Origin of the sequence: Stenotrophomonas sp. (assembly GCF_050737075.1) — a bacterium.
In the GTDB taxonomy this organism is placed as follows: domain Bacteria; phylum Pseudomonadota; class Gammaproteobacteria; order Xanthomonadales; family Xanthomonadaceae; genus Stenotrophomonas.
Window position 1 is genome coordinate 1 of the sequence record NZ_JBOHXV010000040.1, and the last position, 41410, is coordinate 41410.

The window sequence follows — 41410 nt, forward strand, 5'->3', positions numbered from 1 at the left end:
CACGTCACCGCAACACACGCGTCTGCCGCGTGCTTTTGGCCGAGACCCTGCGCCCTCGCGAGGACGGGATCATTCTGGCTTACCCCTTTCGCACAGCCTGAGACATGCCCCTACCGATATTCCCCTGGCCTGGCGGGAAGCGCCGCCTGATCAAGCACCTGTATCCCCATTTCCCCGCGCACAACACCTATGTCGAGGCCTTCGCTGGCGGCGCGGCCGCACTCCTTATGAGACCGGTCCCGGCCCAGCTCGAAGTCCTCAATGACATCAACAGCGACCTGGTGACCCTATACCGGTGCGTCAGGCACCACCTGGAGGAGTTCGTCCGGATGTTCCGGTGGTCCCTGGTTAGCCGCCAGATGTTCGAGTGGGCAGCCATGGAGCGGCCGGAAACCCTAACCGATATCCAACGGGCGGCTCGCTTCTACTATCTTCAGAAGCTGTCGTTTGGCGGCAAGGTGGAGGGGCAGAGCTTCGGCCTGGTGGCCGGTGGCCACGGTCCACGGCTGAACCTGTTACGCATTGAGGAGGAGCTGAGCGCCGTCCACCTTCGCCTGGCCAACGTGGTGATTGAGCGCCTGCCCTGGCAGGAGTGTGTACGCCGCTACGACCGCCCTGAGACCTTGTTCTATCTGGACCCGCCGTATTGGGAGACAGAGGGCTATGGGGTGGACTTTCCCTTCGACCAGTACTTGGCCATGGCCGACCTCATGCGCACCAGCGCTGGCAAGGTGATTGTGTCCATCAATGACCACCCGGAGATCCGCCAGGCCTTCGCTGGCTTCGACCTGGTACCCCTGCAGCTGAACTACACAATTGGCGGGGGCGGTGGGCGAGATAAGCAGTTTGGGGAGCTGATCATCAAGAGCTGGGACGACCGCCAGGCGAGCCTGCTCTAAGGCCGTCCAAGCCCCCTTCAAATGCCTTTCGCGGGTCGTTTGAAGGGGGTTGCGGGAGGCCCGGAAGCGCTGCGCTGCTTCCGCCCCAGCCCTCTGGAGCAGGGATCCAAACCAAGTGTCCGCGTTTCGCAAACCGCGAGTCCGCCTACACCGTACAGGGCCAACCGGAGGCTGGCAGACAGGGGTGAGACGGCAGCAAACGCCGAGGAAACCGGCATGGAAGCACTCCAGGCAACAAGGATGATGAGAGATAATCGCCAATACAAACGCGACCTATTCGCATCAGGATGGAGGCAGGAATGTCAGATTTACGTCAGGTCGTCCGCGCCCTGTTTGTCGAAGACAACCAGGCATTGCTGGCCAGCATCTTCGCGTTCCTGGATGGCCGTGGCTTCGTGCTGGACGCCGCGCCCGATGGTCCTTCCGGCCTGAAGCTGGCATCGACCGGCGACTACGACGTCATCGTGCTGGACTGGATGCTGCCGCGCATGGACGGCATCGAAGTACTGCAGCGTCTGCGCGCGCTCGGTGAGGATGTGCCGGTGCTGATGCTCACGGCGCGCGACCAGCTGGACAGCAAACTCACCGGCTTCAGCGCCGGCGCGGACGATTACCTGGCCAAACCCTTCTCGATGGAGGAACTGCAGGCGCGCATCGTCGCGCTGTCCTTCCGGCAGCTGGGGCGAAAGCAGGTGCTGCGTGTTGGCGGCCTGACCTTCAATCTGCTCACGCAGGAGATCACCCGCGACGGGCGGGAGTTGAAGCTGTACAGCGGCAGCCGCGCGATTCTCGAAGTGCTGATGCGGCAGAGCCCGCACGTGGTGCCGAGGGAGCGGCTGGAATATGCGATCTGGGGCGATGACGTGCCCGACAAGGACATGCTGCGCACCCACGTATACGAGCTGCGCCGCAGGCTGGACCTGCCGGAGGAACCCAGGATGCTGCAGACGATCAGCAAGCTGGGCTATCGCCTGGTCGATGCCGGGAACGACGCGCATGACTAGGCGCAGCCTGCGGCGATCACTCGCGCTGGGTGTTGCCCTGTTCACCGCCGTGGTCGCGGCCGTGGTGGCCGCCCACGGCTATTGGGTCAATGAGCGTGCGGAAGAAGCGGTGTGGGCCTCCATGCTGCATACCGAGATGGATTTCTTCATGGAGCGCCGTGCCGCCGATCCCACCTACGCGTGGCCGGACTCGGAGATCCTCAGCCTGCATCGGCAGGACCAGGCCGCGCCGCCCTTCCGGAATCTGGGCCCCGGCCTGCACGATGAAGTCGCCTCCGCCGGGCGCAGCTACGTCGTGCTGGTGAAAGGCACGGGGCCCGACGCACACGTGCTTGCCCTGGATATCACCGACCAGGAGCAGGATGAACTCGCTCTCGGGGCCTCATTGGCGGCCTCCGTGCTGGTGGTGGTCGCCCTGCTCGTGCTGCTGGTCTACTGGGGTGCCGGCCGCCTGTTGCGCCCGCTCACCTCACTCTCGGTCGCCATCCGCGCGTTGCCGCCCGATGGATCGGGCAGCGCCTTTCCCATCGCCCCGAATGATCCGGAAGAAGTGAGCGTGGTCGCCGCTGCGTTCAACGGCTACATGAAGCGCAGCAGGGACTTCGTGGAACGCGAGCGCACCTTCATCAACCTTGCCAGCCACGAACTGCGTTCGCCCATCGCCGTGGTACGGGGCTCGATGGAGGTGGCGCTCAGCCATCCCGATGTCACGCCCGCCCTGCGCCCGCACCTGCTGCGGGCGGAGCAGTCGGCGAAGGGAATGGAGGACCTGGCCGAGTTGCTGCTCACGCTGGCGCGGGAACCCGAGCGCGCGCTGCGCGACCTGCAGCCCGTCGACGTCGCGCACGAGCTTCCCGCGATCGTGGCCGACTACGCCTTCATCGCCAAGGACAAGGAACTGGCGCTGCTGCTGGAAATCGATGCGGGGCTGATGGTCTCGGCACCGCCGCAGATCCTGCGTACCGTCATCGGCAACCTGCTGCGCAACGCCATCGAGAACAGCGACCGTGGCAGCGTCCGCATCCATGCCGGCGGGCCCACCACCGTCGTCGTCGAGGACAGCGGGCATGGCATGACCGACGCGGAAATGGCCGCGCTGCATGCCCGGATCATCCGCAGCGGCTACACCGGCACCGCGGGGATCGGGCTGGGCCTGATCTCGCGCATCTGCACGCATTTCGGCTGGTCGTTCGAGATCACCTCATCGCCGCAGGCGGGCACCCGCGCCAGCGTGGACTTCGCGCCTGCCGCGGGCCGCGTCGCCGGGCAGCAGCATCAGCACGGCGGGTAGCACCAGCAGCACCAGGACGTACTGCAACGCCAGCCCGGCGATGATCGATATGGCCAGCGGCTGTTGAATACCTGCGCCCCTGCCCAGTGCCATCGCCAGCGGCAACAGGGTCAGGATGGCCGCCAGGGTGGTCATGGTGATCGGACGCAGCCGGTTGCCGGCCGCCTCCAGCACCGCCTGGCGGGCAGGCATGCGCGTGGCCAGCAGCTGGTACTCGCTGACGAGGAAGATCGCCATCTCCGTGGAAATGCCAACCACCATGGTCATGCCCATCAGCGCCGTGATGTTCAGTTCCACGCCGGTGATCCAGAGCGCGGTGAATACCGCCGTGGTCGACAGTGCGGAGACCACCACGACGACCAGTGCGGTCCACACCGATTCGTAGAGCAGCATCAACAGGATGAGCTCGGCAATGAAGGCGGCCACGAACACTTCAATCAAGCCCAGGAAGGCCTGTTGCTGCTGTTCGTACAGCCCACCCATGGCGTATCGCACCCCGGGCGACAGCGCGCCCGGTGCATCCAGCGCCGCCTTGACCGATGCCGCGGCGGCGCCGAGCCCCTGCCCTTCCAGGCGCGCCGTGACGGCGATCATCGGCTGCAGGTCATCGCGCCCGATCTCGGGCTCGCCACTGACCGCATGGATGCTGGCCACCCGCGACAGCGGAAACACATGCCCGCCGGGCGCGCGGATGGGAAGCGCCGCCAGCCCCTCATGAGTGAGCGTCGCCGCCCCGACCGAGCGCACCCGCACATCCAGCAGCGTTCCGCGCGCAGGCAGCCGGGCGGCGACCACGCCCGTGATGGCCGTGTCCAGCGCACGCGTCACGTCCGCCGGACTCACCGATTCCATCGCCACACGCACCGGGTCCAGCTGGACATCCAGACCGTCGCCGGCGGGATTGATGCCGTCCTTGACCTCGACCAGGCCGGGCAGCGCGGCGACGATGTCGGCGACCTTCTTCGCCTCGGCCGGCAGCACCGCAGGATCCTGGGCGTACAGCTTGACTTCGATGGGCTGAGGAACCGCGGTGAGATCACCGATCAGATCCTCCATCAGCTGCGCCGACTCCACTTCCAGCCCGGGGATCTCCGCGGCAGCGCGGGCGCGGACCGCCGCCATCACCGCCTCGGTACTGCGCTGATGATCCGTCCTCAAGCGGACGAAGTAGTCGCCATGGTGGGGCTCACCCAGGTCGCCGCCCAATCCCGTGCCGGTACGACGCGAGAACGTCTCGACCTCCGGCTGTGATCGCAGCAGCGCATCCAGCTGATGCAGCTGGCGCTCCGTTTCAGTCAGCGCCGTGCCGGGGGGCGTGCGGAAGTCCAGAACGAACCCACCCTCATCCACCTTGGGCATGAAGCCGCTGGGTACCTGCGTCCAGGCCACGGCGCCCAGCACCAGCAGCGGTATCACGCCCAACAGCACGCGGCGCGGCCGCTGCAGGCCGGCCGTCAGCACCCGCGCGTGCGTGCGCGACAGCCAGGTGGATCTGCCATGGCCCGGGTCCTGCCAACGGCCGAAGTCGATGAAGCGTCGCGCCAGCAGCGGCACGACGAAGGCGGCGAACAGGTAGGAGATCACCAGCGCCGAGGCCATGGTGATCGACAACGCCCGCGAGAATTCACCGGTGACGCCCCCCAGGAAACTCAAGGGGACGAACACCACGATGGTTGCCAGGCTGGACCCGGTCAGCGGGCGCAGGAACTCGCGCGTGGCGGGAAGTACGTCCTTGGCGCCACCGCCAGCACCGGCACGGCGCGCAATGTGCTCGACCACCACGATGACATCGTCGATGACCAACCCGACCGCCGCGGCAATGCCGCCCAGGGTCATGATGTTGAAGGTCATGCCAAGCAGGCCGAGCACCAGCGCCGTCACCGCGATGACCGACGGCACCACGATCAGCGCCACGATCACGATCCGCAGGTTCCTGAGGAAGGCAAACAGGACCAGGCCGGCCAGCAGCAGGCCGATGGCCATCGCATCGCGGACACTGGCCTGCGAATCCGACACCAGCTGGCTCTGGTCGTACCAGCTGATCAGCTTTACGTCACCGGGGAGCGGTGCCGCGCCGAGCGTGTCGCGGACCTGTGCCGCGATCGCCACCGCATTGCCATCGGGCTGCTGGTAGACGTTCAACAGCACCGCCGGATGCCCGTCTTCGGCCACGTTGATCCAGTTCGGTGCGTGGCCGTAGCCCACGTGGGCCACCGCGCCGAGCCGTACGACGCCGTCGCTGCCGGCGCGCACCACCGTCTGCCGCAGCTGCTCCATGGTCTGCAGATCGGTACGTGCGATCACCAGCGAAAGCCGGCTCCTGTCCTGCACGCGGCCGACCGCCTTGATGTCGGCCACGGATGCCACGGCGGTGGCCAGATCATCCAGCGACAGGCCCATGCCGGCCAGGCGATGAACATCCGCCTCGACCTGGATCTCCTGCACCTCCCCACCCTGCACGGCGACCCGGGAAATGCCGGCGATGGACGCCAGCCGCGGGGCAAAATCCAGCGCGGCCAGATCGCGCAGGCGCGACTGCGATACCTGGCTGGAACTCAGTGCGTAGGAAATGATCGGAAACACCGTGGGATCCATCCGCCGCACTTCGTAGCCGGTACCGGCGGGCAACGAAGGCAGGGTCTGGGCCAGCGCGGCGTCCACCAGCAGGGTCGATGCGACCATGTCGCGGCCCCAACCGAAGTCCACCGAAATCTGTGCGGATCCCCGCGAAGAGTTCGAACGCACGGCATGCACGCCTGGAATCGCACGCAGCGCGTCTTCCGCCGGCTTGGTGACTGCAAGCACGGTCTGGGCCGCCGGGCGGTCGCCCGAAGACAGATCGACCACGACGCGCGGAAACGGAACCTGCGGAAACAGACTCACCGGGATGCCTGCGGCGATCACGGCACCGGCCAGCACCAGCGCGGCGGCAATGGCCATGATGGCCTTGGCATGGCGGTCAACCAGCGAGGTGAAGCTCATCGCGCGTCCTCCGTACGCACCGTCGCCCCATCCGAGAGCTGATACGCACCTGCGGTCACCACCGGCCGCTTGCCGTCCAGGGCGCCGGTCACGAGCACACGTCCCTCCGGCAGAACCGCGGCACGGCTCACGCGCACGCGTAGGGCGTGGTTGCCCTTGGTCTGGAACAGGTGCGGGCCGTGCGCATCCTCCTGGACGGCTTCAGCAGGCACCTGCCAGCCGGCGACGCGCCCTGCCAGTATCGTGGCCTGGTAGGCCTGGCCTTTCAGCAGCGGGCCGGACGCACTCACGTCGACGTCGACCAGCCGGGTAACGTCGTTGATCGCCTGCCCCGCATGCGTCACGGTGCCGCGCAGGTGGCTGCTCCCATCCAGCGCGGCCAGTTCGACGGGCTGCCCGACCTCGATCCCGCTGCGCTCGGCCGGCTCGACACCGGCCTGCACGATCAACGCATCCTGCCGTGCCAGCGTGACCAGTGCGCTACCCGCAGCAACCCGCAGGCCGGGCGACGCCGGCACGCTCGCCACGATGCCGTCGAAGGGTGCCACGATCTGCTGGCGCGCACCGCCGCCTGCATCGGCCGATGCCGTGCGCACGGCCGCCGCCGCATCCTGAACCGCCTTGTCCGCCTGCGCCTTCTGATCCTGCGATGCCAGCTGGTCGGCCAGCAGTCGAGTGACGCGTCCCTGCTCCCTGCTCGCGGCCGTCAGTGCGGCCGCAGCCTGATCGAGCGCGCCCTTTGCCGCGGCAGAGAGCTCAAACACCAGCAGCGGCTGCCCACGCGTGACGCGTTCGCCGGGTACCACCGTCACCGCCACCACCTGGCCATCCACGGCCCGGCTCACGGTGTAGGCCCCCTCGGCGGACGGCATCGCCGTTCCGTACGCGATCACCTGACGGTCGACCTCGTGCCACTGGGCAGGCACCTGCGCCACCAGCACGGCAGGCGGTGTTGGGTCCGCCGGTGCCTGCGTGCAGGCAGCCAGCGCCAGGGACGCAACCAGCAGGGTGATGTGACGCTTCATGGCTGCTCTCCTGCAGACTGCGCGGATGCATCTTCATTACCGGACATGGCCGGCATGCCCAGACCGTCCAGGGTCTGGATGGCCAGGTTCTGGGCCGCGATGTTCGAGGTGATGCCGATGAGGTCCTGCTCCCGGGCGTTCTGGGCCATCACCGCGTCGAGATAGGTCCGCCCTTCGATGTCCTGGCGGGCGAGCGCCTGCTGCAGGCGCGGCAGCAGCGGCCTGGCCTGCTCCACCTGCGCCGACACGCGGTGCTGCTGGCGAACCAGCGATTGCTGTTGCTCCAGCAGTGCGGACACTTCGTTGGTGGCCGCGATCAGACGCGCATCGAACTCGGCCTTCAGCTTGCTGCGGGTGGCCTGTTCGAGGCTTATGCCCGCTTGGTTGTGATTGAACAGAGGCAGTTCCATGGAAATATCCAGCCCCGCTGTCTTCACATTCCCCGTATCGCGGCCGGCGCTGGCGCCGAGGGTCATCGCCGGAAACTGGGCAAGCACTGATTCGCGGACCCGCTGCTCCTGCGCCTGGTATCCGGCGCGCAAGGCGAGCAGATCGGGTCGAAAGTCGACCAGATGCTGCTGCCTCGACCGCACCGCCGCCGGGTCCGCGGGCTGGATGTTCTCCGGATAGTCGACGTTGAGGCGCACGCCACTGTCCAGGCCCAGCAGCCCCGCCAGTTCCTGCTGGCGCGTCAACTGCACCACCTCCAATGCGGACAGCTGCGCGCCCGCGTCGGCGGCAAGCTGGCTCTCGATGACGTACGCCGACTGGGTGATGTCGCCGGCCGCCAGCGCGCGCCGGCTGCGTGTGGTGCGCTCGTCCCACAGGGCGGATGTCTGGCGGGCATAGGGAAGCTGCCGTTGCGCGGTGACCAGCTCCAGCGCGGTCAACTCGGCCTTGGTCGCCGTCTGCCATTCCTGCCACAGGATGCCGGCATCCACCTGCTCGACCTGGGCCTTCGCCGAAGCCATCTTCGCCGGCCGCAGAATCAGCGCCTTGATGTCCTGCCCCAGGCCGAGGGCGATCGCGGGCAGCGCACCCGGCCCGCTCACGACCCCGGCATAGCTCGCCGACAGCACGGGATTGGGCAGCGCCGCCGCGGCCTCGAGCTGGGCCGCCGCGATGCCATGCTCGGCGCGTGCCGCCCGCAGCTCGGGATTGTTCTCGATGGCCAACCGACCAATCCGGGTGATGCTCAACATCGCCGGCAGCGGTTGCCCGTGGCGGGTGGCAGGCAAGGCAGCAGGCGGTACCGCGGCCAGATTCAGCGCATCTGGCTGGTAGGTGGCGCAGCCGCCCAGCAGCAGCGCGACGGCAAGTACCCGTGCAGGATGACGCGGCATGGCGGTTCTCAGCGGTGCGGATGGGGGCCAGTCTGGGCCGCCCCACCTCACCCGCCGATGGCCCCGACATTGGGGATCGGTAACTTGACCAGGGCGCGTCGGCCGTTCTACAAGGCCTGTGTTGCCCCGCTGCCGAGGTGCGTGAACGTGAAGATCCTGGTCGTCGAGGACGATGCGGAAACCGCCCGCTACATCAGCGCCGGGCTGAGCGAGCTGGGCCACAACGTTTCCGTCGCCGCGGATGGTCGAGAGGGGTTGTTCCAGGGCTCGGACCACGACTGGGACCTGCTGCTGGTGGACCGCATGCTGCCGGGCCTGGATGGCCTGGTGCTGGTGAGTACACTGCGCGCCGCCGGCGTCGAGGCGCCCGTGCTGTTCCTCACCACCCTCGGCGGCATCGATGACCGGGTCAACGGCCTCAATGCCGGTGCCGACGACTACCTGGTCAAGCCCTTCGCCTTCTCCGAACTGGCCGCGCGCGTGGCGGCGCTTGGCCGACGCCCCCGCAAGACACAGGCCGACACGGTGCTGCGCGTGGCGGACCTGCGGATGGATCTGGTCGCCAGGACCGTGCAACGCGGGGGTGCCGATGTCGAACTGCAGCCGCGCGAATTCCGGCTGCTTGAGGTATTGATGCGCCATGCCGGCGAAGTGGTCACGCGCACCATGCTGCTGGAAAAGGTGTGGGACCTGCACTTCGATCCGCAGACCAATGTCGTCGAAAGCCACATGAGCCGCCTGCGCGCCAAGCTGGATGTCCCTGCGGGCGCGACGCTCATCCACACCATCCGCGGCGCCGGCTACAGCATCCGCGAGCCCAGGCCGTGAATGCGCGTCGGCTGTTGCGCACCTCCAGCTTCCGTCTCACGTTGCGCTATGCGTTGATCACCGGTATCAGCTTCCTGCTCATGTTCGGGATCATGATCTGGTCCGCCACCCATTACATGAAAGAGCAGATCGATGCCTCCGTCGCGGCGGAACTGCGTGAAATCGACATCGCCACCGAAGGCACCAGCACCGGTTCGCTGGTGCCGGTCATCACCGCCTCCACCCGCTCGGACAATGGCTTCCACTATCTGCTGCTGACCTCAGACGGCGAGAAAGTGGCCGGCGACCTGCCCGTGCTGACGCATGCCAGCGGGATCGTCGAAGCGTTGTCCGTGCCGGCCTCGGGGCAACGACCGGCCATGACCCTGCGCGGCATTGGCCGCCGCACGGACGACGGTGGGCAGCTGTTTGTAGGAACCTCTTCCCACCAGATCGAAGAGTTGCAGGAGTTCGTCACCCGCTCCTTCCTGCTCGGGCTGGTGGCGTCGATGGTGCTGGTGCTGGTCGGCGGCGCCGTCATGAGTGCGGCGTCACTGCGCCGCGTGGAGGAGATGAGCCAGAGCAGCCGGGACATCGTCAATGGCGATCTCGGCCGGCGCATCGCACTCAATGGAAGTGGCGACGAATTCGATCATCTCGCGGCGAGCCTCAACGCCATGCTGGACCGCATCACCGCGTTGATGCGCGGCCTGGAGCAGGTATCGGTCGACGTCGCGCATGACCTGCGCACCCCGTTATCCCGACTGCGCCAGAAGCTGGAACTGGTGCATGGACGGCAGGCGAGCGCGGAACAGCTCGAGCACACCGTGGACGCGGCGCTGGTGGACATCGACGCCATCCTGGCCACGTTCTCCGCGTTGCTGCGCATCGCTCAGATCGAAGGGGGCAAGCGCCGCGCAAACTTCGCCGCCATCGACCTGGCCGAGGTGATCGACACGGTGGCGGAGATCTACCAGCCTGCGATCGAGGATCGGGGGCAAACGTTGACCCTGCTCGCGGCGGCGCCGGTACGAATCGCTGGCGACCGCGAGCTGCTGACACAGATGGTGGCCAATCTGGTGGAGAACGCCACCCGCCATTCACCGCCTGGGGCGACGATTATTCTTGAAGCGATGCATCGCGGTGAACGGGCCTGCCTGGTCGTGGCAGACACGGGCCCGGGCATCCCGCACGACGCGCATGCGGCGGTGTTGACCCGCTTCTACCGGTTGGATGTCAGCCGCAGCACGCCCGGCAATGGACTCGGCCTCAGCCTGGTGAAGGCCGTCGCCGAACTGCACGGCGCAACGATGGAACTGGGCGACAACCACCCTGGCCTGCGCGTTACGCTGGACTTTCCGCCGACCCCATCGCAGCGCTGATTCTCGAGGAGCACCTCCATGCAGAACATTCCGCAGTGGCTGTTTCTGGCAGGCTTGTCGGCCACCTTCGCCGCACTCACCGCGCTGTTTGCCAAGATCGGCGTGAAGAACGTCGATCCTGACCTGGCCATGGCGGTCCGGACGCTGATCGTGGCCGCGGTCATCCTTCCACTGGTGGTGTTCACGGGAAAATGGAGCAACCCACTGCAGCTGCCCGGCCGCACCCAGCTGTTCCTTGTCCTCTCCGCCCTGGCCACGGGCGCGTCGTGGCTGTTCTACTTCCGCGCGCTGCAGGCGGGCGAGCTGGCCAAGGTCGCGGTGGTGGACAAGCTCAGTGTCGTGCTGGTGATCGTGCTGGCATTTCTGCTGCTGGGCGAGCGTCCATCGGCGCGTGAATGGGGCGGCATCGGACTGGTGGTGGCCGGCGTGATCCTGCTGGCGACGCGGCGTTGACGGTGAATTCTGCGTGTTTCCTATTGATTTCTTAACGAACTCAGACATAACTCCGACCGAAATCCGACGAACGTCAGGCCAGGATTGCCCCACAGTCACTGACATTGGCCTCCGGCATGGCTTCATCGAACGCAACACAGGCAGCAGCCGACGTCGACACGTCGCGCCGCTCGGCACATCGTGGGGTTGGCGCCTGGAGTGTTGCGAAAAGCTGGCGCCCCGAGATCAGTCAGGAGACCCTCATCCTGGCCTGCAGCCTGTTCTTCGCCGCGGTCAGCAACGGTCCCTTCTGGAAGGCCGCCTATTCGCTGCATCCCGGCAACCTGCTGTTCGCCGTTGCGTTGTTCGGCCTGCTCATCGCCGTCAATGGCCTGCTGCTGTCGCTGCTGATCTGGCGCTGGAGCGCGAAGCCGGTCATCACCGCGCTGCTCGTCGTCACTGCAATGGCCGTGCACTACATGACCACCTACGGGGTGTTCATGGATGCGGACATGGTGCGCAACGTGCTGCAGACGGACGTGAAAGAGTCGCGGGAACTGATGACACCCAGCCTCATTCTGCCCTTGCTGCTGTTCGCCGTTCTGCCGGCGCTGGTGGTCTGGCGCGTGCGCATCAAGCCGCGTTCCGCGCTGCGGACGCTGTGGGTGCGCCCCGCCTTCATGCTGGCACTGGCGATCGCCGGCGCGGGCAGCGTCATGCTGGCCAGTGCCGACATCGCGTCGATGGTGCGCAATCATCGTGAGATCAAGTATCTCGCCACGCCGCTCAACTACATCATCGGCCTTCAGCAGAACCTGAAGTCGAGCTCGCCCATCAAGCGGGCGCCCAAGACCCCGATCGCGATGGACGCGGTACGCACCCCACCCATCGCAGGCGCGAGGCCGCGCCTGGTGGTGCTGGTGGTCGGCGAAACCGTGCGTGCGCAGAACTGGGGCTTGAATGGCTACGCCCGCCAGACCACGCCCGAGCTCGCGCGCATTGGCGTGGTCAACTTCCCGGACATGCACTCCTGCGGCACCAGCACCGAAGTGTCCGTGCCCTGCATGTTCTCCCAGCTCGGCCGTCGCAACTACGACGAGAAGCAGATCCGCTCCGAGCAGTCCTTCCTGAACGTGTTGAACAACGTAGGCATCAACACCCTTTGGCGCGACAACCAGTCGGGTTGCAAGGGCGTCTGCGAAGGCACGCCGTTCGAGTCGCTCTCCGATGCCGCCGACCCCAGCCTGTGCGTGAAGGGTCGCTGCATGGACGAGATCCTGATCAAGGGCCTCGCCGAACAGGTGCGCGCAACGCCGGGGGACAAGTTCGTCGTGCTGCACCAGCTGGGCAACCATGGCCCCAGCTACTTCCAGCGCTACCCGGACGCGTTCCGCAGGTTCACCCCACCCTGCGAAAACCCCGAGCTCGGCAACTGCCCGCGCGAGCAGATCGTGAATGCCTACGACAACGCCATTCTGTACACGGACCACTTCCTGGCCCAGACCATCCACGCGCTCCAGGGCATGGAGGACTACGACACCGCCATGATCTACGTGTCCGACCACGGCGAGTCGCTGGGTGAAAAGGGCCTGTACCTGCATGGCGTTCCGTATGCGATCGCGCCGGCGGAGCAGACCTCGGTGCCCATGGTCATGTGGTTCTCCAGCCGCTTCTCCGGCGCACGCGGACTGGATACCAGCTGCCTGGAGCAGCGCGCTATGCAGCGCGCGGACCACGACGTGCTGTTCTCCTCCATTCTTGGCCTCCTGCAGGTGAAGACCAAGGCCTACGACGAGACGCAGGATGTCTTCGCGTCCTGCCTGAGGTCGGGCACGAACGCCTGACGGAATCACGGCATCCGTCATGTCCGCGCCTGTTCAGGCCCGGACAAAGCGACTAGAGTTCGACCCGTACTCGTTGATGGATGTTGACTGCACATGGCAGGAAAAGTGCGGAACCTCATGACCCGCGAGGGTGCCAGGCGTGGCGCCGACCGCCCCAGGACCAGCCTGCGCAGTCGGGTCACGCGCTGGTTGGTGGTGTATGCCGCGCTGCTGTCGCTGGCGGTCTTCGTGCACGGCCAGATCGTGAATTCGCGCGCGGAGGACCTGACCTGGCAGTCGCTGCTGCAGTCCGAGCTGGAGCACTTCATCCAGCGCGGTGACGAGGACCCCAACTACCACTGGACGGATACGGACACCGTTCAACTCTATGGCGATGACGACCATTCGCCGATACCGGCCCACTACGCGGCATTCGGCCCGGGCATCCACGATGGTGTGCGCGTCGGTGACCAGGACAAGGTCATCCTGGTCCGCGAGGTCCGTGGCCGCAAGCTGGTGCTTGCGCTGGACATCACCGAGCTGCAGCAGCATGAAGACAATGTCGGCCTGTGGATGCTGGGCTCGAACGTGCTTGCGATCGTGCTGCTGGGCCTGCTGGTGGGATGGGGCCTGGGACGCGTCCTGCGACCGCTCACCGCACTGTCCAACCGCATCCGCAAACTGACGCCCGAGCAACCGGGCCAGCAGATCGAGATCGACCCGCAGGCGAGCTCCGAACAGGCGGTCATTACCGAATCGCTCAACGACTACATCCGTCGCAACGAAGAGTTTGTCGAGCGCGAAAAGCAGTTCATCAACAGCGTCAGCCACGAGCTGAGGACGCCCGTGGCGGTCATCGCCGGCGCGGCGGATCTGGCCTCGACGCCGGGCGCGTCGGAGAAGATGGTCCAGCACCAGCTCAGTCGCATCCGCGAGATCGCCGCGTCTGTTGAAGAGCTGATCTCGATCCTGCTGGTGCTGGCCAAGAGTGCGGACAGACTGGAGAAGACCAGCGAGCTGATTTCGCTCACCGAACTGGTCCAGGCCTCGGCCCACGACCATGGCTATCTGTGCGATGACAGGGTCCTGGTGATTGAACTGACCGGTTCCGCACAACCGGTGATCCTGGCCCCTGCCGCCGTGGTCAACGTCGTGGTCGGCAATCTCATCCGCAACGCCATCGAGAACAGCGACAAGGGCACCATCCGGATCGAGGTGAGCGAGGATGCGCAGGTCGTCATCGATGACCCCGGCCATGGCATGACCCCGGAAGAGATCAGTGCGCTGTACGCCAGGATGGTCAAGGGCGAGGCGCGCGACGGACAGGGCATCGGCCTGGAACTCATCGCGCGCCTGTGCGGGCACCTCGACTGGCGGCTCAGCTTCGAGTCCAAGCCTGACGGCAAGGGAACCCGCGCCACCGTGGATATGTCGTCCAGTCTCAAGGGCGTCTGACCGGCCGTTCTCTGACCTATCTCCGACCTGGGGGATTCCACAATGAGCGCGCCGCCTTCGGAGCGGCTCCCTCCTCATCTGTGTGATCCCATGCCCGACCAGTTTGGACATCTTCCGCGCGGCCCCGCGCGCACCTTGAAGGCCTTCGTCTGGTCCATGCAGGGACTGAAGGCGGCCTGGCTTCACGAGTCTTCCTTCCGTCTGGAAGCGGTCATGGCTGTGGTGATGGTGCCGGCGGCGCTGTGGCTCGGGCAGACCGGCATTGAACGGGTGCTGCTGATCCTTCCAGTGCTGATGGTGCTGGCGCTGGAACTGCTCAATTCGGCCGTGGAAGCGGTGATCGAACGCTATGGCGCCGAACACCACGAGCTTGCGGGGCGCGCCAAGGACATGGGCTCGGCCGCGGTCTTCGTGGGCCTGCTCGCCACGGTGGGCACCTGGCTGCTGATCCTGGTCTTCTAGGGAGCCCGCGCGTGATGAACTCCCTTGCCGCGACCGCGCACGCTCCCGATGTGGCAGCACTCCGTCGTCCGTGGCGCGCGCTGCTCTGTGTGCTCATTGCGCTCAGTCTCTTCGCCGGCCTTGGCCTGCGTGCGCCTGCGCCGCCCGACGAGCCGCGTTTCGTCCTTGCCGCCAAGGCGATGGTCGATACCGGCCAGTGGCTGATTCCCCATCGTGGCAGCGAGATCTACGCCGAGAAGCCACCTGTGTTCATGTGGCTGCAGGCGGCAGCGCACACAGTGGTCGGCAGCTGGGATGTCGCGTTCCTGCTGCCCTCCCTGCTGGCGGCCCTGCTGACGCTGTGGATGACCTACCGCATCGGCAGGATGCTGTGGACACCGCGGATCGGCTTCTACGCGGCCCTGGCCGTGTTCGCCACCCTGCAGTTCGGCTTGATGGCAAAGCGCGCGCAGATCGACATGGTGCTGGTGGCCATGACCACGGCGGCGATGTGGGGGCTGCTCAAGCACCTGCTCGCCGGGCCGAGCCGCGCGGCGCTGTTCTGGGGCGCCGCCGCCGCCGGCGTGGGCACGGTCACCAAGGGCGTGGGATTCCTGCCGCTGCTCGTGCTTGTCCCGTGGGCCGTACTGCGCCTGCGCAACCGCGTTGCTCCACTTCCCGGCGGCTCCTGGCAGTGGTTGCTGGTGCCTGCAGGCTTTGCCACAGGTCTGGCAGTCTGGCTGTTGCCCTTGGGCATTGCCGTGCTGCAGCCGCACGGTGCCGAGCTGGATGCCTATGTGCGCGAAATCCTGTTCCGCCAGACCGCCACCCGCTATGTGGGCGCGTGGCATCACATCCAGCCCGCCTGGTACTACCTGCAGGTGATCCTGACGCTGTGGTTGCCGGGCTGCCTGCTGCTGCCGAAGCTGCTGCCGGCATGGACGCGACGGTTGTCGCGCGGCGATGCCCGCTATGCGCTGCTGCTCGGCTGGGTAGTGCTGACGCTGGTGTTCTTCAGCGCCAGCCCGGGCAAGCGCGAGGTCTACATCTTCCCCGCGCTGCCATTGCTCTGCATTGCGGCCGCCCCGCTGTTGCCGGGCCTGCTCCGGCAGCGTTTCGCCAGGACGGTGCTCATCGGCTTCAACCTCGTGCTGGGCATTGCCTCGCTGGTCCTCGCGACGGCCATCCTCACCCACGCCAACTGGATCGAGCCCAAGCTGATTGGACGCGACCTGGACGCGGCGGCCATCCAGGCCATCGGCGGGTGGGCGGCTGCATTGGGCGCGGCGCTGCTGACACTGGCGGCGGTGCTGCGTGCGCGCCGGCCCGGACTGCTGGCGGTGCTGACGATGGTCTGTGTGTGGACCGCGTATGGATTCGGCTTCATGCCGGCACTGGACAACTCCGCATCGGCCAAGCAGGTCATGCACAAGGTGTTCGCCACGATCGGGCCGTACGGCGAGTTGGGCCTGGTGGACTTCAAGGAACAGAACTATCTGCAGGCCCGCGGGCGGGCGACCGACTTCGGCTACAAGCAGCCGTGGGACGTGCAATGGCATCGGGCGCGTGTCTGGGCCGCCGCCTATCCCGGTCGCCGCTGGATCCTGGTGACCGACCGGGCGTTGGGGCGCTGCGTCGACAGGACGCAGGCCGTCACGGTCGGCCAGGCGAACCGCAACACCTGGATGCTGGTGCCCAGCGCGGCCTTGATCAGCCCCTGCGAAGACAAGATCAGCTGGGTCGAAGCCGATGAGTAACGAGGTCGGCAGCGCGCTGGCGGTCACACCGGATACACATCGCACGGTGCTGCGGCCGAACGCGATGACGCATGTCGTCATGCCGCTGGCGGCGGTTCTCGTCGCCTCGTTCGTCCTCATGCAGCACTACGGCGACCTGGAGGTGTCGGCGTGGCTCTACGCCGCCCAGGGCCACGCCTGGGCGCTGAAGGATGCATGGATCACCGAGCAGGTGATCCACAAGCTTGGCCGCAATCTGTCCATCGGCGCCGGGCTGGTCGTGTTGGGGCTGGCCATCGCCTCGGCCTGGAAACCCTCGCTTGCCGGCCTGCGCCGCCCGCTGCTGCGACTGTTCGTGTCGGTCGCACTGTCCACGATCCTGGTCTCGCTCCTGAAGAAGCACACCGGCATGGATTGCCCGTGGGACCTGACCCGCTTCGGCGGCAGCCGGGAGTTCTACGGGCTGTTCGACGCCCGCCCGGCCGGCGTCCGGGCCAGCGGCTGCTTCCCCGCCGGGCACGCGAGCGCAGGCTATGCCTGGCTCGCGCTGTACTTCTTTGCACTGGAGGTATGGCCCAGGTGGAGGTACCCCGCACTGGGCTTCGCCGTGGCGCTGGGAATGCTGTTTGGTTTCTCCCAACAGCTCCGGGGCGCGCATTTCATGTCGCACGACGTCTGGACGGCGGCGATCTGCTGGTTCACGGCGCTGGCGCTGTTCGTGCTCTGGCCGCCGAAAAAAGACGCTGACGCTGCGCGAGGCCGGCCGGGGGCAGCGGACTAACAGTCCGCTCTACCATCCACCGCACCCGCGGTCGGTGTGCCGCCCGGTCCGTAAACCTCGGTCCGGGCGGCCTTGCGGTTATTCCACCGTCACGCTCTTGGCCAGGTTGCGCGGCTTGTCGACGTCGGTGCCGCGTGCCAGCGCGGTGTGGTAGGCCAGCAGCTGCACCGGGATGGTGTGCACCACCGGGCTCAGCACGCCGGCGTGGCGCGGGGTGCGGATGACGTGCACGCCTTCGGACTCGACGAAGTTGCTGTCCTGGTCGGCGAACACGAACAGCTCGCCGCCGCGCGCGCGCACTTCCTGCATGTTGGACTTCACCTTCTCCAACAGGCTGTCGTTGGGGGCGATCACCACCACCGGCATGTCTTCGTCCACCAGCGCCAGCGGCCCGTGCTTGAGCTCGCCGGCCGGGTAGGCCTCGGCGTGGATATAAGTGATTTCCTTGAGCTTGAGCGCGCCTTCCAGCGCGATCGGGTAGTGCAGGCCACGGCCCAGGAACAGCGCGCTGCTCTTGCGCGCGAAACGCTCGGCCCACGCCGCGATCTGCGGCTCCATGTTCAGCGCATGCTGCACGCTGCCCGGCAGGAAACGCAGCTGCTCCAGGTAGTCCGCTTCCTGCGCCGCATCGATGCGGCCGTGCAGCTTGCCCAGCACCACGGTCAGCTGGAACAGCGCGGCCAGCTGGGTGGTGAAGGCCTTGGTCGAGGCCACGCCGATCTCGGCGCCGGCACGGGTGTAGCAGACCAGTTCGCTGGCGCGCGGGATGGCGCTTTCCGGCACGTTGCAGATCGACAGCGTGTGCAGGTGGCCCAGCGACTTGGCGTACTTCAGCGCCTCCATCGTGTCCAGGGTTTCACCGGACTGGGAGATGGTGACGATCAGGTGCTTGGGGTTGGCATACGCGGCGCGGTAGCGGTACTCGCTGGCGATTTCCACGCTGCACGGCAGGCCGGCGATGGATTCGATCCAGTAGCGCGCGGTCAAACCGGCGTAGTAGCTGGTGCCGCAGGCCAGGATCTGCACGCCTTCGATGCCGGCCAGCACGCCTTCTGCATTCTTGCCGAACAGTTCGGCCGGGAACCCACCGGCGTCGATCGCCGCTTCGATGGTGTCGCCCAGCGCGCGCGGCTGCTCGTGGATTTCCTTCTGCATGAAGTGGCGGTACGGGCCCAGCTCCAGCGAGGCCAGCGATACATCCGACTGGTGCACGCCACGGTCCACCGGCTGGTTGTGCTCGTCGAACACCTGCACGCCGTCGCGGCGGATGTCGGCGGTGTCGCCCTCTTCCAGGAAGATCACGTTGCGGGTGGCGGAGATCACCGCGGACACGTCCGAGGCCACGAAGTTCTCGCCCTGGCCCAGGCCCACCAGCAGCGGGCAGCCCATGCGCGCGCAGACGAAGTGATTCGGTTCGGCACGGCTCATCACCGCCAGCGCATACGCACCCGTCAGTTCCTTCACCGTGCGCTGCAGCGCCGACAGCAGGCTGTCGCCGTGCTTGAGGTTGTGGTGCATCAGGTGCGCGATGACTTCGGTGTCGGTCTGCGACTCGAACACGTAGCCCAGGCCGCGCAGGCGCTCACGCTGCTCTTCGTGGTTTTCGATGATGCCGTTGTGCACCAGCGCCACGCCGTGGCTGATGTGCGGGTGGGCGTTGGCCTCGGTCACGCCGCCGTGGGTCGCCCAGCGCGTGTGCCCGATGCCCAGCGTGGCGTCGAAGCCTTCAGCCAGCGCCGCCTTCTCCATCTCGGCCACCCGGCCGGTGCGGCGCACGCGGCGCACGTCGGCCTGCGCCTGGGTCTGGTCCAGCACCGCGATGCCGGACGAGTCGTAGCCCCGGTATTCCAGTCGCTTCAGTCCTTCGATCAGTACCGGCACCACATCGCGATTCGCGATCGCCCCCACAATCCCGCACATAGATTCAGATCCCTGCTGTCGAACCCGCATTCTAGCGTGGGCCGCCGTAGGGCCTGGTCGCCGTACGCTTAACGAAAGTGTCCGGGCAGGTGTCCGCGGACACCCGGACAGCCGGATGGGGCTCGCAACCCATTGTTTTACAAGGACTCAAAGTTGGCACGCGGCGTGCTTGGTATACGGCAACCCAACCGCGAACGAGCCCGATGATCCGCGACACTTCCGCACAGGACCAGACCCTTTCGACTCCGTCCACGGCGGCGCCGTGGAAGCGCTGGCTGTGGCCGGGCATCGCCGCGCTGGTGGTGGTGCTGGCCATCGCCTTCGCCGCCCGCGCCTGGCTGGGCGCCAGCCGCTCGTTCGACAGCGCGCGGGTGCGCATTGCCGAGGTCAAGCAGGGCGACCTGGTCCGCGACCTGGCCGCCGACGGCAAGGTGATTGCTGCCAACAGCCCGATCCTGTACGCGATCTCGGCCGGTACGGTGGACCTGAAGGTGGTCGCCGGCGATGTGGTGAAGAAGGGCCAGGAGCTGGCGATCATCGACAGCCCCGAGCTGCGCAGCAAGCTGGCCCAGGAACGGGCCACGCTGGCCGGCCTGGAAGCCGAGGCCGGCCGCGCCGTGCTCGATGCCACCCTGGCCCGCGCCAAGGCCAGCAAGGAAACCGACCAGGCCACCATCGAACGCCAGGCCGCCGAGCGTGACCTGCAGCGCTACCAGCGCGGCTTCGACGGCGGCGCGGTGCCGCAGATCGACCTGGCCAAGGCCAACGACAGCCTGAAGAAGGCCGACATCTCGCTGGCCAACGCCCGCACCGACGCCCGCCTGCAGGGCCAGGGCGCGGATCTGGATGCACGCAATAAGCGCCTGCTGGCCGACCGCCAGCGCGCCGTGGTGGATGAAGTGCAGCGCCAGGTGGACGCGCTGACCCTGCGCGCACCCTTCGATGGCCAGGTCGGCCAGGTGCAGGCCACCCAGCACACCAACGTGATCGCCAATGCGCCAATTCTGGGCGTGGTCGACCTGTCGCGCTTCGAGATCGAGATCAAGGTGCCGGAAAGCTTCGCCCGTGACCTGTCGATCGGCATTCCGGCCCAGCTCACCAGCGGCAACGGCCAGCCGTTCCCGGGCGAGATCAGCGCGGTGTCACCCGAAGTGGTGGCCGGCGAAGTCAACGCCCGCATCCGTTTCTCCGACAAGCAGCCGCAGGGCCTGCGCCAGAGCCAGCGCATGCAGGCCCGGGTGGTGCTCGATACCCGCCGCAACGTCATCAAGGTCGAACGTGGCCCGTTCGTCGAACAGGGCAACGGCCAGGCCTACGTCATGGACGGCAGCACCGCGATCCGCCGCCCGGTGCGGCTGGGCGTCAGCAGCCTGGGCGAAGTGGAAATCCTGTCCGGCCTGCGCCCGGGCGACCGCGTGGTCGTCTCCGGCGCCGAACTGTTCGGCGACGCCGAATCCGTCTCCATCAACTGATCACCCTCACTACGCCAACCAAGGAAACAGCCATGCTCGAGATGCGCTCGGTCGCCAAAGTATTCCGCACCGAACAGGTGGAAACCCATGCCCTGCGTTCGCTGGACCTGCATGTCCGCGAGGGTGAATTCGTTGCGGTGACCGGCCCGTCCGGTTCGGGCAAGACCACCTTCCTCAATATCGCCGGCCTGCTGGAAACCTTCACCAGCGGTACCTACCTGCTCGACGGGCAGGACGTGAGCAAGCTGGGCGACGACGCCCGCAGCCGCCTGCGCAACCAGAAGATCGGCTTCATCTTCCAGGGCTTCAACCTGATCTCCGACCTCAACCTGTTCGACAACGTCGACGTGCCGCTGCGCTATCGCGGCATGCCGGCCAGCGAGCGCAAGCAGCGCATCGAACGTGCGCTGGGCCAGGTCGGCCTGGGCTCGCGCATGAAGCATTACCCGTCCGAACTGTCGGGTGGCCAGCAACAGCGTGCGGCCATCGCGCGTGCACTGGCCGGCAGCCCCCGCCTGCTGCTGGCCGACGAACCGACCGGCAACCTGGACAGCCAGATGGCCCGCGGGGTGATGGAGCTGCTGGAGGAGATCAACGCTGCCGGCACCACCATCGTCATGGTCACCCATGACCCGGAACTGGCCGCACGCGCCCAGCGCAACGTGCACATCGTCGATGGCCAGGCCACCGACCTGGTGCGCGAACCGGTGCTGGCCACGCCGCGCGCCGCCGTCGCCACGCTCAACGACTGAGGCCCGCCGCCATGCTCGCCTACTATTTCCGACTGGCCCTGCGCAGTTTCCGGCGCAACAAGGTGCTGACCGCGCTGATGGTGATCGCCATCGCGCTGGGCATCGGTGCCTCCATGACCACCCTGACCGTGTTCCACGTGCTCTCCGGCGATCCGATCCCGCAGAAGAGCGACCGCCTGTTCAACGTTCAGGTCGACCCGCGCCCGATGATCGGCTACCAGCCCAGCGAAGAGCCCGAAGAGCAGGTCACCCGCTTCGACGGCGAAACGCTGCTGCGTGAGAAGAAGGCCAGGCACCAGGTGCTGATGACCGGCGGCGGCGTCACCGTGGAACCGGACGGCAGCACGCTGCGCCCGTTCGACACGGATGCGCGCTACACGTCCACCGATTTCTTCACCATGTTCGATGCGCCGTTCAAGTACGGCCAGGGCTGGAAGGCCGACCAGGACGAAGGTCGCGGCCGCGTGGCGGTGATCTCCAAGGCACTGAACGAGAAGTTGTTCAACGGGCAGAACAGCGTGGGCAAGCCGCTGCGCATGGATGGGTACACCTTCAACATCGTGGGTGTGCTGGATGCATGGAATCCCAACCCGCACTTCTACGACCTGGAAACCGGCCGCTACGGCGACAGCGAAGACATCTTCGTGCCGGTGTTCACCGCGCTGGACCTGAAGTTCGGCCGCAACGGCAACATGAACTGCTGGGACAACGCCAACGGCGAAGAGACCGCGCTCAACGCGCCGTGCGTGTGGATGCAGTACTGGGTGGAATTGGCCTCCCCGGCCGATGCCGGTGACTACCGCGCGTACCTGGAAAACTACTCGGCGCAGCAGAAGGCGGCCGGTCGCTTCCAGCGTCCGTCGAACGTTCGCCTGCGCAACGTGATGGAGTGGCTGGACTTCAAGCAGGTGGTTCCCAGCGACGTACGTCTGCAGTTGTGGCTGGCACTGGGCTTCCTGGCGGTGTGCCTGATCAACACCGTGGGTCTGTTGCTGGCCAAGTTCCTGCGCCGTAGCGGCGAGATCGGCGTGCGCCGTGCACTGGGTGCCAGCCGTGGGCAGATCTTCCTGCAGTCGCTGGTGGAAGCCGGCACCGTCGGCCTGGCCGGCGGCGTGCTCGGCCTCGGGCTGGCGCTGCTCGGCCTGTATGCCGTGCGCCAGCAGCCGGTGGACTACGCCAAGCTGGCCACGCTGGACGGCAAGATGCTGCTGCTCACCTTCGGCCTGACCCTGGCCGCCAGCCTGTTGGCCGGTTTCCTGCCGGCGCTGCGCGCCATGCAGGTCACGCCCGCCATCCAACTCAAATCGCAGTAAGGATCCGGAGCACATCATGGATATCCGTCCCATCCTGACCACGCTGCGCCGGCACAAGACCGCCGCCGCCCTCATCGTGCTGGAGATCGCGCTCACCTGCGCGATCGTCTGCAACGCGCTGTTCCTGATCGGCCAGCGCCTGGAGAAGATCAACCAGCCCAGCGGCATTGCCGAACAGGAGCTACTGGAAGTGCGCCTGGGCGGCATCGGCAAGCAGGTCAACGCCACCGCACGCACCCGTGAGGACCTGGCCGCCCTGCGTTCCATCCCCGGGGTCAAGAATGCGGTGGCGATCAACCAGCTGCCGTTCCGCCGCAACTCCTGGAACACCAGCTTGTCGCTGATCCCCGACCAGGAACGCCCCAACTTCAACGCCGCGCAGTTTTTCGCCATGGAAGGCACGCTGGATACCATGGGCCTGCAGCTGGTGGCCGGCCGCGACTTCGAGGGCGACGAGTTCGCCAACCTGGAAGACGTGGAGAAGGACGCGGACATCGAGAAGCGCGGCTCGGCGGTGATCCTGAGCAGCAAGGCCGCCACCAAGCTGTTCCCGGATGGCCAGGCCATCGGCAAGACGATCTACAGCGGGCGCATGCCGCTGCGCATCGTGGGTGTGGTGAAGGAACTGGCGCGCCCGGTGACGGTGGAGTCCGACACCGGCTATTCGATGATCCTGCCGGTGCGGGTCAACTATGATCTGGGCACGTACCTGATCCGCGTGACCGACGCGGCGCGCCGCCAGGAAGTGCTCACCGCCGCCGTGTCGGCACTGGAGAAGGTGGACAGCAGTCGCATGGTGCGTGCCAAGCTCACCTACGAGGAGCAGCGCACCAAGTACTTCCAGAACGACCGGGCGATGGTCGGCCTGCTCATCACCGTGTGCGTGGCGTTGCTGGTGGTGACCGCGCTGGGCATCGTCGGCCTGGCCAGCTTCTGGGTGCAGCAGCGTACCAAGCAGATCGGCATCCGCCGTGCGCTGGGCGCCACCCGCGGCCAGATCCTGCGCTACTTCCAGACCGAGAACTTCCTGCTGGCCACCGTGGGCATCGTGCTGGGCATGCTGCTGGCGTACTCCATCAACCTGTGGCTGATGGGGGCCTACGAGCTGCCGCGCATGCCGATCAGCTACCTGCCCATCGGCGCGGTGCTGCTGTGGCTGCTGGGGCAGGTCGCGGTGTTCGGCCCCGCCCATCGCGCGGCCGCGGTACCGCCCGCCGTCGCCACCCGGAGTGCATGACATGACGATGAAGACCTCGACCCGTCTCGCGCTGGCGGCCCTGCTGCTGGTCAGTACCACGGCCTGCGCGGAAGGCACCCGCACCGAATCCTCACGCATGGACTGGCGCCAGGACGGCGCGCGGCTGACCATCGAGTCCGCACAGGGCACCGTCAACATCACGGCCGCCTCGCCGGCCAGCCGCTTCGGCGTGCAGGCCGGCGACCAGGTGCTGCGCGTGGATGGCAAGCCGGTGCACAAGGTCGGCGAGCTGACCGACGCACTGTCAGCCAGCGACGAGGCCAGCGTGCCCGTCACCGTGCGCCGCGCCGGCCGCGACCAGGTGGTCAGTGCGCCCACCGCTGCCTGGCGCGCGGTACAACCGCCGCCACCGCCCGCCCCGCCCGCCCCGCCGTCTCCGCCGGACCGCCCGTAAGCCGACTTCCGGGCCCACCCTGCCGGTGGGCCCGGCGCTCGGGTACTCTCTGCCTACCCTCCGGTCTCCCGTTGCCGCATGCCTTCGATCCTGATCATTGACGACAACGCCAGCGTGGCCACCGCGCTGGAAGTACTGTTCTCGCTGCACGATATCGAGGCCGTGCACGCGCTGTCGCCCGACGCCGGCCTGGCCATGCTGGAACAGCAGCCGGTGGACCTGGTCATCCAGGACATGAATTTCACCGAAGACACCACCTCCGGCGAAGAGGGCGAAGCGCTGTTCCAGCAGATCCGCGCACGTCACCCGGACCTGCCGGTGATCCTGCTCACGGCCTGGACCCACCTCAGCAGCGCGGTGGACCTGGTCAAGGCCGGCGCCGCCGATTACCTCGCCAAGCCCTGGGACGACCGCAAGCTGCTGACCACGGTCAACAACCTGCTGGAGTTGTCCGAGGCCCGCCGCGAACTCGACCGCCGCCGTGCACGCGAACAGCGCGACCGCACCACGCTGGAGGCGCGTTACGACCTGCGCGGCGCGGTGGTGGCCGATCCGGCCAGCGAGCGCGTGGTCAACCTGGCGTGCCAGGTCGCCCGCTCGGAACTGCCGGTGTTGATCACCGGCCCCAACGGCGCCGGCAAGGAAAAGATCGCCGAGATCATCCAGGCCAATTCACTGGTCGCCAAGGGTCCGTTCGTGGCGCTCAACTGCGGCGCGATTCCGTCGGAACTGATCGAGGCAGAACTGTTCGGCAGCGAGGCCGGCGCCTACACCGGGGCCAACAAGGCGCGCGAAGGCAAGTTCGAGGCCGCCGACGGGGGCACGCTGTTCCTGGATGAGATCGGCAATCTTTCGCTGGGCGGCCAGATGAAGCTGCTGCGGGTGCTGGAGACCGGCCGGTTCGAGCGGCTTGGTTCCAACCGCGAGCGCCAGGTCCGGGTGCGCGTGATCAGCGCGACCAACGCCGACCTGCCGGCGATGATCCGCGATGGCCACTTCCGCGAAGACCTGTATTACCGCCTCAACACCGTTGAGCTGGCGTTGCCGCCGCTGGCCGAGCGCCCGGGCGACATCCTGCCGCTGGCCGAACGCTTCCTCGGCGACGGCAAGCCGCTGTCCAACGCCGCCGCCACTGCGCTGCAACGCCACGCGTGGCCGGGCAACGTGCGTGAGCTGCGCAATGTGATCCAGCGCGCCGGGCTGCTCGCACAGGGGCCTCGTATCGAGGTCGCCGACCTCAACCTGCCGCGCGCCTCCGCGCCGCGTGCCGCAGCGCCCGTGGTCGACCCGGACCGCAGCCGCATCGAATCGGCGCTGTCGCACAGCCACGGCATCATTGCCCAGGCGGCGGCGGAACTGGGGTTGAGCCGGCAGGCGCTGTACCGCCGCATGGACCGTTACGGCATCCCGCGCGAATGAAGCGCACCTCGTTCACCTTCCGCCTGTTCGTGCGCCTGCTGCCGGTGCTGGCACTGGCTGCGGCCGGGCCGTGGATGCTGGCGTTCTGGCTGGACCATGGCTGGGGGGTGACGCTGGTATCCAGCGTGGCCCTGCTGCTGTTGATGTGGTGGACCCTGCGCCGCGCCACGGCGCCGGTACGTTCACTGCTGCGCGCGCTGGCCGGCACCACCAGCAGCTACCGCGATGGCGAGTACAACTTCAGCGTGTACTGGCCGGGCAACGACGAGCTGGGCGACCTGGTGCAGGCGCACCGCGAACTCGGCGACGTGCTGCGCGAGCAGCGCCAAGGCCTGGTACAGCGCGAGCTGCTGCTGGACACGATGGTGCAGAACACGCCGGTGTCGATGCTGCTGCTGGCCAATGGCGGCGACGGCATCCAGCGCGTGATGTTCTCCAACCTGGCCGCACGCAAGCTGCTGCACAACGGCTGGAAGCTGGAAGGCCAGAGCATGCAGAACGTGCTGGAGACCATGCCGGTGGAGCTGCGCGATGCCATCGAGCGCGGCGGCGACAGCCTGTTCGCGGTACGCGGGCCGGGTGACGCCGATGAGGAGGCCGATGAAGATGACGAACAGGTCTACCACCTGTCGCGGCGCAACTTCCATCTCAATGGACGGCCGCACGACCTGCTGCTGATCCGCCTGCTGACCGCCGAGCTGCGCCGCCAGGAAGTGCAGACCTGGAAGAAGGTGATCCGGGTGATCAGCCATGAACTGAACAACTCGCTGGCGCCGATCGCCTCGCTGGCGCATTCCGGTGGCGAGCTGGTCCGGCGCGGCAAGACCGAACGCCTCGAAGAAGTCTTCGCCACCATCGAGGAGCGCGCGCGCCACCTGGAGGGCTTCATCCGCGGCTATGCGCGCTTCGCCAAGCTGCCGCAGCCGCAGCTGCAGAACGTGCAGTGGCGGCAGTTCCTGACCGGCCTGCAGCTGCAGATTCCCTTCCGCATGGCCGACATTCCCGAGGACCTGTACGGCCGCGTGGACATCGCCCAGCTCGGCCAGGCGCTGCTGAACCTGCTGAAGAACGCGCACGAGGCGTGCTCGGAGGCCGACCCGCCCAACGATGACGTCGAGCTGCGCCTCACCCGCCTGCCACAGTGGCTGCGGGTGGAGGTGCTGGACCGCGGCAAGGGCATGAACGAAGCCGTGCTGCAGAACGCGCTGATGCCGTTCTATTCGACCAAGCGCAACGGCACCGGGTTGGGCCTGGCGCTGACCCGCGAGATCGTCGAGGCACATGGCGGCCGCGTATCACTGCAGAACCGCCGCGAAGGCGGGCTGTGCGTGTCGATTTTCCTGCCGGTGTGATGTGTACCCACCAACGGTGGGTACCTACCGATGGTGCGGGGTTCCCACCATGGTAGGTGACGACCGTTGGTCGTCACACGTTATCGTTTCACCGGACGCTTCCAGCCGTCGATGGTTTCCTGGCGGCCACGCGCCACCGTGAGCTTGCCCTCGGGCGCATTGCGGGTGATGACCGAACCGGCCGCGATGGTGGCGCCCTGCCCGATCGTCACCGGCGCCACCAGCGAGCTGTTGGAGCCGATGAAGGCGTTGTCGCCGATGGTGGTCTGCGACTTGTTCACGCCGTCGTAGTTGCAGGTGATGGTGCCCGCGCCGATGTTGACCTTGCTGCCGATCACCGCGTCACCCAGGTAGGTGAGGTGATTGGCCTTGCTGCCGGCGCCCAGGTGCACCTTCTTGGTCTCGACGAAGTTGCCCACGTGCGTGCCTTCGGCCAGCACGGTGCCCGGACGCAGGCGCGCGAACGGGCCGATATCGGCCGCACCCTCGCTCACCACGCCTTCCAGGTCGCAATGCGGCTTGACCACGGTGCCGGCGGCCAGGGTGACGTCCTTGAGCCGGGTGAACGGCCCGATGCTGACGCCGTCGCCCAGCACCACGGTGCCTTCCAGGATCACGTTGACATCAATCTGCACGTCACGGCCCACCGTGACGGTGCCGCGGATATCCAGCCGCGCCGGATCGATCACGCGCGCGCCCTGCGTGCATAGCGCGCGTACCTCGCGCAGCTGCCAGGCACGTTCCAGCTGCGAGAGCTGCCACGGGTCGTTGGCGCCCTCGGCCTCCTGCGCGTCGGCGACGAAGGCCATGTCGGCCGGGGTGTAATCCGCCGCCGCCGAGGCGAACACGTCGGTGAGGTAGTACTCGCCCTGCGCGTTGCTGTTGGACAGCTGCGACAGCCAGGTGCGCAGCGCGGTGGAGTCGGCGGTGATGATGCCGGTGTTGATGGTGCGGATGGCCAGCTGTTCCTCGTTGGCATCCTTCTGCTCGACGATGGCGGCCACCTTGCCTTCGGCATTGCGCACGATGCGGCCGTAGCCGGTCGGGTTGGCCATGTCGGCCACCAGCACCGCCAGCCGGCCGGACTGCGACAGCAGGTGCTGCAGGGTATCCACCCGGATCAGCGGCACGTCGCCATACAGCACCAGCACGGTGGCGGCGTCGGGCACCTGCGGCATCGCCTGCTGCACGGCATGGCCGGTGCCGAGCTGCTCGCGCTGTTCGGCCCATTGCAGGTCCGGCTGATCGGCGAAGGCGGCACGCACCGCTTCGCCACCATGGCCGTACACCACGTGGATGGCATCAGGCCGAAGCTGGCGTGCGGTGTCGATCACGTGCGCCAGCATCGGGCGGCCGGCAATCGGCTGCAGCACTTTGGGCAGGACCGACTTCATGCGCTTGCCAGCGCCGGCGGCGAGGATGATGACGTGCAGGGCTTGGGTCATGGGGCGGTAGCGTGATCGGCGGTGTTGGCTGCGATTCTAGAACGCCTGCCGTCAATGTGCCGCCTTTCCAGGGCGCGAAAACAACAACGCCGGCAGAAGCCGGCGTTGTCGTATGCAGCGTAGCGCTGGAACTCAGTGCTTGAGGGTCTTGCGCAGGCGCTCCAGCGCCTGCAGCTGCACCACGGCCTCGGCCAGCTTCTGCTGTGCCTCGGCCACTTCCATTGCCTCACCGCGGTTGGCCAGGATGCGCTCGGCTTCTTCCTTGGCCTTGCGGACCGAGGCTTCGTCGATGTCCTGCGCGCGGATGGCGGTGTCGGCCAGCACGGTCACGACCTGCGGCTGCACCTCGAGGATGCCGCCGGAGATGGCGAAGTCCAGCTGCTCGCCCGTCTGCAGGGTGACCACCACCTTGCCCGGCTTGAGCCGGGTGATCAGCGGGGCATGCTTGGGCGCGATGCCCAGTTCGCCAAGCTCACCCGTGGCCACGACCAGAGTCGCTTCACCACGGAAGATTTCCTGCTCGGCGCTGACGATGTCGCAACGGATGGTGCTCATGATCAGGCCTTCTCAGCCATCTTCTTGGCCTTCTCGACCGCTTCTTCGATGCTGCCGACCATGTAGAACGCCTGCTCCGGCAGGTGGTCGTACTCGCCATCGACGATGGCCTTGAAGCCACGGATGGTGTCCTTCAGCGACACGTACTTGCCCGGCGAGCCGGTGAACACTTCGGCCACGTGGAACGGCTGGCTGAAGAAGCGCTCGATCTTGCGGGCGCGGGTCACGGCCTGCTTGTCTTCTTCGGACAGTTCGTCCATGCCCAGGATGGCGATGATGTCCTTCAGTTCCTTGTACTTCTGCAGGGTCTGCTGGACGCGCTGTGCGGTGTCGTAATGCTCGTGGCCGATGACCAGCGGGTCCATCTGGCGGCTGGTCGAATCCAGCGGATCCACGGCCGGGTAGATACCCAGCGAGGCGATCGAACGCGACAGGGTCACGGTCGAATCCAGGTGGGCGAAGGTGGTCGCCGGCGAGGGGTCGGTCAAGTCATCGGCCGGCACGTAGACGGCCTGGATCGAGGTGATCGAGCCATTCTTGGTCGAGGTGATGCGCTCCTGCAGGACGCCCATTTCCTCGGCCAGGGTCGGCTGGTAGCCCACCGCGGACGGCATGCGACCCAGCAGTGCCGACACTTCGGTACCGGCCAGGGTGTAGCGGTAGATGTTGTCGACGAACAGCAGCACGTCCTTGCCCTTGCCGTTTTCGTCCTTCTCGTCGCGGAAGTACTCGGCCATGGTCAGGCCGGTCAGCGCGACGCGCAGGCGGTTGCCCGGCGGCTCGTTCATCTGGCCGTACACCATCGCGACCTTGTCCAGGACGTTGGAGTCCTTCATCTCGTGGTAGAAGTCGTTGCCCTCACGGGTACGCTCACCCACGCCGGCGAACACGGACAGACCGCTGTGCGCCTTGGCGATGTTGTTGATCAGTTCCATCATGTTGACGGTCTTGCCGACGCCGGCGCCGCCGAACAGGCCGACCTTGCCGCCCTTGGCGAACGGGCACATCAGGTCGATGACCTTGATGCCGGTTTCCAGCAGCTCGGTGGCCGGGGACTGGTCTTCGTACGACGGGGCGCCACGGTGGATTTCCCACGTGTCGCTGGCGGTCACCGGACCGGCTTCGTCGATCGGACGGCCCAGCACGTCCATGATGCGGCCCAGGGTGCCTGCACCGACCGGCACCGAGATGGCGCGTTCGGTGTTGGTGGCAACCAGGTTGCGCTTCAGGCCGTCGGTGGAGCCCAGCGCGATGCAGCGGACCACGCCGTCACCGAGCTGCTGCTGCACTTCGAGCGTGATTTCGGTGTTGTCCACCTTGAGCGCGTGGTACACCTTCGGCACCGATTCACGCGGGAACTCGACGTCGACGACGGCGCCGATGATCTGAACGATCTTGCCCTGACTCATTGCTGCATCCTCTAAATGTGTGCTTTGAACGAACGCGGTCAGACTGCTGCCGCGCCGCCGACGATTTCCGAAATTTCCTGGGTGATCGCTGCCTGGCGCGCCTTGTTGTAGACGAGCTGCAGGGTTCCGATCAGCTTGTTCGCGTTGTCGCTGGCCGACTTCATCGCCACCATGCGTGCCGCATGTTCGGAGGCAACGTTTTCCAGAACCGCCTGGTACACCAGCGACTCGACGTAACGCGTCATCACGTGCTCGAGCACGGTCGCGGCGTCGGGTTCGTACAGGTAGTCCCAGTCGTGGTGCGCGACCTGCTTCTCGGCCGCCGGCAACGGCAGCAGCTGGTCGAAGCTGGCCTTCTGCGTCATCGTGTTGATGAAGCGGTTGTAGACCAGGTACACGCGGTCGACCTTGCCTTCGGTGAACGCATCCAGCATCACCTTGATCACGCCGATCAGCTGTTCCAGGTGCGGAACATCGCCCATGTGGGTGACGCTGCCGACCATGTTGACCTTGACCCGGCGGAAGAAGGTGGAGGCCTTCTGGCCCACCGTCACCACATCGATCTCGGCACCCTTTTCCTGGTACTGGCGGACTTCGCCCAGCATCTTGCGGAACAGGTTGTTGTTCAGGCCGCCGGCCAGACCGCGATCGGAGGAGATCACGATGTATCCGACACGCTTGACCTCGTCACGCTGGACCAGGAACGGATGCTGGTAATCGGTGCTGGCCTGGGCCAGGTGACCGATCACCTGCTTCATCGCCTGCGCATACGGACGCGACGTCTTCATCCGCTCCTGCGCCTTGCGGATTTTGGAGGCCGAGACCATTTCAAGCGCGCGGGTCACCTTGCGGGTGTTCTGCACGCTCTTGATCTTGGTTTTGATTTCGCGTCCGCTAGCCATCTTTGATTCCCGTAGAGCGGGGCGCTGCCCCGCTGCATTCAACGGTGTGACGGGGCCAGGCCCCGCCGCACATGCGCCTTACCAGCTGCCGGTGGTCTTGAACTCGGCGATGCCCTGCTTGAAGGCAGCTTCGATGTCGTTGTCCCAACCGCCGGTGGCGTTGATCTTGTTGATCAGCTCGCCCTGGGTGTTGGCGAAGTGGGCGTGCAGGCCCTCTTCCAGCGCCAGCAGCTTGCTGACCGGCACGTCGTCGAGGTAACCCTCGTTGACGGCGTAGATGGTCAGCGCCTGGTTGGCGATCGACATCGGCGCGTACTGCTTCTGCTTCATCAGCTCGGTGACGCGCTGACCGCGCTCGAGCTGCTTGCGGGTGGCTTCGTCCAGGTCGGAAGCGAACTGCGCGAACGCGGCCAGCTCACGGTACTGGGCCAGCGAGATGCGGATGCCGCCCGACAGCTTCTTGATGATCTTGGTCTGGGCCGCACCACCGACGCGCGACACCGAGATACCGGCGTTCACGGCCGGGCGGATGCCCGAGTTGAACAGATCGGTTTCCAGGAAGATCTGGCCGTCGGTGATCGAGATCACGTTGGTCGGCACGAATGCCGAGACGTCACCGGCCTGGGTTTCGATGATCGGCAGCGCGGTGAGCGAGCCGGTCTTGCCCTTGACGGCACCGTTGGTGAACTTCTCCACATACTCTTCCGAGACGCGGGCTGCGCGCTCGAGCAGGCGGGAGTGCAGGTAGAACACGTCACCCGGGTAGGCTTCACGGCCCGGCGGACGCTTCAGCAGCAGCGAGATCTGGCGGTAGGCAACGGCCTGCTTGGACAGATCGTCGTACACGATCAGGGCGTCTTCGCCGCGGTCCATGAAGTACTCACCCATGGTGCAGCCCGAGTAGGCGCTGATGTACTGCATCGCGGCCGATTCGGACGCGGTCGCAGCAACCACCACGGTGTGGGCCAGGGCGCCGTTCTCTTCCAGCTTGCGCACGATGTTGGCCACGGTCGAGGCCTTCTGGCCGATCGCGACGTACACGCACTTGATGCCGGTGCTCTTCTGGTTGATCACCGCATCGATGGCCAGGGCGGTCTTGCCGGTCTGGCGGTCACCGATGACCAGCTCGCGCTGGCCGCGGCCGATCGGGATCATGGAGTCGACCGACTTGTAACCGGTCTGCACCGGCTGGTCGACCGACTTGCGCCAGATCACGCCCGGGGCAACGCGCTCCACCGGCGCGGTGGCCTGTGCGGCGATCGGGCCCTTGCCGTCGATCGGCTCGCCGAGCGCGTTGACCACGCGGCCCAGCATTTCCGGACCGACCGGCACTTCCAGGATGCGGCCGGTGGTCTTGGCGACATCACCTTCGCGCAGCTGCTGGTAGTCACCCAGGACCACGGCGCCGACCGAGTCGCGCTCCAGGTTCAGGGCCAGGGCGAAGGTGTTGTTCGGCAGTTCGATCATTTCGCCCTGCATCACGTCGGCCAGACCGAAGATGCGCACGATGCCGTCGGACACGCTGGTCACGGTGCCTTCGTTGCGCGATTCCGCGGCCAGCTTGACCTTCTCGATGCGGTTCTTGATCAGTTCGCTGATTTCGGAGGGGTTGAGCGTGGTTGCCATCGTCAAGTCCTAGTGCCGGCGGTTAGGCCGGACGTTAAATGAATTCAGTTAGCGAGCGCGGTCTGCAGGCGCGACAGCTTGCCCTTGAGCGAGCCATCGATCACCACGTCGCCAGCATCGATCACCGCACCGCCGATCAGCGACGCATCGATGGCGGTGGTGACGTCGACTTCTTGGCCGAAGCGCTTGCGCAGCGCGGCCTTGATGGCGTCCAGCTCAGCGGAAGACAGCTCGGCGGCCGAGGTCACCGTGGCTTTCACCACGTGTTCGGCTTCGGCGCGAAGCTGGTCGTACATGCCTGCGATTTCCGGCAGCAGCGGCAGACGGTGCGCTTCGGCCAGGATGGCCAGGAAGCGACCGAACGACTCGCCCGCCGTTTCCGGGGCCAGCAGCGCGACGGCATCGTCACGGCCCAGCTCCGGGTTCGACAGCAGGGCCGACACGCGCGGATCGGCGGCTACGTGGGCGGAGAACGCAAGCGCGTCCGACCACGGCGCGAACGTGCCTTCGTCGCGCGCGGTCGCGAACGCGGCGCGGGCATACGGGCGTGCAAGCGTGAGGGCCTGGCTCATCGATCAGATCTCCGATGCCAGCTCGTCGAGCAGCGCCTTGTGGGCGTTGGCGTCGATTTCGCGCTTGAGCAGCTTTTCGGCACCGCTCACGGCCAGCGCGGACACCTGCTTGCGCAGATCTTCACGGGCACGGTTGGCGGCAGCCTCGATCTCGGCGTGGGCCAGGTCTTTCTGGCGGTTCGCTTCGACGATGGCTTCATTCTTGGCAGCATCAACGATCTGGTTGGCGCGGGCATGGGCCTGATCGATGATCTCGTTGGCCTTGGTGCGCGCGTCCTTCAGTGCTTCGTTGACCTTTTCCTGCGCCTGGGCCAGATCCTTCTGGCTGCGGTCGGCAGCGGCGAGGCCTTCAGCGATCTTCTGCTGGCGCTCTTCGATGGCATTCATCAGCGGCGGCCAGATCTTGGTCGCGATGATCCAGATCAGACCGGCAAAAGCCAGTGCCTGGGCAACGAGGGTAAAGCCGATATCCATGGGGTTCGCTCAATCGGGGGTGACGGGGTGGATGGGCCGCCGTGGCGGCGCATCCGATCCTTCATCCGCGATCAGGCGCACGGGGCGCCTGATCGTTTCGCTGTTGCTGGATCAGCCAGCAACGGCCGGCAGACGTGCAACGAACTCGCCGATGGTCGGGTTGGCGAAGGCCAGCAGCAGGCCGACGGCGACCGAGATGATGAACGCGGCGTCGATCAGGCCGGCGGTGATGAACATGCGGACCTGCAGGACCGGAATCAGTTCCGGCTGGCGGGCAGCCGATTCCAGGAACTTACCGGACATGATGGCCAGACCAAGACCGGCACCGAGCGCGGCCAGGCCGATCATGATGCCGACGGCGAGGACGGTGGAGCTCTGGACTTGGGCGAGGTTGGTCAGGACGGCGAGGTACATGGTTTTCTCCTGGAACTTTGAATAGCTAAGGGTTTAGAAACAAACGGATGAAGGGTGAAGCGAAAACTCAGTGAGCGTCTTCCGACAGGCTCAGGTACACGATGGACAACATCATGAAGATGAAGGCCTGCAGCGGAATCACCAGCAGATGGAACAGCATCCAGCCCAGGCCGAATGCACCGCCTGCGATGGCGCCGGCAATACCCGCGCTGCCCAGCACCCAGATCAGCAGGAAGACGATTTCGCCGCCGAACATGTTGCCGAACAGTCGCATCGCCAGCGAGATCGGCTTGCTGAGCCACTCGACGATGTTGAGGATCAGGTTGAACGGCATCATCCACTTGCCGAACGGCGCGGTCAGGAATTCCTTGGTGAACCCACCCAGGCCCTTGGCGCGAAGTGCGAAGAACAGCATCAGGAAGAACACGCTGATCGACATGCCCAGGGTGGCATTGACGTCGGCGGTCGGCACCGGCTTCCAGTACGGCACGCCCAGCGCTTCGAGCGGCAGGGCGATGAAATCGGCCGGGATCATCTTGATGAGGTTCATCAGGAGGATCCAGAAGAAGATCGTGATCGCGATCGGGGTCACCAGCTTGCTGGTGCCGTGATAGGTGTCCTTGGCCTGGCGGTCAACGAACTCCAGGCAGATCTCCACGAACGCCTGCCACTTGCCCGGCACGCCGGCGGTGGCCTTGCGGGTGGCCAGCCAGAAGCCAAACACCATCAACAAACCCATGGCGACCGAAGTCACAATGGTGTCGACATGGATCGCCCAGAAACCGCCTTCCTGCATATGGAAGGTCAGGTTGTGCAGGTGATGTTGGATGTAGGAGGTGGGTGTAAGCGCCTCGCCTGCCATGTGTCCGGAACCTTAGAGTTAAAAATGAATGTGGATCAGTGCCTGGCCAGAGCCAAGGCCTGGAAGGTCAGTCCTATGATGATTCCTGCCAGCAGCGCCAGACCAGGCAGCTTGAAGACCAGGATGCTCACCACCAGCACAACAATAAGCAGTGCCAGCTTTGCCGCCATGCCGAGGACCAGCCTCAACAAGGCTGAACCGGCCGGGCGCACGCGTCCGTCCAGCCCCATCCGCGCCACGAACCAGCCCCCTGCCGTGACCGCGACGCCCGAGGCCAGCGCCCCGAGGGCGGCCTTCGGGCCTGCCATCAGCAGGAGGACCAAGGCCAGGACAGCCACTGCGACCAGCGGGTAGACCGCGGCGCGCAGCATCAGTCGCCGACCCGCTTCAACGGAGTTCAGCACACGAATGTCCTGCATGTTAATGGAGAGAATGGCCGAGGCCGCAAACACTATTGCCTCGTCGAGCCCCCGAATTATAGCAACGGGACAATTTGCGAGACAACCGCTGCCTGTTCATCCCGGATGACGCAAGTTGCTGCATCGCCAAAGATTTTGGCCCTTGCGGCCGATCGAGCCCCGCCGCGCGGGCCCCAATTCATGTCGCATCGCACCATATTGAACTTTGGTCGTGGGGCCCGGTCATAGCATCGGGCCTGCCAATTCGATCCTCGTCGACGCCCCTGAAGCAGGCCGGTACCGGGTGGCCCCGAAGCTCTCTCTCCGGGGCCGCCTTTTTTTGGGCTGGCCTGCGCCCTCGCCGAGAGACCCGCACTGGTCCGCCCGGCAACGCAATTGCGCCGCATACCGGCCACCAGGGGAACCGAACGGGCACTTTCGCCCGATGAACGGTACACACCCCCTGCACCATACGTTCACGAATGGTGGACGCCGCGCTCGTCAAAGTGATTCCACTTCACTGAATCCCTCCAAGGATAGAACGATGCGCCTGCTTTCCCTGCTCGCCCTGCCGCTGGCCATGGCCTCCCTCACCCACGCCATGTCCGCGAGCGCCGCCGAAGGCGACGACCGCTTCGCGCTGCGCCTGGGCGCCATGAACATCGACTCGGACAACACCATCCGCGGCAACACCACGGTGCTGGGCCAGGATGTGGGCTTCTCCGAGGATTTCGGCCTGGGCGGCAAGGAGTGGGAGCCGCGCATTGACGGCCTGTTCCGGATCAGCGACCGCCAGCGCCTGCTGTTCAACTACTTCAAGTACGACAAGGACCGCCGCGAGACGCTCAATGACGGCATCAGCTTCGGCGGCGAAACCGTGCCGGCCGGCAGCTTCGTCAAGGGCGAGCTGAAGTACCAGGTGGCCAGCCTGGTGTACGACTACTCCGTGGTGGACACCGAGAAGTTCGACCTGGGCCTGCAGCTGGGTGCGGAATACGCCAAGGTGAGCACCAAGGCCTACGCCGACCTGGGCACCGTGTATGAAGGCACCTTCCTGGACGAGAAGGCCGACGGCGTCGCGCCGGTGGTGGGTGCACGCTTCACCATCACCCCGTCCGAGAAGTGGATGATCACCGCGCAGGGCCAGTACCTCAACACCAAGTGGGGCAACTTCGACGACTACGACGGCGACCTGACCCGCGCCAACGTGATCGTGGATTACAAGCTCACCGAGAACTTCGGCCTCTTCGCCGGCTACGACTGGTTCAAGCTGGACGTGGACCAGACCGGCAGCGATGGCACCATCGGCCTGAAGCAGGAGTTCAAGGGCCCGGTGGCAGGCATCAGCGTTTCGTTCTGATCCAGCGCCCGTTGGGCGTGTTTTACCGCACGAAAAACCCGGCGTTCGCCGGGTTTTTTGTTTGAATCGGTGTCACGACCAACGGTCGTGACCTACCGTCATTTTTTTTTCGGCATGTACAGATCGGTGATGGTGCCGTCGTAGATCTCCGCGGCCATCGCCACCGATTCGCTGAGCGTCGGGTGGGCGTGGATGGTGTGGCCGATGTCCTCGGCTTCCGCGCCCATCTCGATCGCCAGGCCGATCTCGGCCAGCAGGTCACCCGCGTGCACGCCGACGATCGCGCCGCCGATGATGCGGTGGGTTTCTTCGTCGAAGATCAGCTTGGTGAAGCCTTCGGTACGACCGATGCCGATCGCACGGCCGCTCGCGGCCCACGGGAACTTGGCCACGCCGACCTTCAGGCCCTGCGCCTTGGCTTCGGTCTCGGTCACGCCGACCCAAGCGATTTCCGGGTTGGTGTAGGCCACCGACGGAATCACCCGCGCCACCCACTCCTTCTTCTCACCCGACGCCACTTCCGCCGCCAGCTTGCCTTCGTGCGTGGCCTTGTGGGCCAGCATCGGGTTGCCGACGATGTCGCCGATGGCGAAGATGTGCGGCACGTTGGTGCGCATCTGCCGGTCCACCGGAATGAAGCCACGCTCGGTGACGCCCACGCCGGCCTTTTCGGCACCGATCTTCTTGCCGTTCGGCGAACGGCCCACGGCCACCAGCACGCGGTCGAAGGTGCCCTGCTCCAGGCCAGGCTTCTCGCCTTCGGCGGCGGCTTCGAAGGTCACCGTGATGCCCTTCTTGTCCGCGCTCACGCCGGACGCCTTGGTCTTCAGGTGGACCTCGACGCCCTGCTTCTTCAGGCGGTCCGCCAGCGGCTTGACCAGATCCTTGTCGGCGCCCGGCATCAGCTGGTCCATGAACTCGACCACGGTGACCTTGCTGCCCAGTGCCGCGTACACCGTGGCCATTTCCAGGCCGATGATGCCGCCGCCCACCACCAGCAGCGAGCCGGGGATGTCGGCCAGCTCCAGCGCGTCGGTGGAATCCATCACGCGCTTGTCGTCCCACGGGAAGTTCGGCAGCTTCACCGCCTGCGAACCGGCCGCGATGATGCACTGCTGGAACCGCAGCAGCTGGGTCTTGCCGTCGTCGCCGACGATCTCCAGCTCATTGGCCGAAACGAACGTGGCCACGCCCTGCACCGTGCGCACCTTGCGCTGCTTGGCCATGCCGGCCAGGCCCTTGGTCAGCTGGGTGACCACCTTTTCCTTGTAGCCGCGCAGCTTGTCCAGGGTGATCTTCGGCGCGCCGAATTCCACGCCGAAATCACCGGCATGCGCGACTTCGTCGATCACCGCGGCCGCATGCAGCAGCGCCTTGGACGGGATGCAGCCCACGTTGAGGCACACGCCGCCGAGGCTGGCGTAGCGTTCGATCAGCACCGTGTCCACGCCCAGGTCGGCCGAGCGGAACGCGGCGGTGTAACCGCCCGGGCCCGCGCCCAATACCACCATGGCGCACTCGATGTCGGCCGGCTTGCCCGTCGACAGCGCCGGCTGCGGCGCCGCCGGCTCGGCCGGGGCGCGATGCGACGGAGTCACCGGCGGCTTGCTGGCCGGAACATCGACCTTGGGCGCCTCTGCCTTGGCCGGCGCGGCCGGCGCGGCGGCCTCACCTTCGGCCTCCAGCAGCAGCACGACGTCGCCTTCGGAGAGGGTGTCGCCGAGCTTGACCTTGATTTCCTTGACCACGCCCGCTGCCGAGGACGGCACTTCCAGCGTTGCCTTGTCCGATTCCAGCGTGACCAGACCCTGGTCCTTCTTCACCGTGTCACCCACGGCGACCAGCAGTTCGATCACCGGGACACCGCTGTAATCGCCGATGTCGGGAACCTTGATTTCAATAGCGGCCATTCGTGTTCTCCTGGTGCTCAGCTGGCAGTGCCGCCGAGCAGTTGCTGCAGTTCGTCGAGCGACTCGTCCAGATCCTTCCAGCGACGGTCGAGCTTCTTTTCCTTGGTGTCGCTGGCTTCGATCAGCAGCGCCACCTGTTTCATCATCAGCTTGCCGGCCCCGCACTCCCAGCGCGGACCGCTGTAGCGCTCGCCGTCCACCTGGAAGGACAGCACCTCGCCATCACCCACCGGCGCCTTGCGCTCGCCCGGCACGGCCGAATCGAGGGCGGCGCGCCAGCTGCGCACGAGGCGCTGCGCCAGCTCGGCCGGGATGGACACCTGGTACTGGTCCGGTTCCTGGTCCACGCGCAGCTCAAGACCACCGCTGCGGGCACTGTTGTTCCAGTTGTACACGCGCTTGTCGGCCTTGCTGTAGCGCAGCGTCCATTCCCCGTCCTGGGTACCGGGCAGCAGCGCCACGCCGCTTTCCACCCCGCCGGTGGGCAGGACCACCAGCGACAGCGCCGGCGTGGCCTTGCCTTCGAACAGGGTCTCCACGGCGGTGCCGTAGTTGCCCACGGCCGGCGGCCAGCCGTGCCCGAGCGCGGTGGTGCACGCCGCAGACGCGCCGGGCGCAACGACCAACGCGGCCAACAGAACCGCAATGACCGCCGGGCGCTGCCTCACAGCAGCACGCGCCGCATGTCGGCCAGCACCTGCGACAGGTACGTGGTGAAACGGGCGGCCAGCGCGCCGTCGATCACACGGTGGTCGTAGCTCAGCGACAGCGGCAGCATCAGCTTCGGGGCGAATTCCTTGCCGTTCCAGACCGGCTGGATCGAGGACTTGGACACACCGAGGATGGCCACTTCAGGCGCGTTGACGATCGGGGTGAACGCGGTGCCACCGATGCCACCCAGCGAGCTGATCGAGAAGCAGCCGCCGCTCATGTCGGCCGGGCCCAGCTTGCCGTCGCGCGCCTTTTTGGCCAGCTCGCCGGTTTCCTGCGCGATCTGCACCACGCCCTTCTTGTCCACGTCGCGGATCACCGGAACGACCAGGCCGTTCGGCGTATCGGCGGCGAACCCGATGTTGAAGTACTTCTTCAGGGTCAGGTTTTCACCGGCCGCATCCAGCGATGCGTTGAATTCCGGGAACTGCTTCAGCGCCGCGGCGCTGGCCTTGATCAGGAAGGCGAGCATGGTCAGCTTGATGCCGGCCTTCTCGTTTTCCTTGTTCAGCGCCACGCGCAGGCCTTCCAGGTCGGTGATGTCGGCCTGCTCGAACTGGGTGACGTGCGGGATCATGGCCCAGTTGCGCGCCAGGTTGGCACCGGAAATCTTCTTGATGCGCGACAGCGGCTGGGTCTCGACTTCGCCGAACTTGCTGAAATCGACCTTCGGCCAGGGCAGCAGATTGAGCCCGCCGCCGGCAGCGACCGGGCCACCCGCACTTGCGGCAGCACCGCCGGTCAGCGCCGACTTGACGAACTTCTGCACGTCGGCCTTGGTGATGCGGCCACCCTTCTCGGTGCCGGTCAGCCGGTTGAGGTCCACGCCCAGCTCGCGGGCGAACACGCGCACCGCCGGGGTGGCGTACGGCACCTTGGACGGCAGCACGCTGTCGGCGTTGAACTGTACCGGCGGGCTGCTCGGCGCGCCGGCCGAGGGGGCGCTGGCGATCTCGCGCGCCGCCAGCTTGTCCGGCTGGGCCGGCACGGCGACCGGTTCCACCTTGGTGCCGGTTTCAGCAGCGGCCGGGGCAGCCGCCGCGGCGGCCTGGGTCGGGGCCGGCGCAGCAGCGCCCTCGGCCTCGATGATGGCAACCACCTTGCCCTGCGACAGGGTGTCGCCGACCTTGACCTTGATTTCCTTGACCACGCCGGCGACCGACGACGGCACTTCCATCGTGGCCTTGTCCGACTCGAGGGTTACCAGGCCCTGGTCCTTCTTGACCGTGTCGCCTACGGCAACCAGCACTTCGATGACCGGGATGTCGGTGTAGTCGCCGATGTCGGGCACCAGCGCTTCCACCGGGCCACCACCGGCAGCGGCCGGCGCAGCGGCGGGGGCGCTCTGGGTGGCCGGGGCCGGGGGGGCCGGGGCGGCCGCCGCAGCGGCCTTGGCCGGCGCGGCTGCGGGAGCCGGAGCCGCTGCCGGCGCGGCGGCGGATTCGGCCACTTCGATCCGCGCCCCGACCGTGCCCTCGGACAGGTTGTCGC

At 66.5% G+C, this 41410-nt stretch carries 36 protein-coding genes; 19 read left to right on the forward strand and 17 right to left on the reverse strand.

Annotated elements, in window-relative coordinates; translation table 11 throughout:
• Nucleotides 1–104: 104 nt before the first annotated feature.
• From ACREPD_RS11360 to ACREPD_RS11370, 3 genes are all read left to right on the forward strand, one after another.
• Nucleotides 105–899: a DNA adenine methylase gene (locus ACREPD_RS11360; RefSeq protein ID WP_431599437.1), complete on the forward strand. Its 795-nt coding sequence runs from the start codon at nucleotides 105–107 to the stop codon at nucleotides 897–899.
• A 299-nt stretch (nucleotides 900–1198) separates the two neighbouring features.
• Nucleotides 1199–1903 (forward strand): response regulator transcription factor, encoded by a 705-nt coding sequence (locus ACREPD_RS11365; RefSeq protein ID WP_431599438.1) that lies wholly within the window; start codon nucleotides 1199–1201, stop codon nucleotides 1901–1903.
• Complete coding sequence (locus ACREPD_RS11370; protein ID WP_431599439.1) at nucleotides 1896–3194, forward strand: sensor histidine kinase; 1299 nt, start codon at nucleotides 1896–1898, stop codon at nucleotides 3192–3194. The genes ACREPD_RS11365 and ACREPD_RS11370 overlap by 8 nt, the downstream gene beginning before the upstream one ends.
• Here ACREPD_RS11370 and ACREPD_RS11375 read toward each other — a convergent pair.
• From ACREPD_RS11375 to ACREPD_RS11385, 3 genes are read right to left on the reverse strand one after another with little or no spacing between them, the layout of a single operon-like run.
• Nucleotides 3105–6176 (reverse strand): efflux RND transporter permease subunit, encoded by a 3072-nt coding sequence (locus ACREPD_RS11375; RefSeq protein WP_431599440.1) that lies wholly within the window; start codon nucleotides 6174–6176, stop codon nucleotides 3105–3107. The genes ACREPD_RS11370 and ACREPD_RS11375 overlap by 90 nt on opposite strands.
• On the reverse strand, nucleotides 6173–7201 hold the full coding sequence (locus tag ACREPD_RS11380; RefSeq protein WP_431599441.1) for an efflux RND transporter periplasmic adaptor subunit: 1029 nt from the start codon (nucleotides 7199–7201) through the stop codon (nucleotides 6173–6175). The genes ACREPD_RS11375 and ACREPD_RS11380 overlap by 4 nt, the downstream gene beginning before the upstream one ends.
• A complete protein-coding gene (locus ACREPD_RS11385; protein ID WP_431599442.1) occupies nucleotides 7198–8403 on the reverse strand; it encodes a TolC family protein in 1206 nt (401 codons plus the stop codon). The genes ACREPD_RS11380 and ACREPD_RS11385 overlap by 4 nt, the downstream gene beginning before the upstream one ends.
• A 288-nt stretch (nucleotides 8404–8691) precedes the next feature.
• On the opposite strand from ACREPD_RS11385, the gene ACREPD_RS11390 reads away from it, so the two are divergent.
• The 8 genes from ACREPD_RS11390 to ACREPD_RS11425 all read left to right on the forward strand — a co-directional run bounded on the left by ACREPD_RS11390 (nucleotide 8692) and on the right by ACREPD_RS11425 (nucleotide 17401).
• Nucleotides 8692–9372, forward strand: a complete 681-nt coding sequence (locus ACREPD_RS11390) for a winged helix-turn-helix domain-containing protein (protein ID WP_431599443.1) — start codon at nucleotides 8692–8694, stop codon at nucleotides 9370–9372.
• 14 nt (nucleotides 9373–9386) lie between these two features.
• A complete protein-coding gene (locus tag ACREPD_RS11395) occupies nucleotides 9387–10733 on the forward strand; it encodes a HAMP domain-containing sensor histidine kinase (RefSeq protein WP_431599444.1) in 1347 nt (448 codons plus the stop codon).
• 18 nt (nucleotides 10734–10751) lie between these two features.
• A complete protein-coding gene (locus ACREPD_RS11400) occupies nucleotides 10752–11186 on the forward strand; it encodes an EamA family transporter (protein WP_431599445.1) in 435 nt (144 codons plus the stop codon).
• 116 nt (nucleotides 11187–11302) lie between these two features.
• A complete protein-coding gene (locus ACREPD_RS11405) occupies nucleotides 11303–13009 on the forward strand; it encodes a phosphoethanolamine transferase (RefSeq protein WP_431599446.1) in 1707 nt (568 codons plus the stop codon).
• Nucleotides 13010–13126: 117 nt separating this feature from the next.
• Nucleotides 13127–14443 (forward strand): sensor histidine kinase, encoded by a 1317-nt coding sequence (locus ACREPD_RS11410; RefSeq protein WP_431599447.1) that lies wholly within the window; start codon nucleotides 13127–13129, stop codon nucleotides 14441–14443.
• Nucleotides 14444–14533: 90 nt separating this feature from the next.
• Entirely contained in the window at nucleotides 14534–14905 is a 372-nt protein-coding gene (locus ACREPD_RS11415; protein ID WP_431599463.1) for a diacylglycerol kinase, read from the forward strand.
• Between the two features lie 14 nt (nucleotides 14906–14919).
• Nucleotides 14920–16641, forward strand: a complete 1722-nt coding sequence (locus tag ACREPD_RS11420) for an ArnT family glycosyltransferase (RefSeq protein WP_431599448.1) — start codon at nucleotides 14920–14922, stop codon at nucleotides 16639–16641.
• Nucleotides 16634–17401, forward strand: a complete 768-nt coding sequence (locus tag ACREPD_RS11425) for a phosphatase PAP2 family protein (RefSeq protein ID WP_431599449.1) — start codon at nucleotides 16634–16636, stop codon at nucleotides 17399–17401. The genes ACREPD_RS11420 and ACREPD_RS11425 overlap by 8 nt, the downstream gene beginning before the upstream one ends.
• A 78-nt stretch (nucleotides 17402–17479) precedes the next feature.
• Here ACREPD_RS11425 and glmS read toward each other — a convergent pair whose 3' ends face one another.
• Entirely contained in the window at nucleotides 17480–19321 is a 1842-nt protein-coding gene (glmS, locus tag ACREPD_RS11430) for a glutamine--fructose-6-phosphate transaminase (isomerizing) (protein ID WP_431599450.1), read from the reverse strand.
• 203 nt (nucleotides 19322–19524) lie between these two features.
• Here glmS and ACREPD_RS11435 point away from each other — a divergent pair, with 203 nt between their 5' ends.
• The 7 genes from ACREPD_RS11435 to ACREPD_RS11465 all read left to right on the forward strand — a co-directional run bounded on the left by ACREPD_RS11435 (nucleotide 19525) and on the right by ACREPD_RS11465 (nucleotide 27281).
• On the forward strand, nucleotides 19525–20793 hold the full coding sequence (locus ACREPD_RS11435; protein WP_431599451.1) for an efflux RND transporter periplasmic adaptor subunit: 1269 nt from the start codon (nucleotides 19525–19527) through the stop codon (nucleotides 20791–20793).
• 32 nt (nucleotides 20794–20825) lie between these two features.
• Nucleotides 20826–21545: an ABC transporter ATP-binding protein gene (locus ACREPD_RS11440; protein WP_421569697.1), complete on the forward strand. Its 720-nt coding sequence runs from the start codon at nucleotides 20826–20828 to the stop codon at nucleotides 21543–21545.
• An 11-nt stretch (nucleotides 21546–21556) separates the two neighbouring features.
• On the forward strand, nucleotides 21557–22858 hold the full coding sequence (locus tag ACREPD_RS11445) for an ABC transporter permease (RefSeq protein WP_431599452.1): 1302 nt from the start codon (nucleotides 21557–21559) through the stop codon (nucleotides 22856–22858).
• A 16-nt stretch (nucleotides 22859–22874) separates the two neighbouring features.
• Nucleotides 22875–24095, forward strand: a complete 1221-nt coding sequence (locus ACREPD_RS11450) for an ABC transporter permease (protein ID WP_431599453.1) — start codon at nucleotides 22875–22877, stop codon at nucleotides 24093–24095.
• Between the two features lies 1 nt (nucleotide 24096).
• A complete protein-coding gene (locus ACREPD_RS11455) occupies nucleotides 24097–24510 on the forward strand; it encodes a PDZ domain-containing protein (protein WP_431599454.1) in 414 nt (137 codons plus the stop codon).
• 78 nt (nucleotides 24511–24588) lie between these two features.
• Nucleotides 24589–25929, forward strand: coding sequence for a sigma-54-dependent transcriptional regulator (locus ACREPD_RS11460; RefSeq protein ID WP_431599455.1), 1341 nt, complete (start codon nucleotides 24589–24591; stop codon nucleotides 25927–25929).
• Nucleotides 25926–27281 (forward strand): sensor histidine kinase, encoded by a 1356-nt coding sequence (locus tag ACREPD_RS11465; RefSeq protein WP_431599456.1) that lies wholly within the window; start codon nucleotides 25926–25928, stop codon nucleotides 27279–27281. The genes ACREPD_RS11460 and ACREPD_RS11465 overlap by 4 nt, the downstream gene beginning before the upstream one ends.
• A gap of 80 nt (nucleotides 27282–27361) precedes the next feature.
• On the opposite strand, the gene glmU is transcribed toward ACREPD_RS11465, so the two are convergent.
• From glmU to ACREPD_RS11515, 10 genes are all read right to left on the reverse strand, one after another.
• A complete protein-coding gene (gene glmU, locus ACREPD_RS11470; protein WP_431599457.1) occupies nucleotides 27362–28726 on the reverse strand; it encodes a bifunctional UDP-N-acetylglucosamine diphosphorylase/glucosamine-1-phosphate N-acetyltransferase GlmU in 1365 nt (454 codons plus the stop codon).
• 132 nt (nucleotides 28727–28858) lie between these two features.
• On the reverse strand, nucleotides 28859–29281 hold the full coding sequence (locus ACREPD_RS11475; protein ID WP_313348055.1) for a F0F1 ATP synthase subunit epsilon: 423 nt from the start codon (nucleotides 29279–29281) through the stop codon (nucleotides 28859–28861).
• Nucleotides 29282–29283: 2 nt separating this feature from the next.
• Nucleotides 29284–30690, reverse strand: coding sequence for a F0F1 ATP synthase subunit beta (gene atpD / locus ACREPD_RS11480; protein WP_313348054.1), 1407 nt, complete (start codon nucleotides 30688–30690; stop codon nucleotides 29284–29286).
• Between the two features lie 38 nt (nucleotides 30691–30728).
• Complete coding sequence (gene atpG, locus ACREPD_RS11485; protein WP_123730109.1) at nucleotides 30729–31592, reverse strand: F0F1 ATP synthase subunit gamma; 864 nt, start codon at nucleotides 31590–31592, stop codon at nucleotides 30729–30731.
• A 78-nt stretch (nucleotides 31593–31670) separates the two neighbouring features.
• Complete coding sequence (gene atpA, locus ACREPD_RS11490; RefSeq protein WP_421569705.1) at nucleotides 31671–33218, reverse strand: F0F1 ATP synthase subunit alpha; 1548 nt, start codon at nucleotides 33216–33218, stop codon at nucleotides 31671–31673.
• Between the two features lie 44 nt (nucleotides 33219–33262).
• Nucleotides 33263–33790: a F0F1 ATP synthase subunit delta gene (locus ACREPD_RS11495; protein WP_421569706.1), complete on the reverse strand. Its 528-nt coding sequence runs from the start codon at nucleotides 33788–33790 to the stop codon at nucleotides 33263–33265.
• A 3-nt stretch (nucleotides 33791–33793) separates the two neighbouring features.
• Complete coding sequence (locus ACREPD_RS11500; RefSeq protein WP_431599458.1) at nucleotides 33794–34264, reverse strand: F0F1 ATP synthase subunit B; 471 nt, start codon at nucleotides 34262–34264, stop codon at nucleotides 33794–33796.
• 111 nt (nucleotides 34265–34375) lie between these two features.
• Nucleotides 34376–34678, reverse strand: coding sequence for a F0F1 ATP synthase subunit C (atpE, locus tag ACREPD_RS11505; protein ID WP_038686092.1), 303 nt, complete (start codon nucleotides 34676–34678; stop codon nucleotides 34376–34378).
• 67 nt (nucleotides 34679–34745) lie between these two features.
• On the reverse strand, nucleotides 34746–35540 hold the full coding sequence (gene atpB / locus ACREPD_RS11510) for a F0F1 ATP synthase subunit A (protein WP_431599459.1): 795 nt from the start codon (nucleotides 35538–35540) through the stop codon (nucleotides 34746–34748).
• A 35-nt stretch (nucleotides 35541–35575) separates the two neighbouring features.
• Nucleotides 35576–35944 carry an ATP synthase subunit I gene (locus ACREPD_RS11515; RefSeq protein WP_421569780.1) on the reverse strand — a complete coding sequence of 123 codons (369 nt, stop codon included), beginning with the start codon at nucleotides 35942–35944 and terminating at the stop codon, nucleotides 35576–35578.
• 538 nt (nucleotides 35945–36482) lie between these two features.
• On the opposite strand from ACREPD_RS11515, the gene ACREPD_RS11520 reads away from it, so the two are divergent.
• Nucleotides 36483–37298, forward strand: a complete 816-nt coding sequence (locus ACREPD_RS11520) for a hypothetical protein (RefSeq protein WP_431599460.1) — start codon at nucleotides 36483–36485, stop codon at nucleotides 37296–37298.
• A 98-nt stretch (nucleotides 37299–37396) separates the two neighbouring features.
• Here ACREPD_RS11520 and lpdA read toward each other — a convergent pair whose 3' ends face one another.
• From lpdA to aceF, 3 genes are all read right to left on the reverse strand, one after another.
• The gene (gene lpdA / locus ACREPD_RS11525; protein WP_431599461.1) at nucleotides 37397–39208 is read right to left on the reverse strand and encodes a dihydrolipoyl dehydrogenase; all 1812 of its coding nucleotides are present in this window, start codon (nucleotides 39206–39208) and stop codon (nucleotides 37397–37399) included.
• 17 nt (nucleotides 39209–39225) lie between these two features.
• Complete coding sequence (locus ACREPD_RS11530) at nucleotides 39226–39846, reverse strand: hypothetical protein (protein ID WP_431599464.1); 621 nt, start codon at nucleotides 39844–39846, stop codon at nucleotides 39226–39228.
• 26 nt (nucleotides 39847–39872) lie between these two features.
• Nucleotides 39873–41410 (reverse strand): dihydrolipoyllysine-residue acetyltransferase (gene aceF, locus ACREPD_RS11535; RefSeq protein ID WP_431599462.1); only part of this gene is annotated, 1538 nt, incomplete at its 5' end.

Bases quoted from the DNA above. Each gene is read 5' to 3' on its own strand.
- ACREPD_RS11375 (WP_431599440.1), bottom strand. From the start codon at position 6,176: ATGAGCTTCACCTCGCTGGTTGACCGCCATGCCAAGGCCATCATGGCC.
- ACREPD_RS11435 (WP_431599451.1), top strand. From the start codon at position 19,525: ATGATCCGCGACACTTCCGCACAGGACCAGACCCTTTCGACTCCGTCC.
- ACREPD_RS11465 (WP_431599456.1), top strand. From the start codon at position 25,926: ATGAAGCGCACCTCGTTCACCTTCCGCCTGTTCGTGCGCCTGCTGCCG.
- ACREPD_RS11385 (WP_431599442.1), bottom strand. From the start codon at position 8,403: ATGTTGAGCATCACCCGGATTGGTCGGTTGGCCATCGAGAACAATCCC.
- atpA (WP_421569705.1), bottom strand. From the start codon at position 33,218: ATGGCAACCACGCTCAACCCCTCCGAAATCAGCGAACTGATCAAGAAC.
- atpE (WP_038686092.1), bottom strand. From the start codon at position 34,678: ATGTACCTCGCCGTCCTGACCAACCTCGCCCAAGTCCAGAGCTCCACC.
- ACREPD_RS11460 (WP_431599455.1), top strand. From the start codon at position 24,589: ATGCCTTCGATCCTGATCATTGACGACAACGCCAGCGTGGCCACCGCG.
- ACREPD_RS11450 (WP_431599453.1), top strand. From the start codon at position 22,875: ATGGATATCCGTCCCATCCTGACCACGCTGCGCCGGCACAAGACCGCC.
- glmS (WP_431599450.1), bottom strand. From the start codon at position 19,321: ATGTGCGGGATTGTGGGGGCGATCGCGAATCGCGATGTGGTGCCGGTA.
- ACREPD_RS11405 (WP_431599446.1), top strand. From the start codon at position 11,303: ATGGCTTCATCGAACGCAACACAGGCAGCAGCCGACGTCGACACGTCG.
- ACREPD_RS11445 (WP_431599452.1), top strand. From the start codon at position 21,557: ATGCTCGCCTACTATTTCCGACTGGCCCTGCGCAGTTTCCGGCGCAAC.
- ACREPD_RS11500 (WP_431599458.1), bottom strand. From the start codon at position 34,264: ATGGATATCGGCTTTACCCTCGTTGCCCAGGCACTGGCTTTTGCCGGT.
- ACREPD_RS11370 (WP_431599439.1), top strand. From the start codon at position 1,896: ATGACTAGGCGCAGCCTGCGGCGATCACTCGCGCTGGGTGTTGCCCTG.
- ACREPD_RS11410 (WP_431599447.1), top strand. From the start codon at position 13,127: ATGACCCGCGAGGGTGCCAGGCGTGGCGCCGACCGCCCCAGGACCAGC.
- ACREPD_RS11380 (WP_431599441.1), bottom strand. From the start codon at position 7,201: ATGAAGCGTCACATCACCCTGCTGGTTGCGTCCCTGGCGCTGGCTGCC.
- ACREPD_RS11495 (WP_421569706.1), bottom strand. From the start codon at position 33,790: ATGAGCCAGGCCCTCACGCTTGCACGCCCGTATGCCCGCGCCGCGTTC.
- ACREPD_RS11400 (WP_431599445.1), top strand. From the start codon at position 10,752: ATGCAGAACATTCCGCAGTGGCTGTTTCTGGCAGGCTTGTCGGCCACC.
- glmU (WP_431599457.1), bottom strand. From the start codon at position 28,726: ATGACCCAAGCCCTGCACGTCATCATCCTCGCCGCCGGCGCTGGCAAG.
- ACREPD_RS11415 (WP_431599463.1), top strand. From the start codon at position 14,534: ATGCCCGACCAGTTTGGACATCTTCCGCGCGGCCCCGCGCGCACCTTG.
- atpG (WP_123730109.1), bottom strand. From the start codon at position 31,592: ATGGCTAGCGGACGCGAAATCAAAACCAAGATCAAGAGCGTGCAGAAC.
- ACREPD_RS11425 (WP_431599449.1), top strand. From the start codon at position 16,634: ATGAGTAACGAGGTCGGCAGCGCGCTGGCGGTCACACCGGATACACAT.
- ACREPD_RS11440 (WP_421569697.1), top strand. From the start codon at position 20,826: ATGCTCGAGATGCGCTCGGTCGCCAAAGTATTCCGCACCGAACAGGTG.
- ACREPD_RS11365 (WP_431599438.1), top strand. From the start codon at position 1,199: ATGTCAGATTTACGTCAGGTCGTCCGCGCCCTGTTTGTCGAAGACAAC.
- ACREPD_RS11455 (WP_431599454.1), top strand. From the start codon at position 24,097: ATGACGATGAAGACCTCGACCCGTCTCGCGCTGGCGGCCCTGCTGCTG.
- ACREPD_RS11360 (WP_431599437.1), top strand. From the start codon at position 105: ATGCCCCTACCGATATTCCCCTGGCCTGGCGGGAAGCGCCGCCTGATC.
- atpB (WP_431599459.1), bottom strand. From the start codon at position 35,540: ATGGCAGGCGAGGCGCTTACACCCACCTCCTACATCCAACATCACCTG.
- ACREPD_RS11420 (WP_431599448.1), top strand. From the start codon at position 14,920: ATGAACTCCCTTGCCGCGACCGCGCACGCTCCCGATGTGGCAGCACTC.
- atpD (WP_313348054.1), bottom strand. From the start codon at position 30,690: ATGAGTCAGGGCAAGATCGTTCAGATCATCGGCGCCGTCGTCGACGTC.
- ACREPD_RS11520 (WP_431599460.1), top strand. From the start codon at position 36,483: ATGCGCCTGCTTTCCCTGCTCGCCCTGCCGCTGGCCATGGCCTCCCTC.
- lpdA (WP_431599461.1), bottom strand. From the start codon at position 39,208: ATGGCCGCTATTGAAATCAAGGTTCCCGACATCGGCGATTACAGCGGT.
- ACREPD_RS11475 (WP_313348055.1), bottom strand. From the start codon at position 29,281: ATGAGCACCATCCGTTGCGACATCGTCAGCGCCGAGCAGGAAATCTTC.